Raw genomic sequence first — 57,209 nt, 5'->3', positions numbered from 1 at the left:
CAGGTGCGGTTTGGTCGCAAGGATTTCGAAGGCCTGCTCCCCGTCGATCGCCTTCAAGACCCGGTAGCCCAAGCCTGCCAGGTACTCGCCCAGCACAAACATAATGGATTCGTCGTCCTCGACGATCAGTACGACATCTTGTGCATCTTCACTCATGGGAAGCCTTTGTCCGGTCAATTGCTGCAGTTACGACCATGGGGTCACGCAGAGGTTGCGTCGGGGTGACGATTGATTTCACTCGGCCACTTCCAAGGGCAGGCATACCCGGAACAGGGCGCCCTCACCTATCTGACTCTCGACCTCAATCGTGCCGCCATGGGCCGCCACGATCTGCTCGGAAATAAACAGGCCCAGGCCCAGGCCGGCTGCGGAATGGTTGGCCGAAACCCGTTCGAACTGCTGGAAAATACGCCTCTGGTTCTCCTCGCTGATACCAATGCCATGGTCGCGTACCTCTACCCGCGCTTCGCCATGCTCGGTATACACCCGCACCTGCACCGGGCTCTTGGCTCCGTAGCGCAGGGCGTTGGTCAGCAGGTTGGTGATCACCTGCTCGATACGGAACTCATCCCAACAGCCTTCCACCGGGCTTTCGGCCTGCAATTGCATGGACGACTCGGCGGCTGCCACTTGCGGCGCGAAGTTATCCACCAGGTTGCGTACCAGTTGTGCCAGGTCGATGCGTGCCGGGCGAATCGACAGCTTGCCGGTACGGATACGCGACACGTCGAGCATGTCCTCGATCAGGCGGATCAAGCTCTGGATCTGGCGCTCATCGCGGTCAACCATGGCGTGCATCTTGTCCAGGGTAAACGCCGCGGCGTTGTCCCTGGCCAGGTGCATCTTGCGCAGTTGGGTCTCCAGGATCAGCCCGTTGAGGGGCGTACGCACTTCGTGGGCAACAATCGACATGAAGTCGTCACGCATGCGCACCGCCTGCTCCAGCTCGGCCTGGGTGGCCTGCAGGCGCGTGAGCAACAGCTCCTGCTCACGGCGGCTGCGCTCCAGCTCTTCAACTTGCAGCTTCATCGCCTTGCTCTGGCGATACAGGTCGACGAACACATTGACCTTGCTCTTGACCGCATGGATATCCAGCGGCTTGTGCAGGAAGTCCACCGCGCCGCTTTCATAGCCCTTGAAGGCGTAGTTGAGTTCGCGCCCAGCGGCGCTGACGAACACGATGGGGATGTTCTTGGTCTTTTCGGTGCCGCGCATCAGTTCGGCCAGTTCGAAACCGTTCATGCCAGGCATCTGCACGTCGAGGATCGCCATGGCGAATTCATGTTCCAGCAACAGGGACAACGCCTCGTCGGCACTCAATGCCTTGAAGACCTGACGATCCTCACGCTTGATCAGCGCCTCGAGGGCCAGCAGGTTTTCCGGCAGATCGTCGACGATCAGCAGTTTGGCCTGGACAGTACTTAACATGGGAAGGGTTCCAGGGAAGCCAGCAATGAGCCGATTCGGCTCAAGGAAAGAATATGGTCAGGTGTGTGCAAGGCCAGGGCCGCCAGGGGCATGACGGCAATGCGTGCCTCTTGTGGGTCCTGCACGATGGTAATGCCACCCGATTGCTTGACGTGAGCCAGCCCGCTTGCGCCGTCCTGGTTGGCGCCAGTCAACAAAATGGCGAGCAGGCGCGGCCCATACACATCGGCCGCCGAGGAAAACAGGTAGTCGATGGCGGGTCTGGAATGGTGCACCCGGTCTTCCTGGCTCAGGGACAGGCTGCGGTCCTGCTCTACCGAGAGGTGATAACCGGGCCCGGCAAAGTACAAGGTGCCGGCCTCCAGCGCTTCTTTGTCCCTGGCCTCCTTGACCGGGATGTTCAGGCGCCGCGCAAAGACTTCTGCCAGTTGGCTGCGTCGCTCGTCCGGCAGGTGCAGCACGGCAATGATCGGCAGAGCGAAGGTGCTCGGCAACTGGCCGAAAATACTCAGCAACGCCTCAACGCCGCCGGCGGAAGCGCCGACCACGATGGCTTCGATCCCCGAAATCGGGGTGTCTGGTGCGTCGCTCATGATTTTCGGTAGATCCGTTCCTGCTTGACCAAGGGCTCGAATTGTTTGCTGTAGGCGGAAAAATCCAGGGTTTCCTTGCTGCCCAACACCAAAAAGCCGCGATGACACAGCGACTCATGAAACAAGCCAAACGCTCGATCTTGCAATTTTTTATTGAAATAAATCAATACGTTACGACATGAAATTAATTGAGTTTCTGAGAAGACGCTGTCGGTCGCCAGGCTGTGGTCGGCAAAGGTCACGTTCTCGCGCAATGTCTTGTCGAAGATCGCGTAATCGTAAGCCGCCGTGTAGTAGTCAGCAAATGAACGTTGCCCGCCGGCCTGCTGATAATTGGCGGTATAGGCGCGCACGTTCTCCAGGGAAAAGATGCCCTGCTTGGCTTTATCCAGCGACGCGGGGTTGATGTCCGTGGCGTAGATGATGGTGCGTTCCAGCAAGCCTTCTTCACGCAGCAGGATGGCCATGGAGTACACCTCTTCGCCCGTGCTGCAGCCGGCGATCCAGATCTTGATCGACGGGTAGGTCTTGAGCAGCGGCACGACTTCCTGGCGAATCGCGAGGAAGTGCGACGGGTCGCGAAACATCTCGCTCACCGGGATGGTCAAGAACTGCAGCAACTGCATGAACGCGGCGGGGTCGTGCAACACGCGCTCTTGCAGTGCGGAAATGGTCGCGCAGTCGAACTGACGCAAGGCATGGGCCACACGGCGTTTGACCGAAGCGCCCGAGTAGTCGCGAAAGTCATAGCTGTACTTGAGGTAAATCGCCTCGATCAACAGGCGCAGCTCAATATCGCTGCTCTTATCCAAGAAACACTGCTCCACTTAAATGCGTTCCATCTTCGGTAGCCATACGCGAATCAGTGAGAACAGGCGGTCCAGGTCAATCGGCTTGGCCAGGTAATCGTTTGAGCCTGCTGCCAGGCAACGTTCCTGATCGTCCTTCATGGCCTTGGCCGTCACGGCAATGATTGGCAGTTTTTTCCAGCGTGGGTCCTGGCGGATCAAGGCGGTGGCCTCGTAACCGTCCATCTCCGGCATCATCACGTCCATCAGCACCAGGTCGATATCGTCCACTTCATTGAGCTTGTCGATGGCTTCCTGGCCGTTACGCCCGATCACCACCACCGCGCCTTTGTGCTCCAGGGCGCTGGTCAGGGCGAAGATATTGCGTACGTCGTCGTCCACCAACAGAATTTTGCGCCCCTCGAAGACCTTATCGCGGCTGCGGGCAGTCTTGAGCATCTTCTGGCGGTCATGGGACAACTGGGATTCGACTTTGTGCAGAAACAGCGTGACTTCATCCAGCAGACGCTCGGGCGAGCGCGCGCCCTTGATGATGATCGAGCGTGAATACTTGCGCAGTTCGGCCTCTTCATCCCGGGTCAGGTTACGCCCGGTGTAGACGATTACTGGCGGGAACGAGCAGATGTCCTCGGTGGCCATACGCTTGAGCAGCTCGTTGCCGAGCATGTCCGGCAGCTTGAGGTCGATGATCATGCAGTCGTAGATAGTGGTGCGCAGCAGGTCGAGGGCTTCCTGGGCAAAGCCTACGGCGGTGATCTCGATGTCATCGTCGCCGATCAGGCGGGCAATGCTGTCGCGCTGCAGGTCATCGTCTTCCACCAGCAGGATGCGCTTGACCTTCTGGGTCAACTTGGCTTCCAGGCGCGCAAACACGTCCTTGAGCTCTTCGCGGGTAGTAGGCTTGACGGCATAACCGATGGCGCCCATGTGCATGGCGGCTTCGACGCGGTCTTCCACGGAAATCACATGCACGGGGATATGGCGCGTGTTGGCGTGTTCCTTGAGGCGTTGCAGCACGGTCAGCCCGGAGTGGTCTGGCAGGCGCATGTCCAGCAGGATCGCGTCAGGGATGTACTGCTCGGCAAGGCTGTAGCCCTCGTCGGCACCGTGGGCGACCAGGCAGTGGTAACCCAACTCGTGAGCGAGGTCGAACAGGATTCGCGCAAAATTCGGCTCGTCTTCCACTACCAGGATGCAGCGGGTGCTGAACGGTGCTTTTTCGCGGTCGTCGGCAAAGCGTGGGATCAGCCTGGCGTCGGCCACCGGCAATGGCGACACCTTGACCGGCGCAGGCGCTGGTGCGACCACCACTTGGCGCGGTGGCTCGATCGGCGCCGCGTCCTCGTCGCGTTCGACATACTGTTCAGGCAATACGAGCGTGAAAATACTGCCTTTGCCCGGTTCGCTGGTCACACTGATATAGCCGCCCAGCAAGGTGGCCAGGTCACGGGAAATCGACAAGCCCAGGCCAGTACCGCCGTAACGGCGATTGGTGGTGCCGTCGGCCTGGCGGAAGGCTTCGAAGATGCTTTCCTGTTGATCCGGGGCGATACCAATGCCGGAATCGCGCACGGTAAAGGCAATGCCCTCCCCCGGCGCGCGGGACACCGACAGGCTGACCTCGCCCTGTTCGGTGAACTTGATGGCATTGGACAACAGGTTCTTGAGGATCTGCTCCAGGCGTTGGCGATCAGTAAACAGCAGGGTTGGCGAGCCTTGCTGCACGTCCACCTGGAAGCCCAGTTTGCGGTCCATTGCCAGTGGCTCGAACATGCCACGCAGGCCATCTACCAGGCGTTCGACGCTAGCGTTTTCCGGGCGCACTTCCAGCTTGCCGGCTTCGACCTTGGAAATATCCAGGATGTCGTTGATCAGGTTGAGCAAGTCATTGCCGGCTGAATAGATCGACTCGGCGAACTTCACCTGCTCGGCGCTGAGGTTTTCCTGGGGGTTATCTGCCAGCAGTTTGGCCAGGATCAGCGAGCTGTTCAGCGGTGTACGCAGCTCGTGGGACATGTTGGCCAGGAATTCGGACTTGTACTTGCTGGAACGCTGCAGCTCATCGGCACGGTCTTCCAGCTCCAGTTGGGCCTGGTTCAGCTCGATGTTCTTGCGGTCCATGGCGTCGCGCTGTTCGGCCAGGGTCTGGGTCTGTTCGGCGAGTTGCTCGTTGGTCTGCTCCAGCTCAGCCTGCTGGGTTTCCAGGTGGGCCTGGGATTCCTTGAGGATGCGCGACTGTTCTTCCAGCTCTTCGTTGGCGGTTTTGAGCTCTTCCTGCTGCACTTGCAGTTCTTCGTTGAGCTGCTGGGTCTCGGCCAGCACTTCCTGCAAGCGCTGGCGATAGCGCGCGGCTTCGATGGAGGTGCCGATATTGCCGGCGATCAGTTCGAGCAGTTCGATATCACGCTCATCCAGCGGGCGCAGGAAACCCAGCTCGACCACACCGTTGACGCGGTCGTCATCGCTGGTGGGCACCACCAACACACTACGGGTCGCGCCCTCGCCCAGTCCCGAGCTGACCTTGAAGTAATCCACCGGCACATCGTCCAGGCGAATCAGGCGACCGCGCTGGGCGGCCTGCCCGACGATGCCTTCGTCGCTGTAGATCGACTGTTCCTGTTGTTCCTGCTCGCGGGAGAAGCCATACGTGGCCACACGCTTGAGGCCGCCGTGTTCTTCACGCACGTACAGCGCCGCGACGGCCGAGCCCATGTATTGGGCGAAGAACTGCAGAATATTGCGTCCCAGCATGTTCAGGGTCAGTTGGCCCAACACTTGCTCGGCGAGTTCGGTCTGGCCATTGCGCAGCCAGGCGGTTTGCTCCAGGCGCCGCGCAATCTTCTGTTGTGACGCGAGGTTTGCACTGTAACTCTCTGAAAGAGAAACTAAATTCTTCCTGCCGATATAGGCCAGAAAACCACTTAGCCCGAGTACAAACACCAGGTAAAGCGCAACACTGATCACCGTTGTGCGGGTGACTTCTGCGTTACGGGTGATACGGAACTGCTGCTCCATCGCCACCGCGTCTTCGTATTCCTTGCGAATTTCATCGGTGAGCCGCTTGCCCCGGCCCGCCTTGACCGCGCCACGGTAATCACCGCTGTTGCGCTGCAGCTCAATCATCGACTGCGCGTAGTTGTTCCATTCGGTTTGCAAGGTTTCCAAGCGCTTGAGTCGGTCGACCTGCTGCGGGTTGTCGGCCACCAGATCCTGCAAATTGCGCAGGTCGGCAATGATCCGCGGCTTGGCCACTTCGTACGGATCAAGGAAGTGCTCGTCACCGGTGATCAGGAACCCGCGCATACCCGTTTCCAGGTCAACCGTCAGTTTGGACGTCTCATTGAGGTTGTTAATGACGCGGTCGGTGTGCTCCACCCACTGGATCACCGAGAGCAGATAGGTAATCAGGCAGACGAAAAACACCGCGCTGAGCACGCCCACGCCCAAGGGCAGGGCCACGTTTCGGCTCAGCAGGGTACGAAAGCTTTTTTCATCGACGGACGACGCGGGTGTCATGGGCATGCCTTGGCCAAATGCGGGAAAACCGCAAGTTTGCCCGAATAACATCGCTCAACGCTATGTTTGTGCGTTGATTGGCAGCGAATGCGGTCAAGCGCATGGCGCCGGTACCTTTGTGAGCCATCACGCAAGCTGACGGGACTTTTTGCCTCGCTAAGGTCACAATGCCAGCAATTGCTTCGGAACTTGCTGGCATTGTTATTACTCACAATCTAGTTGCCTTTAAGCCCAGCGCTCCCACTGTTCAGGAAAGTTCACTATGTCCCACACCTCCACCATCCTTGTAGTCGAAGACGACCCCATCGTGCGCATGCTGATCGTCGATGTCCTCGAAGAGTTGGAGTTCAAGGTGCTCGAAGCCGCGGATGCTGGGGAAGCACTGGCGCAGGTGCAAAATATCGACCAGATCATCGACCTGATGATGACCGACGTTGGCCTGCCCGACATGGACGGCAAACAACTGGCAGCCAAGGTCCGTGAACTGCGCGCTACCCTGCCTATCCTGTTTGCCAGCGGCTATGCCGAAAACATTGATGTGCCCGACGGCATGCAGGTGATTGGCAAGCCGTTTTCGATCGATCAGTTGCGTGACAAAGTCAAATCCATGCTCTAACGCCCCTTCTCCATCGTCCTTTGCAGAGATTAACGTGACGACCGGCCGATAAAACAGGAAACTCAGCGCCTTCACGCCACGCTCTCAGATAGCACTCAGGAAGGACGCAACAACATGATTGGAAAACCGACGCGCCTGCTGTTGGCGAGCCTCTCGATACTCATGAGCTCCGGCGCCTGGGCTGACTTCACCGCCAGCCCCAGCGAAGCCAGGGCCATCGCCAAGGAAGCCTACTTGTACGGCTTCCCGGTGGTGCAGATGTACAAGACGCTCTACACCCAGGCCGTTGATAAAGGCGGTGCCCACTTCAAGGCGCCGTTCAACCGTATCGACAACAGCGCCCAGGTGCTCACCCCCAAGGACAACGCAGTTACCACTCCTAACGTCGACACGCCGTACTCGTTCGTGTGGATGGACTTGCGCAAAGAGCCGCTGGTGCTGACCCTGCCCAAGATTGAAGACAACCGCTATTACTCGGTGCAGTTGATCGACCTCTATACGCAGAATTTCGCCTACCTGGGCACCCGCAGTACCGGCAATAACGGCGGGCACTACATGATCGCCGGGCCAGACTGGAAAGGTCAGCAGCCGGTGGATATCGACCGTGTGGTCTACAGCGAAAGCAACATCGCTTACGCGCTTTACCGCACGCAACTGTTTGATGATAAAGACCTGGGCAAGGTCAAGCAGATCCAGAGCGGCTACAAGGTGCAGGCGCTGAGCAGTTATGTGAAGCAACCCGCCCCCGCCAACGTGCCGAAGATCCAATGGCCCAAGCCGATGGCGACCATGACCGATGGCCCGCAGCTGTTTCGCTACCTGAACTTCATGCTGGCCTTCGCCGCGCCCCAGGACAGTGAAAAAGATTTGCTGGCGCGCTTTGCCAGGATCGGTATTGCCCCGGGCGCGCCGTTCAAGGTCAACCAGTTGACCGCCGAGCAGCGCAAGGCCCTGGAAGATGGCATCGCCGATGGCCGCGCTGAGTTCGCCGCGTTCAAGAAGGCCAAGGTCGACACCCGCCAAGTGACCGGCGCAGACTTGTACGGCAGCCGCGACCACCTGCAAAACAACTACCTGTACCGCTACGCCGGTGCCGAGCTGGGGATGTTCGGCAACTCCAGTGATGAAGCCGCGCACTTGAGCTACGTCATCGACAGCGAGGGCAAACCGGCCAATGGTGCACGCCACAGCTACACAGTGCATTTTGCCAAGGACCAGTTGCCGCCGGCTGATGCGTTCTGGTCGCTGACGATGTACGACGCCAAGACCAAACTGCTGGTGCCAAACCACAAGAAGCGCTACTTGATCAACTCGCAGATGCTGCCGACCCTCAAGCTCGATGCCGATGGTGGCTTGACCCTGGCGCTGCAGCACCACGAACCTCCCAAGGCTGAGCAGAGCAACTGGTTGCCGGCCCCACCCGGCCCGTTTTACGCGGTCTTGCGCATTTATCTGCCCAAGCCCGAAGTTGCCAGCGGCCAGTGGAAGCTACCAGCGTTGACGCCGCTTAAATAAGCTCTGCAAATAAAAAAGCGCGACGGGCGATGACCCGCCGCGCTTTTTTTGACTCAGTGTTTTTTCAGTTTCACGTAGGACTGGTGCAGGTCCGACGCCCAACCGTCGATGACGCTTTTCACATCGTCGGCCTTCATCACTTGGGAGTCATTAGCCAGCGGCTTGCCGGTACCTTTGCGCACCACTTGGGCCAGCACTTTATGAGTGGCGCCATCGAGGAACTGCGCCTCGGTGCCCAGGGTGGTCTCCTGGTCGCGAATGCCGGTGCCCGTGCTCACTGCCGCGGCCACCAGGGCGACGGGAATAAACTCATATGGCTTGAGACTCTCGGTCTTGCTGCTCACGGCGGTAATCGCCGCTCTCACAACAATTACCCCTGGGCCTGGGGCATTGGCCACGGGCAGTGACTGAGCCAGCTCGCGCTTGAGCGCCTGGTTGTAATAGTCATTGATGCCCCGCAACGTGCTCTCGGGAATTCGGGAAGTGGCCTGGGGCTTGGGGTAAAACTGGGTAGGCTCGATGTAGACCGCGGTGTAGCGGCTCAGGTCCAGCTGTGGATCAACCCAGCGCATCACCTCGGCCCCCGACGGTGACCTGGCCTCCTTGAGCTGGCTGTAGTTGGAAAGAAACCCTGAATACTCATTCGGTTGCACCACTTTGCTCGCGCAACCAACCAAACCGAGCGAGGCGACACACAATGTGCCGATCATTAGCCTTAGCTTCATTAGTGAACTCCCTGGCGACCATCATCGTAAGAATGAGCTATAGGTATAGCCAATACTTGGGCAGCACACCTGATTTCGCTCGGCGCCAGCCAGTACATGCGTTAAACATTCAGGTCAGAAGCGGAAATCGGAGTCCGCGATTCGCCCATATATGTTTACCATGAAGTCTTCTTTTTTGTCGCCATCGAAATCGAAACGCAAAATGGTGACATTATAGCTGCGATAATATTCGTTGGTAACTTTGAGCCGAGGGTGGGCTGCGCGCAGGGCTGAAATATCCAATTTGTCCTTGCCGCTGACGAAATCCATTATTGCGGTGTTTGCGAAGCTGGCAGATGAGTCGTTCGCGCCGATAACGAAGGTATTTTTACCCGGCCCGCCTGTCAGCCGGTTAAAGCCAGAGTTCGCCTTGACATAAAAAATGTCATCGCCCTCACCGCCCTCCAGTTCGTTACCGACGTCATTGCCAATTAAAATGTCATTGCCAGCACCGCCAATAGCCCGTTCGATGGTGACGCCATTGGCGATCGAAACGTTGCCTAGGCCTCCCCCAACATTAGAGAAGCTGCCCGATTTCAAGTTGAGAACCTGATCTTGCCTGAAGGCGGAGAAATCGAAGGTGTCATTACCATCGGCGTCCCACACGCAAAACACCGGCAAGTCGTCGCTCGACTGCAGTTTGAATACGTCACGATCGGCATTGGAGTTAAAGCCATACGTCGTATCTCCGGTACGCGTTTGGAGGTTCGCACCGAATTGATCTTGCGTGACTGCAATATCATCCATCATCAGCGCACTTGAATACTGAATTTCCTCACCATGGGCTTTACTAAAGCGATGGTCTGAGCGGCTTTCCAGATGAGGACTCCTTACCGTGTAAGCCAGCGTGTTTTCCGCGTAGTTGCTTCTCGATACTGCGGACGCTGGGTCAGGAAGACCTAATTTAAAGGCCACCGCCTTTGCAATGATGTGACGCCCAAAACTATTGGGTTTTTCCAGCCCATCGGCATGGCGCTGGCTCAGCGATACCTGCACCCTGCCGGGCTCGGCATCGGACACGGGTGTATACCAGGGCGCCTGCCACTTGAAGCTACTGCCATCGACCTTGATCTGCATATGATGGGATTTTGCATTGACAGACTCTTTGAACCGAATATTTGCAGTATCGCTGAAATTATTCAGGGTCTCACGGATCACGCCTTTTTGTGCTTCTGTGAACTGGCTGGTCGCGCCCCCCGTTTCGGGATGATTGGCGAACTCATACGTCACCTCCGCAGGGGCCCCGGAACCCAGTGAACCGGCAAATCCGGCTGCACCTTTTGACCCTTCTAATACTTGGTCCATGGACAATGAAACTTGGCGATGTTTATTTTTATTGCCGCGCTCGTCTGCATGAGCAATCCCGACGACAGCCCTGTGCGCCTCGCTGGTGGCGTGTGCCCTTGCCAAAGCAATGTTCGGATCAATATTCATGAGGTAGTCCTATGGAAACTTGGAATTTTTCTACTCGCCTGACGGCAGGCCAGTGACCTGCGTATCAGTGGTATTCCTACGCAAAACAGTTCCAAAAACTCACCTGGCAGCCGACGCCTATCTACCTGATGCTCCGCGACCCAACGGTGGGAGCGTGGCTTCGGCCCTGGGCGCATCGAACGAAGGATGCTCTGATAGAAGGCGCTGCCACTGCATTCGAAACCAGGGCGTGAATGGCGCTCGGGGCTCTGCAAGCTGGGCCGTTATTTCGGCGCGGGTCAGCCACTTGATATCGCTGACTTCCTCTGGGACGGGCGAGACCTCAGCGTCAGATTGAGCAACAAGCACATGACAGAGTTCATGCTCGGCGCCGATCGAGCCAAACAAAGCATGATACTCAAAGTGATAGAGCGCACGGCACGAAGCCCAGACGCCTAGCTCTTCACGCAGACGACGAGAGGCGGCATCCAGAATAGACTCGCCAGGTGCCGGATGACTGCAGCAAGCATTCGACCAGAAACCTGCCCAGAGCATTTTATCCGCCGCCCGACGCTGAAGCAGATGACGCCCACGGCTGTCAATCAAGTGCACTGAAAAAGCGCGATGAAGCTGCCCTGCTCCCAGGTGAGCATCGCGTTTATCGCACACGCCAATCTGTACATCCTGTGCGTCGACTAACACTACCTCGTGGATCATGCTGGATCTCCTTCTGTGCAATGAGGCGCTCGCGCCACACAGTATCAAGCTAAAGAATTTGCCCCCAGGCACTGACCAAGGTCAACGCGGCGTCGGTGAACGCTGGATCGGCACGCAGCATGGCCATGGCATCCAGGTCGGCTTGGGTGAGTAACCCAAGTTCCAACAATGCAGGCCCTGCCTGAGCGGTGGTTGCTGCCCAGAAGGCATCTGCCGGGCTGTTGTCGCCGATTCGGCCTTCGAGGGTTCGATGCCCCACGTTGACAAGCCCCCGGTCACGTAGCCGATCAGGCAGCCCATCGGCCCAAAACATGTCCGACCCGATGGACTGTTCCAACAGTGTGATTCCGGCCTGGGCGACTTTGCGCAACAACGGGTTCGTCGTTCCAAGGCTCGGTTGCAGGCTCACATCTTCGATCACCAACCAGCCTCCGGGACGTAACCAAGTGGCGGCTCGCGTCACTATCTCCTCGCGGTCAGTGAGGTGACACAACAGCGCCCGGGCGTGCACCACGTCAAACGATGCGGCAGGAAAATCATCGGTCGTGACATTGTGGGTCATGACCTTGATGCCGGGGATATCGACCAGGAAGCGGGTATCGATATCCGTGGCGGTAACCGTTGCGTCGGGATATCGCTGGCTCAACCAGCCCGCGAGCGATCCGGCACCGGCGCCCAGATCAAGGATGGCGGGCGCGTCCGGCAGATCCAACAGTTCAAAAACCCTATGGCTTAACGGGTCAAAGGCGCGCTCCAAGGTTTGCAACCTCGCCAATTGGCCTGCGTGTTGGTCCGCGAGATAGCTGCGGGTGTAGCCGGTTTGCTCGGTGAAAACAGATGTGGTCAAAGCACGACCTCCAATTGATCAGGGCAGCGATTGAGAAACCCGCGCTCTTCGGGCTTGAACCCCGGAGCCCAGCGTAGGTTGGGAAAGGTCTGCAGCAGCATGCGCGCGCCAATCGTGATCTCCATCCGAGCGAGCATGGAGCCCAGGCAGAAGTGGCGCCCCGCTCCGAAAGCGAAATGGCTGGTCGCCTGTTCGGCGCGCAACATATTGAAGGTGTCCGGGTCGCTGAACCGGGCCGGATCACGGTTGGCCGAACCGATCAGGCAAGCCAGGGTTGCGCCACCAGGAATCGTTCCCGACGGCAGTTGCAGCGGTTCAATCGCCTCTCGCAGCACAAGTTGCAAAGGCGGGTTGCGTCGCAGGGTTTCGGTGAGGGCGTTGTCCATCAGTGCTGGATCAGCGATCACCGCCTCTTTCACGCCAGGTTCGCTCAACAGGTTGACAATCAGATTCGCCAGGGCGCCGTGACTGGTCTCGCTGCCCGCCGTCATCAGGATCGCGCAATAGGACCGTACAAAGGACTCGGACAATGGCTGGTCGTCAATGCGTGCCGCCAGGAGTTGTGAAATCAAGTCGTCCTTGGGTTCTATACGCCGAGCGTCGATGTAGGGCTGGATAAAGTCGTAAAAACTGTCCCGGTTGGATAACCCGCCGGTCAACAGTGCTGGGTCCTGACGATAGTTGCCCATGTACGCGAAGCCGATGGCACACCAACGCTTGAGCCGCTCCACCTCCTCACGTGTGTGTGCCGGGAGGCCCAATGCATGAGCCATCACTCGCACCGGCAGCGCGGCGGTGAAATCGGCAATCAGGTCGACCTGAGGCCGGCCCTGCATACGCGCCAGCAAGTCTGCGGTCACTGCGGTGACAGACGCTTCGAGCGCCACCAGCGCCTTGCTGCGAAACGACGGGGTGAGCAATGCTCGGTGCTGGGCGTGTTCGCAGCCGTCCATCGTCACAATGGTGTGCCCCAGTAGCGGCCCAATCTGCCAGGTGTAGTTGCGATTGCTTGCCCCTGGATGGGTCAACGCGGCTTTGACATCCACATGGCGACTGACCAGCCAAACATCGGTGGGCTCGTCGTACGCGATCGGCAGTGTGGTGCGTAAACGCTCATACAAGGGGTACGGGTCGATTTCGAACTGGCGGGACTTGAGGGTCGGCGGAGTCAGCGCCAGATCCACTTGTCGGCTGTGCTGTACCGCGCAGCCATCGGCCTGTAGGTGATAGCGCGAAACGCTGCGATGCCAGTCCCCCGCCGCCCGGACAACCTGACGCAACCGGTCCGGATCGGTCGCAGCGCACGGCGGGTAAAGGGCATGCTCGGTAGCGGCTGCCGTGAATTGCGTAACTGCCGTGTTGACCATCTGATGGGCTGCTTCTATCGCGCCAGGCCAGTCCAGGCCAGCGGTGTGCGCGAGTATCGACACCAGATTGAAGCGCTCGCCACACACCACATCTTTGGCAACCGAGTGGATATCGTTCGTCCACGCAATGATATCGGCAGCGTGCTTACGCAACCTGCTCCACGTTTCCACCTGTGCAGGATGCTCGTACGGGTCCAGGGCTTCGGCACCATCGATCAGATCAAAAAAGAACAGGGCGCCGAAGGAATCCCGGCGCAACGGCAGATACTCAGCCAGGGCGAGCGCCGTATCGGTTTCTCGCATGCGTACCTGCGCCGCCTGCGCGCGCAGATGCTCGATCAAGTGCCCCGCCAGCCTCTGCCGCCAAGGCCCGCTGCCCCAACGCTGGGTCTCGGGCCACAAGTCGTCGACCAGAACAGCCAGCATCGGGTCCTCGAACCGGCCGCGTTCACCTGACGGCACAGCATCGCCGCTGTCGGTCAACGCCTGCACGGCGGCGATGAAATGCTCCAGCGCGCCGTTTTCCGCCCAGGGTCCGTCATCAATACGGTCATCCAGCGTAAGCGCCCATAGGTACCAGCACACCAGAGTCTGCGCTCGGTGCGTGGGCGCCCGCCCGCACAATGCTATTCCCAGGTCGAGCAGTGCCGTGGTGGTCAACCGATGCGCGCCACGCCTGCCGATCAAACCGTATCGCTGCGCCCAAGCAAGCGCATGCGCACGCAGCCGTTCAGTGTCGGCACGCGGCGGTGCAACGGCGAAAGGTAGCTGGATATCGGGAATAGTGAGCGGCGCCGGTGACGAATGACTGTTGTGGCGGGTATCGGTGTCGCCTTCACAGTGTTGCGCTGCCATGAAAAGCTCCTCTGGAATCAAACTTTCAGTAGGGCTGACTTTATTTGAAATCAAAAACGCAGGATGTGAGAGGTATCCGAAGGTCACCCGGCAATGGCGGTCTTTCGGCGTAGGGGAAAACGGAGCGTCGCCATCAGCTCAGGGGCTGCTCGGTCGTTCGTGCTGATTAGAAAGGGGGTTTTCAGAAAAATATACTGTCATTTCTCACAGGTATGGACGAGTCGCCCAACACCGAACAATGACCGATCACCCACGTTGCTTGAACTGCTCCGGTGAATGGGTCGGCAACTGCGTATGACTCATCGGCATCGAGTGGGTAAGGTGAAGGCTCATCCTTTTTCAGGAGCACCCTATGCGCACCATCGGCCTTATCGGCGGCATGAGCTGGGAGTCCAGCGCCGAGTATTACCGCCTTATAAACCAGCGCGTGCGCGACCGTCTTGGCCCGCTGCGGTCGGCGCAAGTGTTGATGTACAGCGTGGATTTCGGCCCGGTGGAACAGGCTCAGCATGCCGGGCGTTGGGACGATGCCGCGCTGATCCTGGAAGATGCCGCACGGCGCTTGGAGGCCGGGGGCGCTGATTGTGTGGTGCTGTGTACCAACACCATGCACTTGGTGGCACCGCGTATTGAGGCGGCGGTATCGATCCCCTTCCTGCACATTGCTGATGCCACGGCGGCGGCGGCTCTGGAGGCCGGGACCCTGACGGTAGGCTTGCTGGGTACCGCATTCACCATGGAGCAGGACTTCCTCAAGTCCCGCCTTGCCGCCCAGGGGCTCAACGTGCTGGTGCCAGAGGAGGATGAACGCCAGGAGGTGCACCGAATCATCTATGAAGAACTGTGCGTGGGCATCATCAGTGACACCTCGCGCCAGGTGTACCAGCGGGTGATCCAGGCACTTGCTGCACGAGGCGCCCAGGCAATCATCCTTGGCTGCACGGAAATCTGCCTGCTGATCCAGCCCGAACACAGCGCCCTGCCGCTGCTGGACACCACCGCGCTGCATGCGCAGGCGGCGGTGGGGTTTGCCTTAGAGGCTTAGGTATCGACACAACTTTGTGGTCCTTACCTGAATAACGGGTATGTACTCGGTCTGATCCAACATCCTGGCGGGCTGTCAGACCGCTCCCACAGGGGATCTGTACCGGGCGCTGATCCTGTGGGCAATGCATGACCCGTGTGGGAGCTGGCTTGCCTGCGATAGCGGTGGTTCAGTTGTAGATTCAGTGACTGACACTCCGCCTTCGCGCGCTTGCCCTAATGCCAGTCAGTTATGAGCTAGAGCAGACAACCAGTGACTTGTGGCGAGGGAGCTTGCTCCCGCTGGACTGCGTAGCAGTCCCATTTTTGGGGCCGCTTCGCGCCCCAGCGGGAGCAAGCTCCCTCGCCACAGTTACCGATTCTGTATTAACTGACTGGCATTAGGGCAAGCCAGCTCCCACAGTTTTACAGGATCAAGCCGACGTGCGCAGGCGCGCCATGCTCAAGGTGTCGACAAACACACCATCACGCAGGGCGTAATCGCGCAGCCGCCCTTCCACTTCGAAGCCGAACTTGCGGTACAGGTTGTGCGCAGGCTCGTTGTCCGCGTAAACAGTCAGCTCCACACGGCGCAGGTTCATCCAGTTGTCAGCCACCTCCAGCGCGGCCGCCAACAGCCGCGAACCGACACCCTTGCCCTGCCAGGCGGGCGCCACGCCCATACCCAACGAGCCAACGTGGCTCTGGCGTACACGCAGATATTGCTCAAGCCCCAGTTGGCCAATCACCTCAGCGCCCTGCACCGCCACCAGTTGCAGGCGCCGCTCGTTATCCATCACCAGGCGCTTGCGCCACATCTCAACAGACTGAAAAGGCATTTGCAGTACCTGACGACAAACAGCCGGTTCGTTGTAGAGCGCGGCGACGCCCTCCAGGTGGGCCTCGGTAAAACGCTGGATCACGATAGACGGTTCAGGTGGGTGCATTGCATTTCATCCTTTGAAAGACAAGTGGCGGGCCAGTGTAGAGGCTAAGCGCCAGGCTGACGAGCCGGGAGTTTTCCCACTGGCCGACCAGCACCATCCTGCATCTGAACGATGGCGATCCATATGCGCAGCGCCGATACTCTGCCCAGGCCCTGCCCCGTCAACCCGACGCTTCGGCCTTCACCCTGTGACGAGAACAACAAAAAAAGTCCCACAGAGGAACACCCATGAGCCGTCTTGATCACTCGGGCCTGTTGCAGGCCTTCAGCACCCTGACCCTGGACCTGCAACGCCTGGCCCACCATCAGGACATCGAACACTTCCAGCGCCATGCCCTGGCACGCGTCAGCCAATTGCTGGCCTTCGACAGTGCCTGGTGGGGACGCTCGGCTGTCATCGACGGTCTGCCGCAAGAGCACAACAGCTACCTCTATCAGTTGCCCCCCGACTACTTGGCGGACTGGCAGTCGATCCGCCATCTGGACGTTACCGTTGCACGGGTGCATGCCTCGCCTGGCGAGGCAGTAATTATCGATATGCGCGACCCCGCCAACGGCAGCGCCTTGAATTGGCTGGGGCGACGCCACGGCCTGGGTGAATTGCTGTGTGTGATCCATATCGACCCGCAAACCCACCTCAGCCACCACCTGACGCTCTACCGCCAGCCCACTGCGCCCACGTTCAACGCGCAGGATTGCCAGTTACTCAATAACCTGATGCTGCATCTGGTGGCGGCGGTCTCGGCAAACCAGATCCGCACCTTGGTGGCCATGCGTGAAACCCTGGCCAGCCCGCGCAATCTGGCCCTGGCGGTATGCGACCCCCGGGGTGTGTTGCAATGCGCCGAGCGCGGTTTTGTCGACCTTCTGCTCAGCGAATGGCCTCAATGGCGTGGCCCCACCCTACCGGTGCTGCTGGATGAGCGCGGGCATGACGGCAAGCGCATCCATATCCAGGCGTCACCGGTGGGCGACCAATTGCTGTTGGCCGCGCGCCTCAACCGCGCCCTGCCTCAGCTCAGCCCACGGGAAAACGACGTAGCCCAAGGGTTTGGCGAGGGCAAGACCTACAAGGAAGTAGCTCGCGACCTTGGCCTCTCACCCAACACCGTGCGTCACCATATCCGCGCCATCTACGCCAAGCTCGGCGTCAAGGACAAGGCGCGCATAGCGCACCTGGTGCACGCCCCGCCCGACTGACCCTGCCTGCTTCTCCCACGGTTTGCCACGGTCGTTTTTTACGGTCTCGGGCTGCTGTTGCCCATTTTCCGGCCTCCTCTGATACGAGACGCTTCGCCATGACTTCAACATGCCTACGTAACCTGACAGTGCTGTGCGCGACCCTGCTTAGCTTCGACAGTCAGGCTGCCGACCTCAACGCTCGCGACTTTTTCGCCGCCCCACCAGGCACCCGTCTGGGTGTGCTGTACTTGCCCGCCACCCGTGCCGGCGATTTCCATGGCCCCGCCGACAGCACCGGCAAGGCCGACCTCAGGGTCAACGCCGTGGCTTACCGCCAGGTGTATTTCACCGACGCCTGCGGCACGTTGTGCACGCCGCAATTCATCCTGCCCTTTGCCGACATCAGCGCACGCCTGCCCGGCGCCAACCAGCGCAGCCGCGAGCGCGGCCTGGGCGATCCACAGGTGGGCGGCACGCTGTTTTTCGTCAACGACCCGGCTTCGCGCACTTACAGCGGCTTGTTGAGCCTGATCACCGTGCCGGTGGGTGAGTACCACAGTCAAAACCCGGACGTCTCTCCCGGTGCCAATCGCTGGGGCGCCACCTTTGTCTACAACTACACCCACGGCATCGGCGAAAACTGGGTACTGGAAGCCAACCTGGAAGCCCAGCTCTATGGCCGCAATGACGATTACTTTGGCAGCGAACTCAAGCAAGCCCCGCTGTATCGCCTGCAGGCTTTTGCCTCGTATGACTTCAGCGCCGCCACTTACGGCGCACTGCGCCTGATCCAGGCCGACGGTGGCGCCCTGCGCCTCAACAACCGCCGCCTCGACGACACCCACAAGCGCTACACCCAAGTCGGCTTCGAACTCGGGCATTGGCTCGACCGGCAGAACCAAATGATGGTCAGCCTTTCGCAAAGCGTTGCGGCTTCCAATGGCTATGCCGGCACCGAAGCGCTGTTGCGCTTGGTGCATGTGTTCTGACCTCTTTCCCTGGAGCTTGAAAATGCCCATTTCCAACCCTGCGATAACGGCACGGCTGGCAGCGATCGTGCTGTTTGCCGCCATCACCCCAACCATCCTGATGACCGCTCCCGCCGTGGCCGCGCAGTTGGCCAGCCAGTGGCAGCTGAGCCCGGCGCGTATTGGCGACTTGTTTTCCGTGGAACTGGGCGCCATGAGGCTGGCGACCTTGCCCGCCTGGTGGTGGCTCAAGCGGGTTGACTGGCGCACCGCCGCCCGGATCGCCGCGCTGCTGTTCATGGCCGCCAACCTGCTGTCGATGCTGGCCGACACCTACGCCGTACTGCTGGTGTTGCGCGCTGCCAGCGCCCTGGCCGGCGGCTCGCTGATGATCCTCTGCCTGGCCAGTGCGGCCACCACCGCCAACCCCAGCCGGGTCTATGGTTTGTGGGTGATGGGGCAGTTGATCGTCGGTGCCCTCGGCCTGGTGGTGTTGCCTGGTTTGTTCGAACGGTTTGGCTTGAATGCCTGCTACTTGATCCTGGCAGGGTTGATGGCTGTGCTGCTGCCATTGGCGCGGGCGTTTCCCGCCGGTAGCCCTGCGTTGCCCGCCAACCGCGCCCCGGTCTTGCCCGGTTCACGCTGGAAAGCCGCCCTGGGGGTTGGCGCGGTGCTGGCCTTTTACATCAGCCTGGGGGGCGTATGGACCTTTATCGGTGCCTTGAGCGCCAGTGCCGGGATTTCGGCGCAGCACGGCGGCGAAATCCTCGCCATCGCCACCGTGATGGGCATTGCCGGGGCAGCGAGCGCTTCACTGATCGGGGCCCGCTTGCCGCGTGGAGTGCTGTTGCTGCTGGGCTACCTGTTGATGGCGGCAGCGGTGCTCTTGTTGCTTGGCCAGCCCGCATTGCTGCGATTTGCCTTGGCGGCGCTGCTGTTCAAATTCACCTGGACCTTCATTCTGCCGCTGATCCTGGCCTGCCTGGCCGACCTCGATCACAGCGGCAAGCTGATGAACGCCTCCAACCTGGTCATCGGCGGCGGCCTGGCCATCGGCCCAGCGCTCGCTGGCCGCCTGATCGAGGCCAGCGGCGGGTTCAGCCTGTTGCTGCTCGGTGCAGCCGCTATCACCTTGCTGTCGCTGGTGATGATCATCGCCAGCCGTCCCCACTCCCCCACTGAACTGGAACCGGTATGAACCCAACCACCGCATTTTTCTTCGACGAAATAAGCCTGTGGCACAGCGCCGGCGCCCACGCGCTGACCCTGCCCGTGGGCGGCTGGGTGCAGCCGCCGGCCGGCAGCGGGCATGCCGAATCACCGGAGACCAAGCGCCGCTTGAAAAGCCTGTTGGATGTCTCCGGGCTGAGCCGCCAACTACAACTGCGTAGCGCGCCGCCAGCCAGTGAAGAGGATCTGCTGCGCGTCCACAGCCGTGCCTACCTGCAGCGTTTCAAGGCCCTGAGCGATGCAGGCGGCGGTGAGCTTGGCCCCCAGGCACCGATTGGGCCGGGCAGCTACGAGATTGCGCAACTGTCCGCCGGACTGACCCTGGCCGCCGTGGACGCGGTGCTCAAGGGCCAGGTGCACAACGCCTATTCGCTGTCGCGGCCACCGGGGCATCACTGCCTGGCAGACAGCGCCATGGGCTTTTGCTTTTTCGCCAACATTGCCATTGCCATCGAGGCCGCCAAGGCCCGCAACGGATTGGGCAAAGTCGCCGTGATCGACTGGGATGTGCACCACGGCAACGGCACGCAGTCGATCTTCGAAGAACGGGCCGATGTGTTGACGATTTCGCTGCATCAAGACGGCTGCTACCCGCCTGGCTACAGCGGCGAGCAGGATCGAGGCCGCGGGGCCGGCGTGGGGGCCAACATCAATATTCCGTTGCCGCCAGGCAGTGGGCACGCCACCTATCTACACGCCATGGAACGCATCGTCGTGCCCGCGCTGGAGCGCTTCGAGCCGGAGTTGATCATCGTTGCTTGTGGTTATGACGCCAACGCCGTCGACCCGCTAGCGCGCATGTTGTTGCACAGCGAATCGTTCCGTCTGCTGACCCGCGCCCTGCGCCTGGCAGCCGATCGTTTATGTCAGGGCCGCCTGGTGCTGGTGCACGAAGGCGGCTACAGCGAAGCCTATGTACCGTTCTGCGGCTTGGCGACCCTGGAGGAATTGAGCGGCGTGCGCACAGCGGTGCTAGACCCGATGCTTGAGTTTGTGCAGTTGCAACAACCCGGTGCGGCGCTGCAGGGGTTTCAAGCGCAGTGGGTGGAGCGGTTGGCCGGAGGGATCATTGATTCACAGCAGGCGCGGATTGTCCCTGCTAACTGAATGGGTTGACCTTCATGGTCTCACCTGACCTCGGGTACGCACCGCGCGTTTTTCGTACTTGTCCGCATGTAACTCGGCCTGTTGCTTAAGTGCCATGCAGTACTGAAGTAAACAAAGATTGGCGTCCGGCGTCTCGGCCTCCGTGCTCAAACGCCTGGCCGCTGCGGCAGAAATGGGTTTTCCTCGTGGCATAAGCCAGCCTTTGATGACCGCCTTGCGGTCATTGACCAGCGTGGCGTGATTGAGCTTGAGCACTTCAATCGTTTGAACCGCCTCCGGTGAAAGCCCTTCAACCTTTCCGTCTCTTAAAAATCGAAAAAGCCGGCTCGCGTGGGGCGAAAGAGGCGATACAAAGGGGTTCCGAGCGGGGTCGTAGGCCTTTTTTTCCTCTGCTCCGTACTCACAGGCGACATTGGACTGACTAGGCGGATAGCATGCGACCATGTTGTCGTAAGCGATGCTTTGGTCCACATGCCTTGCCTGGGGCAGCACATGTTCGATATGGCAGCTAAAAATAGTGTCTTGGCCTTTGGCTCCGCATTCTTGCGCGGTAGGTAGCCGACGTAGCGTATAAGCGCAAAGATGAAACTGCTCACGCAATAACGACCTGCGCACAGGCTCTGCCGGAAAACTGCTACCACGGCCATAAAACAGATTTTGCGGTGTGTCTTTGTTTTCCCGACGCCACTCAATCAACTCGCGGGGCTCTGCCCCTTTCGTGATGGACCTCATGCTTCACTTTCTCCGGCCCATCTCAAGGAGTCGATACTCGCTTGTACTTCCAGGATGTCCGGAATGTCACCAACCTTATCTCTCAATTGCGAGAGACTGGCTTCGGCATGCTCCAGTTTGTCGTCATCCAGATAGCGACGTATTGCCTGGAGTTGATGGCCTACGTCGCGATTTTGCGCGACATCCCCCATCAACTCTTCGATCACTTCGCCGCTGCGTAACCCAAGCGAACGCTCTGGATGCCCGATAAACCGGCCATCCTTCAATAGCATGATTGCTTCAGCCGGCAGCTCACCCAGTATTTGTGGTGAATGGGTGGTGATGATGAACTGGCAATTGGGAAAGGTCTTTTCAAGGTTTGCAACAACGGTACGCTGCCAACCCGGATGGAGATGGAGGTCCAATTCGTCGATCAGGACGACACCCTTCCCTTGCAGTGGGTCAGCCACTTCGCGATTGAGTAATGTAAGCCTGCGCGCCAAATCGCCAACCATTGCCAATAGACATTTTTCACCGTCGGATAGCTGCAGAACATTGAATTCGAGATCGCCTTTGAGGACCGTCATTCTCAACGCTGGCTTACGACGAACGCGGACGTCCCGGAACCCAGTGAAGGTTTCGATAGCACGGCGTACAGCGGAGAGTTCTCTGTCTCGATAGCCAGGGGTATCCCGACTATTTTCATTTTCAAGATCTTCCTGATTGCGAAACCAGATGAAGAACCGCTTGAAGTCCGCGCCACCGTGGCCCAACGCATCGTCATACCCTTCAGCGATAGCGTTGACCAACTGTTCGCGAACGCGCAATGGTACGTCTAGTACGGCACGGTGCACGTCGTAATAAACTGCCAACGGCAATGTTATCCAATCATCAAATCCTGATTCGTAGTGCCGGATGCCGTATTCGAACTCGTCGGCTTTTACGTTCAAGGCCAATAAATCGCTACTACGATCTGCTGGATGTTTTCCTCCTTTCTTATTCAAGGCTATTGCCCAGCTCAAATCCTTTGTACCCGGCTGATTTTGCAAGTCCGTCGTTAACTCCAAACGGGTGTAATCTTCCCCTGCTCGAATATCATCTTTGGACAAAGTTCTGGATTTGGCAGCCTTGCCCACAACCCGCGATGTCAAGTTCGAAAGCGTTATCGCCAACGCATCCAGAATCGACGACTTGCCCACGCCGTTGATGCCCACCAAAGCGACAGTCTTCCTGCCTTCGAAATCGAGCTCCATCTTCTCGATGCCGCGGAAATTGACGAGGGTAAAACGCTTGATCTGAATGATCGGTTTCCAACATGCCCGGCCAGGTCAGCCGGTCTTCAGAGTAAGCACGGATGATAGTAATTATCGCCAAGTCTGTCACGGCGTTGACGGTCTTAATCTATCCGCGCTGAATAGCCAAACGCCACACCCGCGCAATGTCCGAGGCCCGCTCACGCAACAGGCGCGGCGCCTCGTGACAAGCCTGTTCCAGTGACATCGGACCCGATGGCAAAGCAAATGCTGCGTCCACACCCTGGGCATACATCTGCTCGTAGCCCTCGCCCAATGTCCCTGCGATGACCACCACCGGGACGCCCTGTCGCTGGGCAACGCGTGCCACGCCAAACGGGGTTTTGCCACGCAGGGTCTGGGCGTCGAAGCGGCCCTCGCCGGTAATCACCAGATCGGCACCACGCACCGCTTCATCCAGGCCAACCAGTTCAGCAACCACCTCGACCCCTGGGCGAAACTGGGCGGCGAGGAACGCTTTGGCAGCAAAGCCCAGGCCACCGGCGGCGCCGCTGCCTGGTTCGTCGCGCACATCCTTGGGCAGCACCTGGGCGCAATGGTCAGCGAAGTGCCCAAGGGCCGCGTCCAGTTGTGCCACCTGCTCGGGGCTCGCGCCTTTTTGCGGGCCGAAAATAGACGACGCTCCGTGAGGGCCGCACAAGGGATTGTTGACGTCGGCGGCGATTTCAAAACGCACCTGTGCCAGGCGCGGGTCCAGTTGTTCGAGGCTGATATGGGCCAGGCGCGCCAACGCCAACCCACCCGTCGGCAGTGGCTGGCGTTCGCTATCCAATAGCTGCACGCCAAGGGCCTGCATCGCCCCCGCGCCGCCATCGTTGGTAGCACTGCCACCAATCGCCAGGATGATGCGCTGCGCCCCGGCATCCAGCGCGGCGCGGATCAACTCGCCGGTGCCATAGGTGGTACTGGAACAAGCGTCGCGCTGCCCCGGCGCGACGAGTTGCAAACCACTGGCCTCGGCCATCTCGATCATCGCCGTATGGCTGTCGGCCAACCATCCCCAACGCGCTTCGACGCTGTCGCCCAGCGGGCCTCGGACTGTTTGCCGGCGCAATTGCCCCTTACATGCTGCGAGCACCGCATCCACCGTGCCTTCACCGCCATCGGCCATCGGGCATTGAAGCACGTGCGCATCCGGCCAGACCTCTGCCCAGCCCTCGGCAATCGCCAGGGCGACACCTGCGGCACTCAGGCTGTCTTTGAACGAGTCGGGGGCGATCACGATTTTCATGGGCTTTCTCCGGTTTTTATAACGCCCATGCTGCCAGTTGGCTGGGGCAATGACGCGGGGCCGATGCACAAGTGTGGAGGAGGTTTATTGTTCATTCCGACAAGGAGTGAGGCAACAGTTGCACACCCAGGTACAAGGCCAGCATGCCGTCGAGCGTCAGCGGATCCACGCCGCTGAGTTCAGCTATGCGCTCCATGCGGTAACGCAGGCTGTTGCGGTGGATACCAAGGGCGTCTGCGCACGCCTGGCTTTGCCCATCGTGTTCGCACCAACTGCGCAACGTGGCAAGCAGTTGCCCGTTGCTGTCCTTGGCCAACACTTTGCGCAACGGATTGAGCAGTTCGTCCAGGGCGTCGTCGTTGCGATGACGCCACAGCATCACCGGCAGGCGATAACGGTTGAGGGTCAACAGGCGTGATTGCGGCAGGATATCGCGGCCATAAGCAAGCAGATCACCCACCCGCCGATAGCAGCGGCGCAGTCCCGCCAAGCCCTCCGCTTGCCCGCCGATGGCCACGCGCAGGACGTTCCAACCCAGGCCGTCGAGCTTTTCCAGCAAGCGGGGATTATCGACCTGCACCGCAGCAGGTCGGCACCACAGCAAGGAAAACTGCGCAGAGCTGACGCACCAACTGTCCGGGTAGCGGCTGGCGAGCCAGGCGCTCAGGGCCTCCGCCGTTTGGCCCGGGCCCAGTTCAAACAGGTACGGCGTGCGCGCCAGTTGTGGCTTGAGCCCCAGTTGCTGGGCTTCGTCCACCAGGCGCGGGGAGTCGCCGCTGTCGGCCAACAGCAGGGCCAGCAGATCATCGCAACGCTGGCGCCGCCATTGTTGTTCGGCTTGCTGGTGGCGTTGGCTGACCAGCATTTCAGCGGTCATGCGCACCAGTTCGGCATAGGTGCGTAACCCATCCGGCTCGCCGGTGATACCCAGCACGCCAATCAGGCGCTGATCATGCAGCAGCGGCAGGTTGATGCCTGGTTGCACACCCTTGAGATGCTTGGCGGTCTGCCCGTCGATTTCCACCACCCGCCCATTGGCCAACACTAGCTGGGCACCTTCATGGCGGGTATTGATACGCTCCGGCTCGCCGCTGCCCAGGATCAAGCCCTGGCTGTCCATGACATTGACGTTATGGGGCAGGATTGCCATGGTGCGTTCGACAATCTCCTGCGCCAGGGCATGATCCAGCTCGAACATGGGGCTAATTTCCTGAAAAAGGTTGTTCACCAGCACAGCGCAAAGATGGCTTGACTGTGCGCCGGCACAAAGACAGTTGCCCATCACGTCACCGAGACTGTCAGGGCGGTCAACGTTACCCTCGCACCGCGAAAAATCATAATAAAGAGAGAATCCCATGTCACAGAGCGCCACTGCCGCACTGGCCAGCGATGACGATAAAAACGCCATCTACAAGCGCATTACCCTGCGCCTGATCCCCTTCATTTTTATCTGCTATTTGTTCAATTACCTCGACCGGGTAAACGTTGGCTTTGCCAAGCTGCAGATGCTCGACGCGTTGAAATTCAGTGAAACCGTATACGGCCTGGGAGCCGGGATTTTCTTTATCGGCTACGTGCTATGCGGCGTGCCGAGCAACCTGGCGCTGACCCGCTTTGGCCCGCGGCGCTGGATCGCGTTGATGATGATCGTGTGGGGTACGCTTTCCACATGCCTGCTGTTTGTGACCACGCCCACGCATTTCTACACCCTGCGCCTGTTTACCGGTGCCGCTGAAGCCGGCTTCTTCCCCGGCGTGGTGTTGTATCTTTCACAGTGGTTTCCGACCTTCCGCCGTGGGCGAATCATGGCACTGTTCATGTCGGCGATCCCGGTGTCCGGTTTGCTCGGCAGCCCGTTTTCCGGCTGGATTCTCAATCACTTTGCCGCAGGCCAAGGCGGCTTGGCGGGCTGGCAGTGGATGTTCCTGCTGCAAGGCATCCCGACCGTGATCCTCGGCGCCCTCGCCTACTTCCTGCTCAGTGACAGTTTCGCCAACGCCAAGTGGCTCAAGCCCCATGAGCGTGCGGTACTGGAAGCGGACCAGGCCACAGACCTGGCTAACAAGCCGAAAACCACCAGCGACTCCCTGGCCGAAGTGTTCAAGAACCCGGCGATCTGGGCATTCGGCCTGATCTACTTCTGCATCCAGAGTGGTGTGTATGCGATCAACTTCTGGCTGCCGTCGATCATCAAGAACATGGGCTTCAGCGACAACCTGGTGATTGGCTGGCTCAGCGCGATTCCGTATCTATTGGCGGCGGTGTTCATGTTGCTGGTGGGCCGCTCCGCCGACCTGCGCAAGGAGCGACGCTGGCATTTGGTGGTGCCGATGTTGATGGGCGCCATCGGCCTGGTGATCGCCGTTAACTTCGCCACTACGCCCGCTATCGCCATTCTCGGCCTGACCATCGCCACCATGGGCGCCCTGACCGGCCTGCCGATGTTCTGGCCGGTGCCCACCACCATGCTCAGCGCGGGTGCGGCGGCGGGTGGCTTGGCGTTGATCAACTCCATGGGGCAGATGGCGGGTTTTCTCAGCCCGTATATCGTGGGCTTTGTGAAGGATGCCACTGGGTCTACGGATGTGGCGTTGTACCTGCTGGCGGCGGTGATTGTGGGCGGCAGTGTTCTGGCATTGCGGATGACGCGCACGCTCAAGGCCTGACGCCTTCAACGTGGGAGGGGTCTGCTCCCTCCCACTTGGGTCATGTATTTACAACAGGCCGCCACCGTCGATATCAACCACCGCACCGGTCATAAAGCCATTTTCCATGGCCAGTACATACCCCGCCGCCACTTCTTCAGCCTGCCCTACCCGCCCAACCGGCAACCCTTGGCCCGCCTTGGCAAACATTGCCAAACGTTGCTCTTGGCCAAGCCCTGCATAGGCCGGTGTGTCTATCACCCCTGGGCTGATCACATTGACTCGACGCGGCGCCAGTTCTTTGGCCAGTTGTTTGCCCAAGGCCTCGGTTGCAGCGTTAATGCCCGTCTTGATGAACTGCCCTGCCGCCAACTTGCGCCCCAACTGGCCCGAGGTCAGGGTGATGCTGCCCTGTTCGTGCAAAAAGGGCAGCGCGTGTTGAATGGCGCGCAGTGCGCCCCAGAGCTTCACATCGAAGTTGTCCTGGGCTTCATCCAGGTCTGTTTCAATCAAAGGCTTGGCCCGCACCGAAGGCCCCGAGGTGTAGACCAGATGGTCAAAGCGCCCCACGGTTTCGAACAGTTGCTTTAACGAGGCGCTGTCGGTGACGTCCACCGGCTCGCTGCGCAGCCCGCTGTCGGAACCTGGCGCCAAGCGACGCCCGGCCACGATCACATGCGCGCCTCGCGCCAAGGCTGCCTGGGCCACTGCCGCGCCGATACCGCTGCTGCCGCCGATGACGATGATGGTTTTACCGCTCAGAGAAGAGGTCATGAGAAAACTACCTGGGTCAGAAAGTGAGCGCTCATCTTCCCAGCTTGGTAATCGATGAAAAATCCGGGTAAAACGACAAGATCTTTAAAGGATTTTTATCAATGAGCTCCATTCTCGACCTTGAAGTCTTCGTGCGCAGCGCCGACACCGGCAGCCTGACGGCCGCCGCCCGTGGCCTTGGCCTCACGCCGGCGGCGGCCAGCATTGCCCTCAAGCGCCTTGAAACCCGCCTCGGCATCCGCCTGCTCGCCCGCTCCACCCGCAGCATGCGCCTGACCGAAGAAGGCCGGCGTTACCTGGACAGTGTGCGGGTGGCACTGGAGGCGCTGTCGGACGGCGAGCACGCCATCAAGCAACAGGGCCAGAGTCTCAGTGGTTTATTGCAGTTGGCCGCGCCCTCGGACTTTGGTCGCAATGTGCTGCTGGGCTGGCTGGATGAGTTCAAGCTGGAGCACCCCACCATCCGTCTGCAACTGTTGCTCAACGACAGCAATGCCGACTTGTTTCGCGACACGGTCGACATCGCCTTGCGCTTTGGCGTGCCTAGAGACTCCAGCCTGGTGGCCCTGCCGGTGGTACCCGATCACCATCGCATTGCCTGCGCCAGCCCCGACTACCTGGCGCGCCACGGTACTCCGCATACGCCCGAAGATTTGGCCCACCACAACACGCTGCGCTATATGCGCCGGGGCCAGGCCAATAGCACCTGGTATTTCCGCCAGGGGGCGTTGCTTCAAGAAGTCGAGGTGAGCGGTGACTACCTCAGCGATGACGGCGAGATTGTCCGCCGCTGGGCGTTGGCGGGGCATGGCATTGCCTATAAGGCCAACCTGGATGTTGCCCGTGATATCCAGGGTGGGCGGTTGGTACCCTTGCTACCCGACTGGCAAGGCGAACCCGCGCCGTTCAACCTGATGTGCCCGCACCGCCTGCAAGTGTCGGAACGCGTGAAAGTGCTGCACCGTTTTTTACAGGCGCGCTGCCTGACTTTGCTACGCACATGAAGAAATGCCCCCAGGGCTTGTTCCAGAGCGCTCGGGTCTGGTATTGCATCACTTACATTTGCGTGAGGAGCTTTGCATGAATTACCGCACATTGGGCCAGTCCGGGTTGAAGGTCAGCGCACTCACCCTCGGCACCATGATGTTTGGCGAACAGACCAGCACCGAAGATTCGCTGCGCATCATCGACAAGGCCTGGGACCAGGGCATCAATTTCATCGACACGGCCGACCTGTATACAGGCGGGCGCTCCGAAGAAATCGTCGGTGAGGCGATCGCGCGCAACCGCCAGGATTGGGTGGTGGCCTCCAAGGTCGGCTTCGGCCCTACCGATGGCGTGCCCAACCGCAGCGGTTTGAGCCGCAAGCGTCTGTTCAACGCGCTGGACGCCAGCCTGGCACGCCTGGATACCGACTACCTGGACATCTACTACCTGCACCGCGAAGACCACGACACGCCGTTGGAGGTCACCGTGTCCGCCATGGGTGACCTGATCCGCCAGGGCAAGGTCCGCTATTGGGGCCTGTCCAATTACCGCGGTTGGCGCATCGCTGAAGTGATTCACGTGGCTGAACGCCTGGGCGTCGACAAACCCATCATCAGCCAGCCGTTGTACAACATCGTCAATCGCCAGGCCGAGGTCGAGCAGATCACCGCTGCAGCGGCGTACGGCCTGGGAGTGGTGCCGTACAGTCCACTGGCCCGAGGGGTCCTCAGCGGCAAGTACGCACCGGATGTCACGCCCGAGCCCGGCAGCCGTGCCGCGCGCCAGGATAAACGCATCCTGGAAACCGAGTGGCGAATTGAATCACTGCGCATTGCCCAGCAGATCCAGCAATACACCCAAGGGCGTGGCGTGGGGATCGTCGAGTTCGCAATCGCCTGGGTGCTGAACAATGCGGCGGTAAGCTCAGCGATTGTCGGGCCACGGACCGAGGCGCAGTGGGACGCCTACACCGGGGCGCTGGCGGTGAAGATCAGCGCTGAAGACGAGGCGTTCATTGATTCGTTGGTCACGCCGGGGCATTCGTCCTCGCCGGGGTTCAACGATGTCGGGCATTTTGTATCCGGTCGATTGGCACGCCTGTAGACTACCCGCGCAATAATTGGCTTTCGCGAGGACAACGTGTCTAAAGGTGTGGTGTTATCGGTCTTGGCTTCGGTGTTGTTTGCCGTGATGTATTACTTCACATCACTACTAACGCCCTTGAGTGGCCTGGAGATTTTCGGCTGGCGCATGTTGCTCACCGTGCCCTGCATGACGGTGTTCATGCTCGTCAGCGGCGAGTGGCGCCGGGTCTGGGAACTGCTGCGCATGCTCGCGGCCGAGCCACGGCTGATCGGGGGCATACTGGTGTCGTCGGCCTTGCTTGGCGTGCAGCTGTGGTTGTTCATGTGGGCACCGCTCAACGGGCGCAGCCTGGATGTGTCGGTCGGTTACTTCCTGCTGCCGCTGACCATGGTGCTCACCGGGCGCCTGGTGTGGGGCGAACAGCTTTCCTACCTGCAAAAGATCGCGGTGTTTTTTGCCGGGCTCGGGGTACTCAACGAGTTATACCAGGCAGGTGGGTTCTCCTGGGCGACGCTGGTGGTGATCATCGGTTACCCGCTGTACTTTATCGTGCGTAAATACCTCAAGACCGACCACCTGGGCGGCCTGTGGCTGGACATGGCGCTGATGCTGCCGGTGGCATGGTGGTTTGTGCAAAGCGGCGAACAGGGCTTTGCAGTGATGGATGCCCACCCCAATCTGTATGCGCTGATCCCGATACTGGGTCTGATCAGCGCTTCGGCGTTGGTGAGCTATATCATCGCCAGCCGGCTGCTTGCGTTCAGCCTGTTCGGGCTGCTCAGTTATGTCGAGCCAGTGCTGTTGCTGGTGGTGGCGCTGCTGCTGGGTGAAGGGATCAAGGCAGGCCAATGGCTGACCTACATCCCGATCTGGATCGCGGTCATGGTGCTGGTGTTCGAAGGGTTCAAGCATCTGGTGCGGCAGCGTAGGGTTTGACCGACGAACAGTCGACAAACTGCAACTGTGCTTGATGATGTTGAGTAGCCCCATCATCATCCAAGGTGGTGAACTGTAATTGCGGGCCGGATAGGTCGCCGCTAGGCAACTCAGGTAACGCAACCCGTGCAGTAGCATAAGGTGCAACCATCGGCGGATCTTCGCTGTGATGCTCCACACCACCGAGTGTCAGAACCACACCAGACAAGGTCACGTGATACGCCGTGGGGTTAAGCACCTCCAACCCCGCGGCGTCCCCTCGGCTTAGGCACCATTGAAGCGCATGAACCACGTCCTGCACCTGTCCCGGCAATTCGGCGGGCCGGAGGAAAAGCTTGATCCGCGTACGAAAGGCAAATTGCAGGGCGTTGGTTTCATCGGATGCCTCAACGCTCGGTCTGATTGCCAGTACGTTCAGCCAGTACACCGACTCCCGGTCGGCCACCTGTTTTGGCGTTTGATCATGCATGATCCGCAAGGCGCGCCCGGTACCCGCGTTCATACGGGCGATGGGTGGCGTAATCGTGAACGGCACATCACTGTTCTCGGGTGCCGCCATCGCATCGCCATCATCGATCCACGCTTGCACTAGGCGCGGACCGTCAGCCTCATTGTGCAGATTGACCACCACCGTGCGCGCGGTAACCGGGTAGATGACACGCGTGCGGTCAATCACGATTTCGCCTTGCACGGCGATTGCCTGCAAGCTCATCAGCACGCCCAGGCCCCCGCGCCAAAGCGCGCTGCTCATCGGTAGCTCATTGTGAATGACGCCAACCCGTTCGCGCTGCCGGGACGGATCGAGGACGCGGTCTGGATATAACGTGCGGTCAAAGGGATCTGGACAGTCGCATTGCCAGTACTGCCGACCAGCCACTGATTCGGGTTCCCAATCGTCGTGGAGTCAGCCCCATAGCGCACCAGCGTGTTCCCCCGTAGTAATTGCAGAGCAACGCCACTGGCCACAGAGGTACGGGTCAAGGACAGCACGTCGCTGCGATTAGCCGGCACGGTCTGGTCTGTCACCGTCACAAATACGTCACGCGTTGCCCCGCCGATGCCACCCGCACATGACAGTGTGATATTGCGGGTCACGCTGCCGGCGAAGCTGCCCACGCCGCGAAAATCACGAGCAGCCACGGCCGGCATAGGCATGGCGACCGAAGGTGTTGAGACCCTGCAGGTGGGTTTTCGTGGCGCATTGATGGTGACGTTGGAGAAGTTCACTGCGTAATAGCCAGCGCCGGTGATGGGCGTGCCGGTGATCGTATACCTTGCAATGTTTCTGGCGGTGATCGTGCCACCCGTTATGGCGCCTGTGGCGACAAAATAAATTCGGGTATCAAGCCCAAGGACGATGGGCCTTGCTCTGGCATCTCCAACAATGAGTGTGACACCTGCCGTGTTGATGGCCATGAACGGCCGGTTCGGGTCCCTCGCCATCAGGGCAAACCCCACCCCAGGCACATTGGTGGCATACACTGGCATTGAAAGCCCGCTAGCGAAAAATGTCCGGCCCGTCGGCGTGCTATTGACCAGTGCCAGCCTGGCCTGTGCCCCTAAAGCAATTCGTGTGGTACACCGAAGCGCGGACGATGGAGGACTGTCGAAGCGATAGCCATTGGCGGACCCGACCACCTGCCCGATTTGCTGCCCGGCCGCAACCGTGATCGGGGGAATGGAAATATTTACCGCCGGGCCGGGGGCACAGGTGATCGCTTGAGCTTCCAGCGCCACCATCCATCCTCCCAGCACCACGCTGGCAAGTGAAAACCTAGTCATGAAAACAACACCTCTGTCATATCGAATAAGTCATGCGCCGCAACAGTCATCCATCGGCACTCACTCATAGCTGCCCCGCAACCTGGCGCCCTTGGCTTGCCACGCACACCCCCTGAAGGTAATCGGTAGTGGCCTGTCGTTGGCCCTCGGTGATCGGCGGCATGTGGTAGTAGATATCGCACTGCTCGGCGATTTTGCTGCCCCACTTGACGGTCAGACGACCTTCCTGCGGGATGTCTCGGACGAAGGCTTTACTGGCCTGCCCCACCACGCCTACCTCACGCCCTTGCGCATCAAATACCTGTGCTGCAAATGGCAGCGGGCTGCCATTCTCGTGGACGCCCTTGACCAGTACCGCCCGACCACTGAGCGTGTCGAACTTGACCAGCGATACTGCGCCCGAGGTCGGTACGACGTTGCGCGTCGACTCCTGGAGCTCTACATCCATCGACATGCCTTCTGGATCGATTTCCACCGTATTATTCTGGAACGCCGTCAGATTGGGCACGACAGCGAACCCGCTGCTGTTGACCCGTGCACCGCTGCTCCCCCCGAGCCTGGCCCCTTCTGCACCTGGCACATGCACCAGCGCCGAGGCTTCGCCGAGGCTTTGCGAGAACGCGATACCTTCGGCATGAACGACCACCCCACCATCGGCGCCAAACGAAAGCTGCGAGCTATCGCGGCTCTGGCTATATCCGGCACGCAGTTGGGTGGCATCCGTGCGATAGCCGGCATAGGTGTTGAACTGGCCGGAGTGCGTGCTTTCACTGGTTGCGCGGCTGGCTGAAACACCGTAGTTGAGCGCGGTGTCCTCGCCCAGGAACCCGTTGATGCCCACCTGCTGCTGGCTGCCCCGTGTATCACCGGTATCCCGGGAGAACGAAGTATTGATCGTCGGCGCTCGCGATTCGCCCCCCAGCGGCATCGACAGTGTGAGCATGTAGCGGTTATCGATACGCCCGGGTTGGCCGATACGCCCGAAAAACACATCGTCGCTGAGCTCGCTTTGGGTCAGTTGTCGCGTGTCCTGGACCCTGGAACGCTGTGCCGACAGGTTCCAGTTGACCTTGTTCCAGGTCGAGCCATAGCTGGCGGTGAATGAAACCTGGCGCCCTTCCTGTCCTCCCCAATAGTCGACGGAGCTGCCGTACAAGCTCAAGGTGCCGATACCCAACTGCTGGCTGACTGTCATGTCGAGCCGGCTTTTTTGCCGGGCATAGCTGTTGATGTCACCTGCCCGGCTCGCGATTTCGCGCACATTCAGTGCATCCTGCAGGTTCAGGTAACCCTCGGTGGAGAACCGGTACGCACCCAGCGCAAAATGCGTACCCGAGGCCGGCAGGCTTTTGTTGTAACCCAGCCCCAGGCTTTGCCCGGACTGGCGCCCATGATCGGGCACCTCGGTATGGGAGGTGGCAGTGTCCAGAGAGAACGCACCGAAGGACGTATTCAACGCGATACCGAGCTTTCCCTGTTCATAGCCTTTGGAAACACTGCCGCCACCGTAGACCGTCAGATCATCGGTCAAGCCGTGCTGCAAAGTGCCTTGAAAGACGTTGGCGCCCTTCGCATCAACGCCCTTTTGCTGCACCTTACCCAAGGTGGCGCTATACTTTGTCGCGTCGGCGCGCAATAACTGCGGGGCCACCGAGTACGGCACGACGAAGGTGTTCCGACGCCCGTCGACTTCGGTCACGCTGACGATCAAATCACCACCGTAGCCGGTGGCATGTAGGTCACTGATAACAAAGGGGCCGGGCGGTACCGTGGTCTCATAAATGGTGTAGCCGTTCTGGCTGACCGTGACCGTTGCATTACTGTCGGCCGTCCCCCGAACCTGCGGTGCGTAACCTTGCTGCGTCTGCGGGCGCATCCGGTCGTCGGTGGCCAGAGTGACGCCCCGCACGCGCACCCCGTCGACAATCTGTCCGTTGCTGAAGGTGTCTCCGAGGGTCAGTTGTGACTGCCAGGGGATGATGCTGCGCTGTACATAAGTGGACGTGTTCTGATAAGTCTCGAAGCCAGTGCGGTTGCCCCAGGCCTGGGCGCCCTGATGTCGCAAGCGCCATGCACCCAGGTTGATACCGGCATTGAGGCCCAGGTAAGTACGACCGTCACCTTCACCTGCGGTGACCGTATTGGTACTGAAGTTGTAATTGAGCAGCCCGGCGGCAATGCCCTCATCCAACAACTCGGGGTCAATGTAGCCGCGCATGGAACGCTTCATGTAGGCCTGCGGCACGCTCGCCGCCAACTCGAGTGCACCCGGATCGAACGTACTGGATGCCATCGGAATCCACTGCCCCAGGTCGCCGCAGTACTGGCCGGCGGCGGCAGGGTTCGAGAGTTCGCGCCCATGGGCATCGGTATCGACTTTATCCATCGCGATGCCGATTTTTTCCAATACTTCACGACTCAAGCACGGCTGCGCCCCGGTCTTTGCATGGGCCGCAACAAACTCCACCTCCCTGCGCCCCAGGGTCTGGCCGTTGACTACGATATCTACGCGGTATATGCCAGGGCTCATCTGGTTGCTGGTATTGAACCGTGACGTGTCAACCGACGACGCCAGGCCACTGGAGAATGCGTTCAGATCAAAGCTCAACTCAGACGCAAGCGCGACATCGCTTGCGATCACGGCCGCACTCATCAAACTGCCCAGCATTATCGTGCGATGCTGGAATGGCAAAATCGGGGCGCAGCGATGCACCCGTACTTGGATGTGACTAGGCATAGTTATGACTTCAGTGGACGCTGAGAAATGTACGTTTGCTTGCCATCAGCAACGTTTCGGGGCCGCGTTCAGCGGTGCAATACAGCAGGCTGCGTGGATGAAAAGCCGCCGAAATCGTTGATATAAGTGAAATCCACCCGCGCATCGGCGGGTATTACCTTCGCGGCTTTCGGCACCGGCACCTTCAACGTGCCTCCTGGTTCCACCATGCCCTCCGTCAGGGACAGTTTTTCCGCTTCGGGACCAGAGCCCATGAGCAGGACAATGTCGTTGAAGGTGACGTGATACGCCGAGGGGTTATGCACCCGTATCACGCTGCCTTGGGCGCCCCGTTCCACGGACCAGCGCAACAGCCCAGGCGCCTCCTCGGGTGTTCCAGATAGCTGCGCCGGACGGAAAAACACTTTGGTGCGGATACGAAACGCGAACTTGAAGTGATTCCGCTGGCTGTCTTCAAGCGTGGGGTCAAACTCACTGGTAGCGCCAGGCACTTCAAGTACGTTCAACCAGAACAGCGACTCTCTATCCGTCGGCAGCGGTGCCTTGGTGTAGGACAGGCGCATGGACTGACTTTTGCCGGCGTCCAGGCGAAATACAGGAGGAGACAGCACGAAAGGCACATCGCTCAATGTCGGCGCTTCCTGCGCGTCACCCGCGTCCAGCCACGCCTGCACCAGGCGGGGCGCGTGTTTGTCATCATTGGTTACTCGCACGGTGACCTCACGTCGCTGCTCGGGGTAAATCTGTCGCGTACCGTCGATAACCACTCCCGCGTGCACCGTGTGCGATGCCATCCCCAAAGCCAGGCTCAGCGCGACCGGCACCACACGACGACTCAAGATCATCAGTAAATCCTGCATCAGGTAATCCTTGAAAACGGTTGTCCTGCGCCCGACCACTGGGTCGAGCGAGGATCTCAGGCAATAAACGCAGTGGTCATCAGCCTGGCTGCATCAAGGAAAGGTGACCGAGTACTGCACGCTGCTGGTGACATTGCCCGCGCCTGCCGCTCCGCCGTTGGCGATGTAGCGTGCGTAAAACGGCAAGGTCGCCAGACCACTGGTAACGGTGGCAACGGTCGAGTTATTACCTGTGCGCAAGTCCATTGGCGTGTTGGAAGCCCCATCGAGAATTTGTACCTCCACCCGGGAGGCGGGTGTCGCCGTTGCCGTGTTACGCAGGTTGCCGGTTGCCGGGTTGATGCCAGGGCTGGTCGGTTCATAACGTACGGCGACCTTGGTACCGTCCGGGCACCCGCCCGAGCCGCCCACATACACAAAGTAGCGCTTGGCGCCTGCCGTATCGCCTGCTGCCTTGAGAGCCGAGGTTTGTACGCGGTCAAGCACTACCGGAAAGTTAGCGCCTGAGCCTGGCGAGGCCCCGGTACCGCCGCTGATGGTGCAGGTGGTGCCACTGACCGAGCCGGTGATCGTGATGGTACCGTCTGCCGCATGCGCGGAGCTGGCAGCGAAGCCGCACAAAGCGAGCACTGCAGCCGCCAGAGTTTGTTTTGTCATAATCAGTCTTTCCTCACAATTGGGGTTCGCGAAACGCAAGGTTGCGACACAGGAGAAGATCAGCTCTTGCGTCACTCCTGAGTGGAAGCCATGTCGACTCCGTTCCCCCTGCCCCGAGGATTTGTCTGTTACAAGATCGGTCGGGCCTGTTTGGCAGGCAAAAAAAGGCTCCGTACCTTTCGATACGGAGCCTGTGCGTGAAGCGCCGGAACAGCCTGCCCGGCCTCACATGGATCAGTCGGCGGTCAAGACCCCACGACGCACCTGGTCGCGCTCGATCGACTCGAACAGTGCCTTGAAGTTGCCCTCGCCAAACCCATCGTCGCCTTTGCGCTGGATGAATTCGAAGAACACCGGGCCCATCAGGGTTTCCGAGAAGATCTGCAACAGAAGACGCTTGTCACCGGCAATCGACGAGCCGTCCAGCAGGATGCCGCGCGATTGCAACTGGTCCACTGGTTCACCGTGGTTCGGCAGGCGGCCTTCGAGCATTTCGTAATACGTGTCTGGCGGCGCCGTCATGAAGCGCATGCCGATCTTCTTCAGTGCATCCCAGGTCTTGACCAGGTCGTCAGTGAGGAACGCGACGTGCTGGATACCCTCACCGTTGAACTGCATCAGGAACTCTTCGATCTGCCCGGCACCCTTGGACGACTCCTCGTTCAGCGGGATACGGATCTTGCCGTCCGGCGCGCTCATGGCCTTGGAGGTCAGACCGGTGTACTCGCCCTTGATATCGAAATAACGCGCTTCGCGGAAGTTGAACAGCTTCTCGTAGAAGTTGGCCCAATAGATCATGCGCCCGCGATAGACGTTGTGGGTCAGGTGGTCGATGACCTTCAGGCCAGCGCCTACCGGGTTGCGATCAACACCTTCGAGATAGACGAAGTCGATGTCGTAGATCGAGTTGCCTTCGCCGAACCGGTCGATCAGGTACAACGGCGAACCGCCAATGCCTTTGATCGCCGGCAGGTTCAGCTCCATCGGGCCGGTGTCGATGTGGATCGGCTGGGCGCCCAGCTCCAGGGCACGTTTGTAGGCCTGTTGCGAGTCCTTGACGCGGAACGCCATGCCGCACACCGACGGGCCATGCTCGGCCGCGAAGTAAGAAGCGAGGCTGTCGGGTTCGTTGTTGAGGATCAGGTTGATCTCGCCCTGGCGATACAGGTGCACGTTCTTGGAACGGTGGGTCGCCACTTTGGTGAAACCCATGATCTCGAAGATCGGCTCCAGGGTGCCTGGGGTGGGCGATGCAAATTCGATGAATTCAAAGCCCATCAGGCCCATTGGGTTGTCGAGTTGGTCGGTCATGTTCGGTGCCTCATCATTCTTGTGGGTAGCAATTGTTTAGCTGCAAGCAAGGATGAGGCTGGAGGGTGGCGCACAAGAAAGGCCTCGCACGCTGCGGGCGAGGAAGTCACCAAAGATGAGGGGGGAGCCAAGTAGCTTCATGGTGTCATCAGTCTCTGACGGCCGAGGCTTGCGTGAGCGCAAGTCCATATTCTTGTATGCGTAAACTGATTCTACACAGCGTAACCAGGTTTGTCCGTACTCTTATCAAATCCCCATTGCCCTGCCCCGCGCAAGGGGTTTGTTGCACAGGTAGATGCCCAACAGGATGACCGCGCCACCCGCCAGCATCGGCACCGATTACGCAGCCCAGGATCAACAGGTCACCGACCCAAGCGTTGCGGGCCCCCTGCATGAGGTTGGGATTGCGGCTCACGATCACCATAGCCGCCCCCAGCAGGCACAGCCCGATACCCAGCCACTTGGCCCGGCCCAGGCGCTCCTTGAACAACAACCAGGACGCCAGGCCGATCACTGCCGGGTTCAATGCCACGATCAAGGACGCCCGCGACGCATTGATGTAGTGAAGGCCATAGAAAAAACACAGGTTGTAGAAAAAGATGCCGCATAGGCCCAGCAGTACCAGCCGCGCCATTTGCCCTGTAGTTGGGCGCGCCAGTGGGATGCGCGCGCAGGCCAGGAACAGCAGCAACGCGAGGCTGGCCAGGATAAACCGCAGGCAGGCCTCTCCCGCAACCCTGGCGTTTATCGCACTGGCGCAAACGCTCTACCCTGATTCCGGGGCTCACCGGTAACTCAGGGTAAACGAGGCCAGGCCGTTGGCGGTCCCAGGCTTGATGGTCGACGCGGTTTGAACGTAACGGGCGGTCAAGGGAATCGTCAGGGCGCCGTTGCCCGTGTTTGCGACCTGCCATTGGTTCGGGTTGCCCACGCCGGAGGAATCGGGCCCATAGCTTACCAACCGATCGCCACTGAGCAATTGCAGGGCGACGCCGCGGGCGTGCGAGTTGCGGGTCAAGGACAACTGGTTACTGCGGTTGCCGGGTTCCGTCTGGTCAGTCACGGTGATCCATACATCCAGGATGCCGCCGGTGCCGCCGGCACAGTCCAGGGTTATGTTGCGACTAACGCTGCCGGCGCTGCTGCCGACTCCCTTGAAATCACGGCTGGGCACCTGCCCCAGCGGCATTGCAAGCGACGGCGTGGTCACCCGGCAAGTTGGCTTTTGCGGCGGCAATATCACCGTATCGGCAAAGTTGACCGAGGCAGCGCCGGGGCTTTCGATATTGACATTGGTCAGCATATACCTGGCGACTGTGTTTCCAGGGATGGTGCCCGAGGTGATCGGGCCCGTTGCCACCAGATACACGCGCCCTTGCAGGCCCCAGCCATTGGGTTTGTTGTGCTTGGTGTCCAACAGCGTGACGCCGGTGTGGGTGATGACCTTCAAATGCTGGGACGGATCCCCGGCCATCATGACGAACCCGACGCCAGGGTAGCTGGTCGCATAGACGGGCAACGTCAGCCCATTTGCGTTGAACGTCATGCCGGTTGCCGGCGAATTGACCACGCTGAGGTTGGCCGACACCGGCTGCGACAATGGCCAGTCGGTGTAGCGGCACCGCATGACAAAGCCATTGCCGGCGAAGTCATAGCCACTTGGGTAGCCAATCGCCTCGCCCACCTGCAGGTTGTTAGGCAGGGTGATGGGCGGGACGAACAGCGTCACCGGGGCTTGGGGGGTACAGACGCCTGCATTGAAATGCGCCTGTGCGTCCATCGCGACTGCGCAAATACTCAAGCACACGCCAATCTGTAAAAACCTGAACATAAATTGCCGGACACCGTTCATATCGCCAAATCCTTCGTGTGCCCCAAAGACACTGTGTGCGTACGCGTCATGCCATGGTCATCCAGGGTGGTAAATCGCAGCGCGACCGTACCCTGCCCCCACGGCGCCCTGCCCTCCAGCACGATGCGGGCAACCGAACGCGGCAACAGCATCGGCGGGGCCTCACTGTGGTACTCGACGCCATCGACGGTCAGCAATACGCTGGAAAGCGTCACATGAAAGGCACTGGGATTGCGCACCTGCAGGACCGGGCCGTCGCCCGCCAGGCGCCACTGCAACGTATCCACCGCCTGCTGCGCTTTGCCTGGCAACGCGTCCGGGCGCAGGAAGAGCTTGATCCGTGTGCGAAAGGCAAATTGCAGCTGGTTGCCGGTGTCGACAGACGGGCGGATCCCTAGCACATTCAGCCAGTACACCAACTCCTGAGGCACGGCCATGGCCTTGTCTTGGGTCGCGTGGTACATCACCCGCAATGCGCGGTGCTTGCCGGCATCCAGGCGCAGGATCGGCGGGGTCACCGTAAAGGGCACATCACTGGACTCAGGCGCGACCTGCGGGTCGCCCGCATCGATCCACACCTGGGCCAATCGCGGGCCGTCGGCCTCATTGTGCAGGTTGACCGTTACCCCAGCGGCGCTGGCCGGGTAAATGATGCGCGTGCGGTCAATGACGATTTCCCCATGGGCCAATACTGTCTGCACCGCCAGGGCCAGGCCAAGCAGCGCGCGGAGCAATCGATGAGTCATCAACTGCGCTCCTCGTCCGCATCACCATGGTCGGCACATTGACTGACCAACTGGTCCGCGCTTTCCTGGCGTTGCTCGGGCCTGCGCGGCGGCAAACGGTAATGGATGAAGCACTGGTCAGCCGCCCCTGCATTCCAGCGCACCGTCAACCGCCCCTGGTCGGCAACCCCGCGCACAAAAGCCTTGCCAGCCTGGCCGATCACGCCGATTTCGACGCCGCGCTCGTCAAACACTTGCGCGGCAAATGGCAACGGCTTGCCACCCAGATGAGTGGCCTTGATCACCACGGCACGGCCACTGACGGTCTCGAACCTGACCAGTGAGACGGCTCCCAGCGTCGGCACCACGGCGTGACTCGATTCCTTGAGTTCGACATCCATGGGCATGCCCTCGGGATCGATATCTACTTCATTGCGCTGATAAGCCCTGAGGGCTGGCAGCACCGCATAACCCTGCTTATCGATACGCGCCCCGCTGCTGCCGAGCCGGGCACCTTGTGCATCCGGCGCATACACCAGTGCCGAGGCTTCACCGAGGTTTTGCGCGAAGGTCACGCCACCCTCGTGGGCTATCAGCCCGCCATCGGCACTCATGGATAGTTGCGAACTGTCGCGGGCCTGGGCATAGCCGGCCCGCAGGCTTGCAGCCCGGCTGCGGTAGCCCGCGTAGGCATTGAAGCTGGAGCCTTGCTGGTGGCCCGTGCCACGGCTGCCGGTCAGCCCGTAGCTGGCTTCACCGCTGTCACCCAGCAAACCATTGATTCCCACCTGATGCTGGCTGCCGCGTGAATCGCCAGCATCGTGCGACAGGCTGCTGCTCAGGGTTGGCGCACGCGTTCCTGCGCCCAATGGCATGGACAGTGTCAGCACCAGGTGATTATCCACGCGCCCGGCTTGCGCCGACCGGCCAAAAAAGATTTCGTCGCTGCGCTCGTGATCGTTCAATTGATGGGTTTCACTGACACGCGAGCGCTGCGCCGAAAGGTTCCAGTTGAGTGACTTCCAATTAGCCGCATAACTGAGGGTGAAGGATGTCTGGCGCCCTTGGCGGCCCGCCCAGTAGTCGATGGAGCTGCCATACAGGCTCAGCGAGCCTGCGCCCAACTGCTGGCTGATTGTCAGGTCGAGGCGGCTTTTCTGCCTGGCGTAACTGTTGATACTCCCGCCTTGGCGGGCCAGTTCCCGCACATTGAGCGCATCAGGCAGGTTCAGGTACCCGGCCGTGGAGAAACGATAGGCGCCCAGCGCAAAGTGCGTTCCCGAGAACGGCAGGTTCTTGTTATAGGCCAGGCCCCAGCTTTGCCCGCCGACTACGCCCAGCCCCTGAACCTGAGTGCGCGAGTAGGTGCTGTCGAGGGAGAACGCGCCAATCGGAGTGCTCATCGCCAGGCCGGCCTTGGCCTGGCCGTAGCCTTGGGAAAGCGTACTGCCACCATAGGCGCTAATACGATCGCCCAGGCCATGCTGCAGCATACCCTGCAAGATCAGCGGGCTGGCATCGCTGACGCCGTATTGCTGCAACTGCCCCAAGGTCACGCTGTAGTGGCTGGCACCGTCACGCAGCAGGTAAGGCACCACGGAGTAAGGCACCACGAAGCTGCTGCGCCGGCCGTCGACCTCGGTGACGCTGACGTGTAGGTCGCCGCCGTACCCGGTGGGGTACAGGTCATCGATGACAAACGGCCCCGGGGCCACTGTGGTTTCGTAGAGGGTGTAGCCGTTCTGGCGCACTGTCACCGTGGCATTGCTGTCGGCAATGCCTCGCACCTGAGGCGCATAGCCTTGTTGCGACTGGGCAAGCATGCGGTCATCGGTGGCCAGGGTGATGCCGCGTATACGCACACCGTCGAGGATCTGGCCACTGCTGAAGCTGTCGCCGACGGTCAGTTGTGAACGCCAGGCGGCAAGGGACCGTTGCAGGTAGGTGGCGGTGTGTTGATAACGCGCCAGGCCGCTACCGGATGCCCATGCCTGCCCACCCTGATGGCGTAGCCGCCAGTCGCCCAGGTTGAGCCCGCCGTTGAGGCCCAGGTAGCCACGATCCTCACCGGCGCCCGCTGTCGCCGTCGCGGCACTGAAGTTGTAGTTGAGCAGCGCGGCGTCAATGCCATTGTCCCATTCAGACGGGTCAATGTAGCCGCGCGCGGAACGGTTGATATAGATCTGCGGGATGCTGACATCCAGGGTCAGGGTCTCGATATCGACGCGGCTGCTGGCCATGGGTATCCACTCGGCAAAATCCCGGCAGGCATGCTCGGTGTTATCCGCCAGCGCCTGCACAGAAACCCCCAGTTGGCCAAGCTCGGCAGCGTTCAGGCACGGCTGGGCGTCGTCCTGCCCGGCAAAGGGGGCGAAGGTGATCTCGCGGCGCCCCATCGATTGCCCGTTGAGCATCACATCTACGCGGTAAACACCTGGCGCCAACACGTTGGTGGTATTGAAGCGTGAGATATCTGCCGAAGAGGACAGGCCGCTGGCGAACGCCTCGATGTCAAACACCAGTGGCGCGGCTTCTGCCGACATCAATAAGGTACTGAGCAGGCCCAGCCACAGCAGTAAGTTGGGGTTGGCAAACAGCCAGGCCGTAAAGCGGTGAACGGGTATTTGCAATAAGGCATACATGATCAGAACTTCAGGGGAGCACGCTGCGGCACGGAGAATGCGCCGTAATCATTGATGTATTTGAAATGCACCTGGGCGTCGGCGGGTATTGCTTGTGCGACATCCTTGACGGGCAGCTTCAGGCTGCCGCCGGGGGGCACCATGCCCTCTCCCGCCGGTAACAGGCGAGCACCCGGGCCCGAGCCCATGGCCAAGGCAACCTCATTGAAGGTCACGTGATAAGCCGATGGGTTGTGCACTTCCAGTAGCGGTCCCTGGGCACTCCGGTGCAGGGTCCAGCGTAAGTGGGTGGGCGCCTCGTCCGCGGAGCCCGGCAATTGGGCCGGGCGGAAAAACACTTTGGTGCGGATACGAAAAGCGAACTGCAGGTGGTTCGAAGGGGCCTCTTGCGGGCTGCCCTGTGCCACGTTGACCTTGGGCGGTATCTCCAGGGCGTTGAGCCAGAACAACGATTCGCGGTCATCCGGCAGTGGGTCCTGGGTATACACCAGTCGCACTACCTGGCTTTTTCCCGCGTCCATGCGAAACACAGGCGGCGACAGGCTGAACGGCACGTCGCTGCCGGTGGGGTCTTGCGCCGGGTCGCCCTGGTCCAGCCACACTTGGACCAGGCGCGGCGCTCGCTGATCGTCATTGGTCAGGCGCAGCGTGATTTCTCGACGCTGCTGCGGATAGATGTGCCGCGTGCCGTCGATCACTACGCCGGCGTGAGCGGCGGACAGCAACCCGACACTGGTCAGCAGTGCGCTCAGCAGGGGGGTCACTAGCAATGTCCGGGCAAGCATTTCGTCTGTCCTTGCCTGGCGCACGGCCAGGCAACGGGGCCTCGATCAGGGGAACGTCACCGAGTACAGCACTTGCGTACTGACCGGGCCTGGCGTAGCAGTGCCCGTGGCAATGTATTGGGCAGCAAAGGGCAGCGACACCTCGCCGCTTGCCGGGACTTTCGCGGGGCTGGAGTTCTGGCCCAGGCGCAAATCCATGGGCTGGTGGGTGACGCCATCCACAAGTTGCACCTCAACGAGGGTGGCAGGCGTCGGCTTGGCGGGTGCCTGGTTGACCAGGTTACCGGTCGCCGGATTGATCGCGGGGCTGCTGCTCTCATACATCACGGCGACGGTCGTATCCTTCGGGCAGGAACCGACATGGATGTAATAGGGTTTCGCCCCGGCAGTCTGGCCTGGCGCCTTGAGCGCGCTGGCCTGGACCTTGTTGAGTGGCACCGAAAAGTCCGGGCTGGTGCCGGGCGCAGAGCCCGTGCCACCACTGATGCTGCAAGTGGTGCCGGTGATTTCACCGGTCAAGGTGATCTTGCCGTCTGCGGCAACAGCAGGCAGAGCGGCAACGCCGGTGACCGCCAGAAATACAACGGCCAATGCGATAGTTTTCATTACAGATACTTCCTCGTGAATGTCAGTGAAAGAGTTGCAAGCCATGACTCATCAATCGAAGGGCGAGACGCGGCCCTCCCGCCAAAATTGGGCTGAGCGGCTATGAAAGAGGCTGTAGGGATTAAGGGCTACCGAGTCTCTTACGTTTTGCAATGAAGTTTATGTTGCCAAGTTGAAGTGCCCGCCACAACTGACCGAACGGCTAGGTCAGTAGGCGTTAAACAAGTGAGCAGCCCCGTGCAATGCCATCTATCATCGGCAGAGCCCACTCTCTTTTTTACGATTGACTGCTCCCATGCCCCTGACCGTCAAAGGCCCACGAAGCCGAGCCGCACGCTATTTCATCAGCACCCTGTGCGGGCTGCTGCCCATTCTGTTGGGGGTGGTAATTCTTTACTGGCAAGCCGAACGCACGCTCGAGCAAAGCACAGCGCAAACCGCTCAAGAAGCGGTGCGCCAGTTCGACCTGATGCTGGACAATACCGCCATCGCTGCCCAGGCTTTGCTGCCGCTGGCCGGTAAACCTTGTGACAGCGTCGCCAAGTTGGCGCTACGTGAACAAGTCACGCGCCGGCCGTTTGTGCGGGCCACGACGCTGTCCTGGCAGAAAAACATCTATTGCAGCTCGTTGTTTGGCGGTCGCTACCAATCGCCCGTCAACCCGGACGACTATGTCGATGGGCGCCTGTGGTTGATGAATGGCAATCCCGTTACACCCGATACCGCGCTATTGGTGTATCGCCTGGTGGAAGGCGATCAAGGCGCGTTTGCCTCGGTTGACGGTTACCACCTCACCAACGCCTTGCGCCTGATCAGCCGTTACGCGCACGTGGTATTGCACGTCGGTCCGAACTGGCTGGGTGCCGACGGCAAGGTGCATCAAGGCGCGTTGCCGGTATTTGCCGTGGCGCCACAACGCCTGGCTTCCGAGCGCTATCAATACAGTGTCGAGGCAGGGATGCCCGAGGGTGAAGTCTGGCGCTACATGCAGGCGCGGTATCCGGCGCTGTTCAGCCTGGTGGTGTTCTTCGGGATATTGGCGGGGCTGCTCGCTCACTGGCTGCAAAAACGCTCGTCCGCGCCGACCCACGAGTTACAACGCGCCTTGGGAGCCAATGAGTTCATCCCGTATTTCCAACCGGTGGTACGGGGTGACACACGCCAATGGGCCGGCTGTGAGGTCCTGATGCGCTGGAAGCATCCCAAAGAAGGCCTGGTGCGCCCGGACCTGTTTATTCCCCTGGCCGAAGACTCTGGCCTGATCGTGCCGATGACCCGTGCCCTGCTGCGCCAGACCGCCGCGCAATTGGCGCCTCATGCTGCACGTTTCAGCCCTGGCTTTCATATCGGCGTGAACATCACCGCGCGCCACTGCCAGGACATGGCACTGGTGCAGGACTGCCGGGAATTCCTCGCCGCGTTCCCACCCGGCCAGGTCACCCTGGTGCTGGAGTTGACCGAGCGGGAACTGATCGAACCCACCGAGACCACCCGCCGCCTGTTCGAGGCGCTGCATCAAATGGGGGTCATGATCGCCATTGATGACTTCGGCACCGGCCACTCCAGCTTGGGCTATTTGCGCAATTTCAATGTCGACTACTTGAAGATCGATCAAAGCTTTGTCGCCATGATCGGTGCGGATGCGTTGTCGCGGCATATTCTCGACAGCATCATAGAGTTGTCGGTCAAGCTGGATCTAGGCATTGTTGCCGAAGGCGTAGAAACAGCCCAACAGTGTGAATACCTCGTTGCCCAGGGCGTGGATTTCCTACAGGGTTACCTGTTTGGTCGACCATTACCCTGCGATGAATTCATTAAATCGTTGGGTATCGTTGAATAGCCGTGTACCACCTACCATGAAAGATTGGTCTTTCTTTAAAAGACATGATTTACTCGAGATGAATTAACTACTACAATTTTTTCTGCCTGTGCAGAACTCGCAGAAGGGTCTTTTTCGTTGACGTGGCTTAACGTTCTTGGCTTATAGCTTTGTCTGCAGTTGATATCAGCAACTACATTATTGGAGTATAGATTTTGTCCAGACTCGCCGAATTTCGCGCAGCAGAAAAAGCCCTTCAAGAGCAGCTTGCCCAGCTGGAATCCTTGAAGAACGACGCTGGCCTGAAGAAAGAAATCGAATTCGAAGAAAAGCTCAAGACGCTGATGGGCAAATACGACAAAAGCCTGCGCGATGTGATCGCTATCCTCGATCCAGCGCCACGCAAAGGCGGCGCACCGGCCGCCGCGGCGCCAAAACAGCGCCGCGCACGGGTGGTCAAGGTTTACCACAACCCGCACACCGGCGAGCTGATCGAGACCAAAGGTGGCAACCACCGCGGCCTCAAAGCCTGGAAAGAGCAGTACGGCGCCGCCACTGTAGACTCCTGGCTTCGCGGCTGAAACATGTACTAAAAAACAGCCCCGCATACGCGGGGCTTTTTTTGCTCTAACGGTTCGGAATCGAACTTAACTCAGCGTTCATGTTGTTCACATTCGCTCAGCCTGAACCTGTCAAAGTTTCAGACTGTTACGCACCAGACTGACTTCCGCCTTGCTCGCCTCGTACGCTTGCGCCTGGCCCGCGTATGAAAAAACATAGGCTTTGTCGACATCCAGCGCACCGACTAATGTTTGCGACAATACGTGTCGACCGTTCTCGGTAATCACACAGGTAGTTTCCAGCGCATCAAGACGACTCAATGTCGTGGGGTGCATTTTGCTGCACACGCTTTGATAACCGCCGCGGGCAAAGTCTTTCTGGATCGACTTGCGCATCTCCAGCAACACGCCGGGAAGATTAACTTTATGGCCGACCTCAATCGGCGTTCCGGTCAACTCCATCACCATCAACGTGGCGCCATTTTCATCATTCTTGATCGCTCGCTGCCGGGACACTGCTTGGGGTTTGGCAGGGAGCTCGCCGTCAGGCACGACTTCCTCGACCTGCCAACCGCTGGGCCAATGGACTTCCGGCTCGGCGGCCAGCACAAACGGGCTGCCCAACAACACGCACACAGCACTCAACAGTGGCCTACGAAACTCGATCATTGCAAAAACACCCAAGGTTCCAGCCGCAAAGTGTGCGGCCCGGCACGCGCTGACTGCAAGGGTTAGGCGCGCTTTTTCATTTGGCGCAGCCGGTGCGGCTTGCGTATCATGGCCCGCCTGCATGGAAGCAGGCCGCATGCCAATGGACCGCTCATCTCACATTTTTTCTGGAGGGCCCATGAGCCTGCACGAATTGAACACCTTCCCGGGCGTCACTGCCCAACCCGACAACGCCACGGCGAACTTTGTGTTCAACCACACCATGTTGCGGGTCAAGGACATCACCAAGTCGCTGGACTTCTACACGCGCATCCTGGGTTTCTCCCTGGTCGAGAAACGTGACTTCCCGGAAGCCGAATTCAGCCTGTACTTCCTGGCCCTGGTGGACAAGGCCCAGATCCCGGCCGACGCGGCCGAGCGCACCCAGTGGATGAAGTCGATTCCGGGCATCCTCGAACTGACCCACAACCACGGCACCGAAAACGATGCCGACTTTGCCTACCACAACGGCAACACCGACCCGCGTGGTTTTGGCCATATCTGCATCTCGGTGCCGGACATTGTCGCGGCGTGCGAACGTTTCGAAGCCTTGGGCTGTGATTTCCAGAAGCGCCTGACGGATGGCCGCATGAAGAGCCTCGCGTTCATCAAAGACCCGGATGCTTATTGGGTTGAAATCATCCAGCCAGCACCGATGTAATAAGCACTGCGTGACGCGGAGCGTCACCGGATGCATTCCCACGCCGAGCGTGGGAACGAGAAAAACCCCATGATCGCTCATGGGGTTTTTTATTTGCAGCCCAGGATTACGCCGGAGCAGAGGTACGGATCAAGTGATCGAACGCGCTCAACGAAGCCTTGGCGCCCTCGCCTACTGCAATCACGATCTGCTTGTACGGCACGGTGGTTACGTCACCGGCGGCGAACACGCCAGGCAGCGAAGTCTCGCCACGGGCATCGACAATGATTTCGCCACGCGGCGACAGCTCTACGCTGCCTTTGAGCCAGTCGGTGTTGGGCAGCAAGCCAATCTGCACAAAGATGCCTTCCAGGTCGATGGTCTTGAACTCACCAGTGTCGCGGTCCTTGTAGGCAAGGCCGGTGACTTTCTGGCCATCGCCTTTGACCTCACTGGTCAGCGCGCTGGTGATCACATCCACGTTCGGCAGGCTGTAGAGCTTGCGTTGCAACACGGCATCGGCGCGCAGCTTGCTGTCGAATTCGAGCAAGGTGACATGGCTGACGATACCGGCCAGGTCAATGGCCGCTTCCACGCCGGAGTTACCGCCGCCGATCACCGCCACACGCTTGCCCTTGAACAGCGGGCCATCGCAATGCGGGCAGAAGCACACGCCCTTGGCCTTGTATTCCTGCTCACCGGGCACACCCATCTCTCTCCAGCGGGCGCCTGTGGCCAGGATCACGGTCTTGGACTTGAGGGTCGCACCGCTTTCGAAGCGAATTTCGTGCAACTCACCGGCATTTTTTGCCGGAACCAAGCTACTGGCGCGTTGCAGGTTCATGATGTCCACGTCGTACTGACGCACATGGGCTTCCAGTGCGCTGGCCAGTTTCGGCCCTTCGGTTTCCTGTACCGAGATAAAGTTCTCGATGGACATGGTGTCCAGCACCTGGCCACCAAAGCGTTCAGCCGCCACACCGGTCCGAATACCTTTACGTGCCGCATAGATGGCAGCCGAAGACCCGGCCGGGCCACCGCCAACTACCAGGACGTCGAAGGCATCCTTGGCGCTGATTTTCTCCGCGGCTTTCTCGATACCGCTGGTGTCGAGCTTGGCGAGGATTTCTTCAAGGCCCATACGGCCCTGGCCAAAGTTGACCCCGTTCAAGTAGACACTCGGGACCGCCATGATCTGGCGCTCATCAACTTCAGCCTGGAACAGCGCGCCATCAATCGCAACGTGGCGGATGTTCGGGTTCAGCACGGCCATCAGATTCAGCGCCTGGACCACGTCCGGGCAGTTCTGGCACGACAGCGAGAAGTAAGTCTCGAAGCTGAACTCGCCTTTGAGGGCGCGGATCTGTTCAATCACCTCGACACTGGCCTTCGACGGGTGGCCACCGACTTGCAGCAGGGCCAGTACCAGCGAAGTGAATTCATGGCCCATGGGGATGCCGGCGAAACGCAGGCTGATCTCGGCACCCGGGCGGTTGATGGAGAACGATGGCTTGCGCGCATCATTGCCATCGGTGTTCAGAGTAATCAGCGTGGAGAGGCTGGTTACGTCCTGCAAAAGAGCAAGCATTTCCTGGGATTTCGCACCGTCGTCGAGGGAGGCGACGATCTCGATCGGCTGGGTGACCCGTTCCAGGTATGACTTCAACTGAGCTTTAAGATTGGCGTCCAACATACGGGCGATTTCCTGTTCATTCGGTTTATTGCAGACAAAAAAACGCCCGAGCGAATCTCGCCCGGGCGTTTTGAGGGCGGATGCAGCTTACTTAAGTGCGGATACCCGCCCTTGATACGCGTTCACAGACTTAGATCTTGCCGACCAGGTCCAGAGACGGCGCCAGAGTGGCCTCGCCTTCTTTCCACTTGGCTGGGCACACTTCACCCGGGTGGGCGGCAACGTACTGAGCAGCCTTGATCTTGCGCAGCAGCTCGGAAGCGTCACGGCCTACACCACCGTCGTTCAGTTCAACGATCTTGATCTGACCTTCCGGGTTGATCACGAAGGTGCCGCGGTCTGCCAGGCCAGCTTCTTCGATCAGTACGTCGAAGTTGCGGGAGATGGTCAGGGTTGGGTCGCCGATCATGGTGTACTGGATTTTGCCGATGGCTGGCGAAGTGTTGTGCCAGGCAGCGTGGGCGAAGTGGGTGTCGGTGGAAACGCTGTAGATTTCGACGCCCAGCTTCTGGAATTCGGCGTAGTTGTCAGCCAGGTCTTCCAGTTCGGTTGGGCAGACGAAGGTGAAATCGGCTGGGTAGAAGAAGACAACCGACCACTTGCCTTTCAGGTCAGCGTCGGTCACATCGACGAAGCTGCCGTTTTTGAAAGCGGTGGCTTTAAACGGTTTTACTTGGCTGTTGATGATAGGCATCGTTGACTCTCCGTCAGGGGTTAAGAAGTTGATGAGGTGAATCCTACCGGCTCTCTCGGTCGATGGCTCATTGGCAAACCTGATGCTGACGATTGGGTTTCTCTATCAGGTGACGCTATTAATAGAAAAAATCTCAAATCAGCGCTTGGGTTGCCAGGGTCATGCCTAGAAACGGCGTCGCTTCAACATAGCGCATCGCAGATTTCATGTCGTTCCAGCCGACGTAACTCATCAGCGACTTCAAATCCCAACCACTTCGATGCGCCCAAGTGGCGAAACCCCGACGCAGGGAGTGGCTGGTGTATTGATCGGCGGGGATGCCTGCGCGCTCAAGGGCCTGGCGCAATAACGGGATCACACTGTTGGGGTGCAAGCCCTCCTCACCCAGGTTGCCCCAGCGGTCAATGCCGCGAAACACCGGGCCGCGCACCAACGCCGAGGCGCTGAGCCACTCGCTATAAGCCTGCACCGGGCACAGCCGCAGCAACGCTGGGGTCTGGTAGGTTTTGCCGAGGTTGTCACGGTCACTTTTGCTGCGGGGCAAGTACAGGCTGATGCCTGCGCCTGGCACGGCCTGCACGTGCTCAATGCTTAATCGGCACAGCTCATCACTGCGAAAGCCGCGCCAGAAGCCCAGCAGAATCAGCGCAGCGTCGCGCTTGGCCCGCAGCAAGCGCGGCTGGTCGTGATGCTCGCTGGCCTGTTTGGCTTCAATGTCCAGGGCAGCGATTACTTGCTCCAACTGCGTGAGCTGCAAAGGCTCGGCCTGCCGCTCACGCGCCGGGTGCACAGCGCGGATGCCCTTGAGCACCTTGCGTACCACCGGCGCCTTCGTCGGGTCGGCAAACCCTTGGCTGGTATGCCATTGCGCCAAGGCCGAGAGCCGCAGTTTCAAGGTGTTGACTGCCAATACCCCGGCATGCGCCACGAGGTAGCGCGCCACACTCTCGCTGGTGGCCGGCAGAAACCCTCCCCAACTGACTTCGAAATGCTCGATGGCTGCGCGGTAGCTGCGGCGCGTGTTGTCGCGGGTGGCGGCGTTGAGATATCGATCCAGGTCGCTCATAGGCGTCTTTTCGTACTGCTGAAGGGTGGATGGCTGATCAAAATGCTTATGACACGGGATAATACGCCAATATCCCATCTGTTAAATCATGAATTTAAACGAGTTTTTAATCGTGATATAGTATGTATATACATACCACGTACCACAGTACTAAATCGACGGAGACTCCATGGCTCGCGGCGGCATAAACAAAGCAGTAGTGCAAACGGCACGCCTGGCGATCCTCGCCCGTGGCGAAAACCCCAGCATCGATGCGGTGCGTATCGAAATGGGCAATACCGGCTCGAAAACCACCATTCATCGCTATTTGAAAGAGTTGGACGAAAGCGAGACGCGCCAGACCATCACCCAAGCACCGATTGATGATGAGCTGGGCGAGCTAGTCGCACGCCTGTCCCAGCGCCTGAAAGAGAAGGCCCAAGAGCCGATCGACCTGGCCCTGGCGCAATTCGAGCAACAAAAAGCCGTCCTGCTCGCCCAGGTAGAAACCCTGGAAGAAGCGCACACCCAGCTCAAACAGCAATTTGATATCCAGGCCGCTGCCCTCGCTGAAGAAAGCGCGGCGCTGCAAACCGCCAGCACCAGCCTGCAGACCGAGCAAACCCGTAACGCCGGGTTGAGCCAGGCGTGCAGCGACTACGAGCTGAGGCTCAACGACAAAGACAAGCAGATTCGCTCACTGGAAGAAAAACACCTGCACGCCCGCGATGCGCTTGAGCATTACCGCACTGCCATCAAGGAGCAGCGCGAGCAGGAACAGCGTCGCCATGAGGGCCAATTGCAACAGGTACAGGCCGAATTGCGTCAGGCGCAGCAAAGCGCACTGGTGCGCCAGGACGAAATCACCCAACTGCATCGCGACAACGAGCGCCTGCTGAGTGAGCAGCGAGTGACAACCAAGGAATTGAAAGCGCTGCAGGAGCAAGCTCGCCAGGACCAGGCGCTACAGCTGAAACTCAAGGAGCAGCTCAGCCAGATCGACAGCGAACGCACCCTGCTCCAGGAACGCCTGCGGGTTGCCGTGCTGGACAGCCAATCGCGCCAAGCATCACTGCTGGAGTATCAGCAGCACAACAAGGCGCTTGAGCTGGACCTGATCAAGGCCCAGGCAAGCATCGAAGCCCTGCGCCTGGCGACCGTCGTTGCAACGGCGCCAGAGGCGGCAGAGCCAACCTGATCAGTCCGCTACAGGCGTGCGCATGGTGACGAATTCTTCCGCCGCCGTAGGATGCACGCCGATAGTTTCATCGAAATGCTGCTTGGTCGCGCCCGCCTTGAGCGCGATCGCCAGCCCTTGCACGATCTCACCCGCATCCGGGCCGACCATGTGGCAACCCAGTACTTTGTCGGTGTCGGCGTCGACCACCAGCTTCATCAAGGTCTTTTCCTGGCAATCGGTCAGGGTCAGCTTCATCGGCCGGAACCGGCTTTCAAAGATCTGCACGTTGTGGCCATTTTTGCGTGCATCCTCTTCTGTCAGGCCGACTGTGCCGATATTCGGCAGGCTGAATACCGCCGTCGCGATATTGGCGTAATCCACCGGGCGGTATTGCTCGGGCTTGAACAACCGCCGCGCCACGGCCATGCCTTCAGCCAGGGCCACCGGCGTCAGCTGCACACGACCAATCACATCGCCAATCGCCAGGATCGACGGCTCGGCGGTCTGGTAGAGATCATCCACCGCGATGAAACCGCGCTCATCCAGTTTGACCCCGGTATTTTCCAGGCCCAGGTTATCCAGCATCGGACGGCGGCCAGTGGCGTAGAACACGCAATCGGCTTCCAGCACGCGGCCATCCTTCAAAGTGGCCTTGAGGCTGCCGTCGGCCTGTTTGTCGATGCGCTCGATGTCGGCATTGAACTGCAAGTCCAGGCCGCGCTTGGTCAGCTCTTCTTGCAGGTGTTTGCGCACCGAACCGTCAAAGCCGCGCAAGAACAAGTCACCGCGATACAGCAATGAAGTGTGTGCGCCCAAGCCGTGGAAGATGCCCGCGAACTCAACGGCGATATAACCACCACCCACTACCAGCACGCGCTTGGGCAGCTCTTTAAGGAAGAATGCCTCATTGGAGCCAATGGCGTGCTCGCGCCCTGGAATCTCAGGGATCTGCGGCCAGCCGCCGGTGGCGATCAGGATGTGCCTGGCAGTGAAGCGCTCACCATTGATCTCCACCTGATGGGCATCGACCAGGCGTGCATGTCCTTCATGCAGGGTCACGCCGCTGTTTACCAACAGGTTGCGATAGATACCGTTGAGGCGGTTGATCTCACGATCCTTGTTGGCGATCAAGGTCGCCCAATCAAAGTTCGCCTCGCCCAGAGACCAGCCAAAGCCGCTGGCCTGTTCAAAATCTTCGGCAAAATGCGCGCCGTACACCAACAGCTTCTTTGGCACGCAGCCGACGTTCACACAGGTGCCGCCCAGGTAGCGGCTCTCGGCCACAGCCACCCTGGCGCCAAAGCCCGCGGCAAAGCGCGCCGCGCGAACACCGCCGGAACCGGCGCCAATTACATACAGGTCAAAATCGTAGGCCATTTCACTCTCCTCGGCAGTACACCAGCATACCGACTTACATGGGTCTGAAAAACGAAAAAGCCACCCGAAGGTGGCTTTCGCTTAAAACGTGCCGGCAAGCGTGGATCAGTAAGCCTTGCCCGTCTTGTAGAAATGCTCGTAGCAGAAGTTGGTCGCTTCGATGTAGCCCTCAGCGCCGCCGCAGTCGAAACGCTGGCCCTTGAACTTGTAGGCAATCACGCAGCCGTCTTTGGCTTGTTTGAGCAGAGCGTCGGTGATCTGGATCTCGCCACCCTTGCCTGGCTCGGTTTCTTCGATCAGCTTGAAGATGTCCGGCGTGAGGATGTAACGACCGATGATCGCCAGGTTCGATGGCGCGTCTTCCGGCGCTGGCTTCTCGACCATGTCGCGTACGCGGATCAGGCCATCGCCAATATCGTCGCCGGCGATAACGCCGTACTTATTGGTTTCGGTTGGATTGACTTCCATCACCGCAACGATGGTGCAACGGTATTTCTGGTAGAGCTTGACCATCTGGGTCAGCACACCGTCGCCTTCCAGGTTGACGCACAAGTCATCCGCCAGGACCACGGCGAACGGCTCGTCACCGATCAGCGGGCGACCGGTAAGGATGGCGTGGCCGAGACCTTTCATCTGAGTTTGACGGGTGTAGGAGAACGAGCACTCGTCGAGCAGTTTACGGATACCGACCAGGTATTTTTCCTTGTCGGTGCCCTTGATCTGGTTTTCCAGCTCATAGCTGATGTCGAAGTGGTCTTCCAGCGCGCGCTTGCCACGACCCGTGACGATGGAGATCTCGTTCAAACCGGCATCCAGAGCCTCTTCCACACCGTACTGAATCAGTGGCTTGTTCACCACTGGCAGCATTTCCTTGGGCATGGCTTTGGTCGCTGGCAAGAAGCGAGTGCCGTAACCGGCTGCTGGGAACAAGCATTTCTTGATCATATGAGTCCTTACAAAGGGCTGTGCGTACGGAATTCGGCGCAGTCTAATCAGGCCGCAGTCACCTTACAATGGGGTCCTGCTGGCGTTGCGATGTCATCATAGAGAAAAAATGTCGGCGTAAGTTCCGCTGATCCTGCAATGGGTGTCACCAACGGTTGGTCAGAACTCGCATCGACCCCTTGTTTGCAAGGGCTGCAATGGTTTTAGCACGCTTTTGCACCCCTGGCACTGACCCGCAACAACTTGCGCCCTGCCCCGGCATTTGGCGCTATCATGGGCGCCTTGAACCAAGACCACGAGATTGCCAACAGATGTCAGAACCAAAAGGTGTAAACGGCTACCTGATCACTAAGCGAGCAGACGGCTGGCACTTGATCAATTTTCACGGTGACAGCGTTGCCGGCGTATTCGAGTCCGAAAGCATGGCGATCGCCGTCGCCGAAGTGTTTGTGGATGAGGCAGGCCATGCATCGAGCAAGCGGCCGAAAACCAAGTAAGCCTCTTTGCACTGCTTTGAAAGCCCCGTTAAACGGGGCTTTTTTGTTTGTCTGTACCTAGATGGCAGTTCGCTATAATCTTCAACAACGCCACGACAGTGTCAGCGCGCCCTTACAATACCCTCGATGACGACCCCCTCTATGAAAAAAATCCTGGCACTGACCGCGGTACTGGCACTCGCCGGCTGCACCACCGCCTCCGATACCCTGCTGAAAAATGGCGAGCAAGGCCTGACCATCGACTGCTCGGGCGAGGCCAATTCATGGGCCAGTTGCTACGAGAAGGCGGACGCCTCCTGCGCGGGCACCGGTTACCGCATCGTCGGCACCAATGGCACGCCGGCACTCAAGGAAAGCGACAAGACCCTGGGCCAGGACGTGGGCAACTTCAAAGGCCGCAGCGTGGTGGTGGTCTGCAAGTAACGTTGCTACAGGTGCACTTCAGCGAACTTGATCCCCAGGCCCCGCAGGATTTCGATCAGGTCATCCAGGCGAGCAAATGATTCGACCTCATCCTGCTCGTCCACCAAGAAGTAGCTGCGCCCGCCGCTCTTCTTGAAAAATACGATCCACTCGCCCAGATCGGCGGGGTTCTGGATGACATGGGTGGCCGAGATCTGCCCTTCGGCATGGCGGGCTTTGACGTGTTCTCGTTTCATAACGGGCTTTCCAGAAAAACAAATGCCGCTCAAACCCCGGGTTTGAGCGGCATCTTTATAGTGAATGCCCGACAGTTTAACGGATGCATGCCGTCCCTGCAGGGTAAGGGCTTTTTTTATCGGGTGTGAGGGATGAGTCTGGAGTTCAACCGGAAATGCATTCTTCCCCAGCCTTCTTCACGTCGCCTGGGCGGATCGGCACATTGGACATGCTTTCATAAAGCTTGATGCTGCTACCGCTGGAGCGGTCTTCGATTTCAAAGATCGCCGACGGGTCTGCCGAGAACTTCTGCGGCACGATCACCTGAATGCCGTCTTTATGGGGCTCGATCTGCGGCGGCCGACGGGTCGCCTCCAATTTGCGTACCACACACGCCGCATATTCCTGCGGTTTCTTCCCTGAGATGACCACCAATGTTGGCGGGGTCTGCTTGATATCTGCAACCGAAGCACACCCACCTATTGCCAAGGCCAGCACCAACACACTCCACTTCATACAAAAACCTCCGATAAAGACCCTACGACAGCGGGGATGGTAATTTTCTCCCACCAACGTAGGATTTATCTGTGATAACTCGGTAAATAACTGTTTTAAATTGTCGAAGTCGTCGACGACGGCCCGATAATAAACGCGCTGGGGCTGATAAACTCCATCTTAACCTACGTATCGTTCTGATTTTTCAGAAAAAGCCCTTCTGGAGACACCCCATGAAATTCATCCACCAGCGTGAGCACCTCAACGAGGGAGACATTGTCGTCATCGAATGCTCGCAGACCTGCAATATTCGCCTGATGAGCGATGCGAACTTTCGCAGCTTCAAAAATGGCGGCCGCCATACCTACCACGGCGGCGCAT

Annotated in this window: 53 protein-coding genes and 1 pseudogene (2 of these 54 only partly in view); 18 read left to right on the top strand and 36 right to left on the bottom strand. The window is 59.6% G+C overall.

Translation table 11 applies throughout. From position 1 onward, the window contains the following. From JJD66_RS06845 to JJD66_RS06825, 5 genes are all read right to left on the bottom strand, one after another. Window positions 1-156: the start of a response regulator gene (locus JJD66_RS06845; RefSeq protein ID WP_032897270.1), read on the bottom strand. It extends 222 nt beyond the left edge of the window; 156 of the gene's 378 nt are visible here — the first part of the coding sequence; it begins with the start codon at window positions 154-156; its stop codon lies beyond the left edge, outside the window. A 78-nt stretch (window positions 157-234) separates the two neighbouring features. Continuing rightward, window positions 235-1,428, bottom strand: coding sequence for a hybrid sensor histidine kinase/response regulator (locus JJD66_RS06840; RefSeq protein WP_105226864.1), 1,194 nt, complete (start codon window positions 1,426-1,428; stop codon window positions 235-237). Then, window positions 1,422-2,021 (bottom strand): chemotaxis protein CheB, encoded by a 600-nt coding sequence (locus tag JJD66_RS06835; RefSeq protein ID WP_054896518.1) that lies wholly within the window; start codon window positions 2,019-2,021, stop codon window positions 1,422-1,424. The genes JJD66_RS06840 and JJD66_RS06835 overlap by 7 nt, the downstream gene beginning before the upstream one ends. After that, window positions 2,018-2,848 (bottom strand): CheR family methyltransferase, encoded by an 831-nt coding sequence (locus tag JJD66_RS06830; RefSeq protein ID WP_019817062.1) that lies wholly within the window; start codon window positions 2,846-2,848, stop codon window positions 2,018-2,020. Before JJD66_RS06830 ends, JJD66_RS06835 begins: the two co-directional genes overlap by 4 nt. After that, window positions 2,849-6,346 carry a response regulator gene (locus JJD66_RS06825; protein ID WP_200647839.1) on the bottom strand — a complete coding sequence of 1,166 codons (3,498 nt, stop codon included), beginning with the start codon at window positions 6,344-6,346 and terminating at the stop codon, window positions 2,849-2,851. A gap of 262 nt (window positions 6,347-6,608) precedes the next feature. Between JJD66_RS06825 and JJD66_RS06820 the strand changes: the two genes are divergently transcribed. Both JJD66_RS06820 and JJD66_RS06815 read left to right on the top strand, forming a co-directional pair. Next, on the top strand, window positions 6,609-6,962 hold the full coding sequence (locus JJD66_RS06820; RefSeq protein WP_105226866.1) for a response regulator: 354 nt from the start codon (window positions 6,609-6,611) through the stop codon (window positions 6,960-6,962). A 114-nt stretch (window positions 6,963-7,076) separates the two neighbouring features. Further along, window positions 7,077-8,477 (top strand): DUF1254 domain-containing protein, encoded by a 1,401-nt coding sequence (locus JJD66_RS06815; protein WP_200647838.1) that lies wholly within the window; start codon window positions 7,077-7,079, stop codon window positions 8,475-8,477. A 53-nt stretch (window positions 8,478-8,530) separates the two neighbouring features. Here the strand turns inward: JJD66_RS06815 and JJD66_RS06810 are convergent, their stop codons facing one another. From JJD66_RS06810 to JJD66_RS06790, 5 genes are all read right to left on the bottom strand, one after another. Beyond that, the gene (locus JJD66_RS06810; protein ID WP_105226868.1) at window positions 8,531-9,202 is read right to left on the bottom strand and encodes a DUF3313 domain-containing protein; all 672 of its coding nucleotides are present in this window, start codon (window positions 9,200-9,202) and stop codon (window positions 8,531-8,533) included. A 114-nt stretch (window positions 9,203-9,316) separates the two neighbouring features. Then, window positions 9,317-10,675 carry a M10 family metallopeptidase C-terminal domain-containing protein gene (locus tag JJD66_RS06805; protein ID WP_200647837.1) on the bottom strand — a complete coding sequence of 453 codons (1,359 nt, stop codon included), beginning with the start codon at window positions 10,673-10,675 and terminating at the stop codon, window positions 9,317-9,319. 117 nt (window positions 10,676-10,792) lie between these two features. Beyond that, on the bottom strand, window positions 10,793-11,371 hold the full coding sequence (gene idi / locus JJD66_RS06800; RefSeq protein WP_198715817.1) for an isopentenyl-diphosphate Delta-isomerase: 579 nt from the start codon (window positions 11,369-11,371) through the stop codon (window positions 10,793-10,795). A 49-nt stretch (window positions 11,372-11,420) separates the two neighbouring features. Beyond that, complete coding sequence (locus JJD66_RS06795; protein WP_200647836.1) at window positions 11,421-12,218, bottom strand: class I SAM-dependent methyltransferase; 798 nt, start codon at window positions 12,216-12,218, stop codon at window positions 11,421-11,423. Beyond that, entirely contained in the window at window positions 12,215-14,440 is a 2,226-nt protein-coding gene (locus tag JJD66_RS06790) for a cytochrome P450 (RefSeq protein ID WP_200647835.1), read from the bottom strand. Before JJD66_RS06790 ends, JJD66_RS06795 begins: the two co-directional genes overlap by 4 nt. A gap of 352 nt (window positions 14,441-14,792) precedes the next feature. On the opposite strand from JJD66_RS06790, the gene JJD66_RS06785 reads away from it, so the two are divergent. Further along, window positions 14,793-15,485, top strand: coding sequence for an aspartate/glutamate racemase family protein (locus tag JJD66_RS06785; protein WP_200647834.1), 693 nt, complete (start codon window positions 14,793-14,795; stop codon window positions 15,483-15,485). Between the two features lie 412 nt (window positions 15,486-15,897). On the opposite strand, the gene JJD66_RS06780 is transcribed toward JJD66_RS06785, so the two are convergent. Beyond that, entirely contained in the window at window positions 15,898-16,410 is a 513-nt protein-coding gene (locus JJD66_RS06780) for a GNAT family N-acetyltransferase (RefSeq protein WP_200647833.1), read from the bottom strand. Between the two features lie 227 nt (window positions 16,411-16,637). On the opposite strand from JJD66_RS06780, the gene JJD66_RS06775 reads away from it, so the two are divergent. The 4 genes from JJD66_RS06775 to JJD66_RS06760 all read left to right on the top strand — a co-directional run bounded on the left by JJD66_RS06775 (window position 16,638) and on the right by JJD66_RS06760 (window position 20,896). Then, entirely contained in the window at window positions 16,638-17,609 is a 972-nt protein-coding gene (locus tag JJD66_RS06775) for a helix-turn-helix transcriptional regulator (RefSeq protein ID WP_200647832.1), read from the top strand. A gap of 98 nt (window positions 17,610-17,707) precedes the next feature. Then, window positions 17,708-18,580, top strand: a complete 873-nt coding sequence (locus JJD66_RS06770) for a transporter (RefSeq protein WP_200647831.1) — start codon at window positions 17,708-17,710, stop codon at window positions 18,578-18,580. Window positions 18,581-18,602: 22 nt separating this feature from the next. Continuing rightward, the gene (locus JJD66_RS06765) at window positions 18,603-19,757 is read left to right on the top strand and encodes an MFS transporter (RefSeq protein WP_200647830.1); all 1,155 of its coding nucleotides are present in this window, start codon (window positions 18,603-18,605) and stop codon (window positions 19,755-19,757) included. Then, the gene (locus JJD66_RS06760; protein ID WP_200647829.1) at window positions 19,754-20,896 is read left to right on the top strand and encodes a class II histone deacetylase; all 1,143 of its coding nucleotides are present in this window, start codon (window positions 19,754-19,756) and stop codon (window positions 20,894-20,896) included. Before JJD66_RS06765 ends, JJD66_RS06760 begins: the two co-directional genes overlap by 4 nt. A gap of 12 nt (window positions 20,897-20,908) precedes the next feature. Here JJD66_RS06760 and JJD66_RS06755 read toward each other — a convergent pair whose 3' ends face one another. From JJD66_RS06755 to JJD66_RS06740, 4 genes are all read right to left on the bottom strand, one after another. Further along, window positions 20,909-21,628 (bottom strand): hypothetical protein, encoded by a 720-nt coding sequence (locus JJD66_RS06755; RefSeq protein ID WP_060764750.1) that lies wholly within the window; start codon window positions 21,626-21,628, stop codon window positions 20,909-20,911. Continuing rightward, window positions 21,625-22,902 carry an AAA family ATPase gene (locus tag JJD66_RS06750; protein WP_325167097.1) on the bottom strand — a complete coding sequence of 426 codons (1,278 nt, stop codon included), beginning with the start codon at window positions 22,900-22,902 and terminating at the stop codon, window positions 21,625-21,627. The genes JJD66_RS06755 and JJD66_RS06750 overlap by 4 nt, the downstream gene beginning before the upstream one ends. Before the next feature lie 106 nt (window positions 22,903-23,008). Beyond that, window positions 23,009-24,151, bottom strand: coding sequence for a glycerate kinase (locus tag JJD66_RS06745; protein WP_200647828.1), 1,143 nt, complete (start codon window positions 24,149-24,151; stop codon window positions 23,009-23,011). A 91-nt stretch (window positions 24,152-24,242) separates the two neighbouring features. Continuing rightward, the gene (locus JJD66_RS06740) at window positions 24,243-25,349 is read right to left on the bottom strand and encodes a sugar diacid recognition domain-containing protein (protein ID WP_200647827.1); all 1,107 of its coding nucleotides are present in this window, start codon (window positions 25,347-25,349) and stop codon (window positions 24,243-24,245) included. A 157-nt stretch (window positions 25,350-25,506) separates the two neighbouring features. Here JJD66_RS06740 and JJD66_RS06735 point away from each other — a divergent pair, with 157 nt between their 5' ends. Next, window positions 25,507-26,817, top strand: a complete 1,311-nt coding sequence (locus tag JJD66_RS06735; RefSeq protein WP_200647826.1) for an MFS transporter — start codon at window positions 25,507-25,509, stop codon at window positions 26,815-26,817. Between the two features lie 48 nt (window positions 26,818-26,865). On the opposite strand, the gene JJD66_RS06730 is transcribed toward JJD66_RS06735, so the two are convergent. Continuing rightward, window positions 26,866-27,570: an SDR family oxidoreductase gene (locus JJD66_RS06730; protein ID WP_200647825.1), complete on the bottom strand. Its 705-nt coding sequence runs from the start codon at window positions 27,568-27,570 to the stop codon at window positions 26,866-26,868. Between the two features lie 101 nt (window positions 27,571-27,671). On the opposite strand from JJD66_RS06730, the gene JJD66_RS06725 reads away from it, so the two are divergent. The 3 genes from JJD66_RS06725 (at window position 27,672) to rarD (ending at window position 30,579) form a co-directional block, all read left to right on the top strand. Beyond that, complete coding sequence (locus JJD66_RS06725; protein ID WP_200647824.1) at window positions 27,672-28,574, top strand: LysR family transcriptional regulator; 903 nt, start codon at window positions 27,672-27,674, stop codon at window positions 28,572-28,574. Between the two features lie 76 nt (window positions 28,575-28,650). After that, complete coding sequence (locus tag JJD66_RS06720) at window positions 28,651-29,661, top strand: aldo/keto reductase (protein WP_105226885.1); 1,011 nt, start codon at window positions 28,651-28,653, stop codon at window positions 29,659-29,661. A gap of 36 nt (window positions 29,662-29,697) precedes the next feature. Then, on the top strand, window positions 29,698-30,579 hold the full coding sequence (gene rarD / locus JJD66_RS06715; protein WP_198716182.1) for an EamA family transporter RarD: 882 nt from the start codon (window positions 29,698-29,700) through the stop codon (window positions 30,577-30,579). On the opposite strand, the gene JJD66_RS06710 is transcribed toward rarD, so the two are convergent. From JJD66_RS06710 to JJD66_RS06655, 12 genes and pseudogenes are all read right to left on the bottom strand, one after another. Next, on the bottom strand, window positions 30,548-31,330 hold the full coding sequence (locus JJD66_RS06710; RefSeq protein WP_200647823.1) for a fimbrial biogenesis chaperone: 783 nt from the start codon (window positions 31,328-31,330) through the stop codon (window positions 30,548-30,550). The two genes, rarD and JJD66_RS06710, sit on opposite strands and share 32 nt — an antisense overlap. Further along, entirely contained in the window at window positions 31,327-32,361 is a 1,035-nt protein-coding gene (locus JJD66_RS06705; RefSeq protein ID WP_198716180.1) for a fimbrial protein, read from the bottom strand. The genes JJD66_RS06710 and JJD66_RS06705 overlap by 4 nt, the downstream gene beginning before the upstream one ends. A 64-nt stretch (window positions 32,362-32,425) precedes the next feature. Continuing rightward, a complete protein-coding gene (locus JJD66_RS06700; protein WP_256595199.1) occupies window positions 32,426-35,002 on the bottom strand; it encodes a fimbria/pilus outer membrane usher protein in 2,577 nt (858 codons plus the stop codon). Window positions 35,003-35,166: 164 nt separating this feature from the next. After that, a complete protein-coding gene (locus tag JJD66_RS06695) occupies window positions 35,167-35,958 on the bottom strand; it encodes a fimbrial biogenesis chaperone (RefSeq protein ID WP_234452170.1) in 792 nt (263 codons plus the stop codon). Window positions 35,959-36,051: 93 nt separating this feature from the next. Beyond that, window positions 36,052-36,615, bottom strand: coding sequence for a fimbrial protein (locus JJD66_RS06690; protein WP_034127482.1), 564 nt, complete (start codon window positions 36,613-36,615; stop codon window positions 36,052-36,054). Window positions 36,616-36,849: 234 nt separating this feature from the next. After that, the gene (gene hppD / locus JJD66_RS06685; RefSeq protein WP_034127483.1) at window positions 36,850-37,926 is read right to left on the bottom strand and encodes a 4-hydroxyphenylpyruvate dioxygenase; all 1,077 of its coding nucleotides are present in this window, start codon (window positions 37,924-37,926) and stop codon (window positions 36,850-36,852) included. 334 nt (window positions 37,927-38,260) lie between these two features. Then, window positions 38,261-38,650, bottom strand: a pseudogene (locus JJD66_RS06680) (DMT family transporter); the annotation flags it as partial. Between the two features lie 60 nt (window positions 38,651-38,710). Further along, window positions 38,711-39,727: a fimbrial protein gene (locus JJD66_RS06675; protein WP_200647821.1), complete on the bottom strand. Its 1,017-nt coding sequence runs from the start codon at window positions 39,725-39,727 to the stop codon at window positions 38,711-38,713. Window positions 39,728-39,774: 47 nt separating this feature from the next. After that, window positions 39,775-40,524 carry a fimbrial biogenesis chaperone gene (locus JJD66_RS06670; RefSeq protein WP_198716178.1) on the bottom strand — a complete coding sequence of 250 codons (750 nt, stop codon included), beginning with the start codon at window positions 40,522-40,524 and terminating at the stop codon, window positions 39,775-39,777. Beyond that, the gene (locus JJD66_RS06665; protein WP_200647820.1) at window positions 40,524-43,145 is read right to left on the bottom strand and encodes a fimbria/pilus outer membrane usher protein; all 2,622 of its coding nucleotides are present in this window, start codon (window positions 43,143-43,145) and stop codon (window positions 40,524-40,526) included. Before JJD66_RS06665 ends, JJD66_RS06670 begins: the two co-directional genes overlap by 1 nt. Window positions 43,146-43,147: 2 nt before the next feature. Beyond that, window positions 43,148-43,909 carry a fimbrial biogenesis chaperone gene (locus JJD66_RS06660; protein WP_233445870.1) on the bottom strand — a complete coding sequence of 254 codons (762 nt, stop codon included), beginning with the start codon at window positions 43,907-43,909 and terminating at the stop codon, window positions 43,148-43,150. A 66-nt stretch (window positions 43,910-43,975) separates the two neighbouring features. Then, complete coding sequence (locus JJD66_RS06655) at window positions 43,976-44,536, bottom strand: fimbrial protein (RefSeq protein WP_198716175.1); 561 nt, start codon at window positions 44,534-44,536, stop codon at window positions 43,976-43,978. A gap of 295 nt (window positions 44,537-44,831) precedes the next feature. On the opposite strand from JJD66_RS06655, the gene JJD66_RS06650 reads away from it, so the two are divergent. Together JJD66_RS06650 and JJD66_RS06645 are read left to right on the top strand one after the other, a co-directional pair. After that, complete coding sequence (locus JJD66_RS06650) at window positions 44,832-46,376, top strand: EAL domain-containing protein (protein WP_198716174.1); 1,545 nt, start codon at window positions 44,832-44,834, stop codon at window positions 46,374-46,376. A gap of 194 nt (window positions 46,377-46,570) precedes the next feature. Further along, window positions 46,571-46,936, top strand: coding sequence for a histone-like nucleoid-structuring protein, MvaT/MvaU family (locus JJD66_RS06645; RefSeq protein ID WP_014718508.1), 366 nt, complete (start codon window positions 46,571-46,573; stop codon window positions 46,934-46,936). Between the two features lie 111 nt (window positions 46,937-47,047). Here the strand turns inward: JJD66_RS06645 and JJD66_RS06640 are convergent, their stop codons facing one another. Then, the gene (locus JJD66_RS06640) at window positions 47,048-47,584 is read right to left on the bottom strand and encodes a DUF4946 domain-containing protein (RefSeq protein ID WP_200647876.1); all 537 of its coding nucleotides are present in this window, start codon (window positions 47,582-47,584) and stop codon (window positions 47,048-47,050) included. A gap of 178 nt (window positions 47,585-47,762) precedes the next feature. On the opposite strand from JJD66_RS06640, the gene gloA reads away from it, so the two are divergent. After that, complete coding sequence (gene gloA, locus JJD66_RS06635; RefSeq protein ID WP_003191301.1) at window positions 47,763-48,284, top strand: lactoylglutathione lyase; 522 nt, start codon at window positions 47,763-47,765, stop codon at window positions 48,282-48,284. A gap of 106 nt (window positions 48,285-48,390) precedes the next feature. Here the strand turns inward: gloA and ahpF are convergent, their stop codons facing one another. From ahpF to JJD66_RS06620, 3 genes are all read right to left on the bottom strand, one after another. Next, window positions 48,391-49,956, bottom strand: coding sequence for an alkyl hydroperoxide reductase subunit F (ahpF, locus tag JJD66_RS06630; protein WP_198716172.1), 1,566 nt, complete (start codon window positions 49,954-49,956; stop codon window positions 48,391-48,393). Window positions 49,957-50,086: 130 nt separating this feature from the next. Next, window positions 50,087-50,650: an alkyl hydroperoxide reductase subunit C gene (ahpC, locus tag JJD66_RS06625; protein ID WP_003191303.1), complete on the bottom strand. Its 564-nt coding sequence runs from the start codon at window positions 50,648-50,650 to the stop codon at window positions 50,087-50,089. Between the two features lie 133 nt (window positions 50,651-50,783). Beyond that, window positions 50,784-51,716, bottom strand: a complete 933-nt coding sequence (locus tag JJD66_RS06620; protein WP_200647819.1) for a site-specific integrase — start codon at window positions 51,714-51,716, stop codon at window positions 50,784-50,786. A gap of 169 nt (window positions 51,717-51,885) precedes the next feature. Here JJD66_RS06620 and JJD66_RS06615 point away from each other — a divergent pair, with 169 nt between their 5' ends. Next, entirely contained in the window at window positions 51,886-52,893 is a 1,008-nt protein-coding gene (locus JJD66_RS06615; protein WP_200647818.1) for a DNA-binding protein, read from the top strand. On the opposite strand, the gene gorA is transcribed toward JJD66_RS06615, so the two are convergent. Both gorA and galU read right to left on the bottom strand, forming a co-directional pair. Further along, entirely contained in the window at window positions 52,894-54,252 is a 1,359-nt protein-coding gene (gorA, locus tag JJD66_RS06610; RefSeq protein ID WP_200647817.1) for a glutathione-disulfide reductase, read from the bottom strand. Between the two features lie 105 nt (window positions 54,253-54,357). Beyond that, window positions 54,358-55,197, bottom strand: coding sequence for a UTP--glucose-1-phosphate uridylyltransferase GalU (galU, locus tag JJD66_RS06605; RefSeq protein WP_003173830.1), 840 nt, complete (start codon window positions 55,195-55,197; stop codon window positions 54,358-54,360). Between the two features lie 311 nt (window positions 55,198-55,508). Between galU and JJD66_RS06600 the strand changes: the two genes are divergently transcribed. Further along, window positions 55,509-55,694: a hypothetical protein gene (locus JJD66_RS06600; protein ID WP_034127495.1), complete on the top strand. Its 186-nt coding sequence runs from the start codon at window positions 55,509-55,511 to the stop codon at window positions 55,692-55,694. 141 nt (window positions 55,695-55,835) lie between these two features. Further along, on the top strand, window positions 55,836-56,117 hold the full coding sequence (locus tag JJD66_RS06595) for a hypothetical protein (RefSeq protein ID WP_003191312.1): 282 nt from the start codon (window positions 55,836-55,838) through the stop codon (window positions 56,115-56,117). A 5-nt stretch (window positions 56,118-56,122) separates the two neighbouring features. On the opposite strand, the gene JJD66_RS06590 is transcribed toward JJD66_RS06595, so the two are convergent. Together JJD66_RS06590 and JJD66_RS06585 are read right to left on the bottom strand one after the other, a co-directional pair. Next, on the bottom strand, window positions 56,123-56,353 hold the full coding sequence (locus tag JJD66_RS06590) for a hypothetical protein (protein WP_034127497.1): 231 nt from the start codon (window positions 56,351-56,353) through the stop codon (window positions 56,123-56,125). Window positions 56,354-56,498: 145 nt separating this feature from the next. Further along, window positions 56,499-56,849 (bottom strand): hypothetical protein, encoded by a 351-nt coding sequence (locus JJD66_RS06585; RefSeq protein ID WP_003191317.1) that lies wholly within the window; start codon window positions 56,847-56,849, stop codon window positions 56,499-56,501. Between the two features lie 212 nt (window positions 56,850-57,061). Between JJD66_RS06585 and JJD66_RS06580 the strand changes: the two genes are divergently transcribed. Further along, window positions 57,062-57,209, top strand: the 5' end (the start) of a protein-coding gene (locus tag JJD66_RS06580; RefSeq protein WP_003191319.1) for a DUF1883 domain-containing protein. The gene runs 155 nt beyond the window's last position; 148 of the gene's 303 nt are visible here — the first part of the coding sequence; the start codon lies at window positions 57,062-57,064; the stop codon falls past the right edge of the window.

Origin of the sequence: Pseudomonas sp. MF6751 (assembly GCF_016613265.1) — a bacterium.
Lineage (GTDB): Bacteria > Pseudomonadota > Gammaproteobacteria > Pseudomonadales > Pseudomonadaceae > Aquipseudomonas > Aquipseudomonas fluorescens_BV.
This window is presented reverse-complemented; position numbering and strand designations above follow the sequence as displayed.

Bases quoted from the DNA above. Each gene is read 5' to 3' on its own strand.
- galU (WP_003173830.1), bottom strand. From the start codon at position 55,197: ATGATCAAGAAATGCTTGTTCCCAGCAGCCGGTTACGGCACTCGCTTC.
- gloA (WP_003191301.1), top strand. From the start codon at position 47,763: ATGAGCCTGCACGAATTGAACACCTTCCCGGGCGTCACTGCCCAACCC.
- JJD66_RS06755 (WP_060764750.1), bottom strand. From the start codon at position 21,628: ATGAGGTCCATCACGAAAGGGGCAGAGCCCCGCGAGTTGATTGAGTGG.
- JJD66_RS06740 (WP_200647827.1), bottom strand. From the start codon at position 25,349: ATGTTCGAGCTGGATCATGCCCTGGCGCAGGAGATTGTCGAACGCACC.
- JJD66_RS06770 (WP_200647831.1), top strand. From the start codon at position 17,708: ATGACTTCAACATGCCTACGTAACCTGACAGTGCTGTGCGCGACCCTG.
- JJD66_RS06790 (WP_200647835.1), bottom strand. From the start codon at position 14,440: ATGGCAGCGCAACACTGTGAAGGCGACACCGATACCCGCCACAACAGT.
- JJD66_RS06615 (WP_200647818.1), top strand. From the start codon at position 51,886: ATGGCTCGCGGCGGCATAAACAAAGCAGTAGTGCAAACGGCACGCCTG.
- JJD66_RS06705 (WP_198716180.1), bottom strand. From the start codon at position 32,361: ATGACTAGGTTTTCACTTGCCAGCGTGGTGCTGGGAGGATGGATGGTG.
- JJD66_RS06585 (WP_003191317.1), bottom strand. From the start codon at position 56,849: ATGAAGTGGAGTGTGTTGGTGCTGGCCTTGGCAATAGGTGGGTGTGCT.
- JJD66_RS06690 (WP_034127482.1), bottom strand. From the start codon at position 36,615: ATGACAAAACAAACTCTGGCGGCTGCAGTGCTCGCTTTGTGCGGCTTC.
- JJD66_RS06620 (WP_200647819.1), bottom strand. From the start codon at position 51,716: ATGAGCGACCTGGATCGATATCTCAACGCCGCCACCCGCGACAACACG.
- JJD66_RS06820 (WP_105226866.1), top strand. From the start codon at position 6,609: ATGTCCCACACCTCCACCATCCTTGTAGTCGAAGACGACCCCATCGTG.
- hppD (WP_034127483.1), bottom strand. From the start codon at position 37,926: ATGACCGACCAACTCGACAACCCAATGGGCCTGATGGGCTTTGAATTC.
- JJD66_RS06695 (WP_234452170.1), bottom strand. From the start codon at position 35,958: ATGCAGGATTTACTGATGATCTTGAGTCGTCGTGTGGTGCCGGTCGCG.
- JJD66_RS06815 (WP_200647838.1), top strand. From the start codon at position 7,077: ATGATTGGAAAACCGACGCGCCTGCTGTTGGCGAGCCTCTCGATACTC.
- JJD66_RS06725 (WP_200647824.1), top strand. From the start codon at position 27,672: ATGAGCTCCATTCTCGACCTTGAAGTCTTCGTGCGCAGCGCCGACACC.
- JJD66_RS06775 (WP_200647832.1), top strand. From the start codon at position 16,638: ATGAGCCGTCTTGATCACTCGGGCCTGTTGCAGGCCTTCAGCACCCTG.
- JJD66_RS06710 (WP_200647823.1), bottom strand. From the start codon at position 31,330: ATGAGCAGCGCGCTTTGGCGCGGGGGCCTGGGCGTGCTGATGAGCTTG.
- ahpC (WP_003191303.1), bottom strand. From the start codon at position 50,650: ATGCCTATCATCAACAGCCAAGTAAAACCGTTTAAAGCCACCGCTTTC.
- JJD66_RS06810 (WP_105226868.1), bottom strand. From the start codon at position 9,202: ATGAAGCTAAGGCTAATGATCGGCACATTGTGTGTCGCCTCGCTCGGT.
- JJD66_RS06595 (WP_003191312.1), top strand. From the start codon at position 55,836: ATGAAAAAAATCCTGGCACTGACCGCGGTACTGGCACTCGCCGGCTGC.
- JJD66_RS06720 (WP_105226885.1), top strand. From the start codon at position 28,651: ATGAATTACCGCACATTGGGCCAGTCCGGGTTGAAGGTCAGCGCACTC.
- JJD66_RS06765 (WP_200647830.1), top strand. From the start codon at position 18,603: ATGCCCATTTCCAACCCTGCGATAACGGCACGGCTGGCAGCGATCGTG.
- JJD66_RS06655 (WP_198716175.1), bottom strand. From the start codon at position 44,536: ATGAAAACTATCGCATTGGCCGTTGTATTTCTGGCGGTCACCGGCGTT.
- JJD66_RS06670 (WP_198716178.1), bottom strand. From the start codon at position 40,524: ATGACTCATCGATTGCTCCGCGCGCTGCTTGGCCTGGCCCTGGCGGTG.
- JJD66_RS06665 (WP_200647820.1), bottom strand. From the start codon at position 43,145: ATGTATGCCTTATTGCAAATACCCGTTCACCGCTTTACGGCCTGGCTG.
- JJD66_RS06785 (WP_200647834.1), top strand. From the start codon at position 14,793: ATGCGCACCATCGGCCTTATCGGCGGCATGAGCTGGGAGTCCAGCGCC.
- JJD66_RS06735 (WP_200647826.1), top strand. From the start codon at position 25,507: ATGTCACAGAGCGCCACTGCCGCACTGGCCAGCGATGACGATAAAAAC.
- idi (WP_198715817.1), bottom strand. From the start codon at position 11,371: ATGATCCACGAGGTAGTGTTAGTCGACGCACAGGATGTACAGATTGGC.
- JJD66_RS06805 (WP_200647837.1), bottom strand. From the start codon at position 10,675: ATGAATATTGATCCGAACATTGCTTTGGCAAGGGCACACGCCACCAGC.
- JJD66_RS06640 (WP_200647876.1), bottom strand. From the start codon at position 47,584: ATGATCGAGTTTCGTAGGCCACTGTTGAGTGCTGTGTGCGTGTTGTTG.
- JJD66_RS06835 (WP_054896518.1), bottom strand. From the start codon at position 2,021: ATGAGCGACGCACCAGACACCCCGATTTCGGGGATCGAAGCCATCGTG.
- JJD66_RS06590 (WP_034127497.1), bottom strand. From the start codon at position 56,353: ATGAAACGAGAACACGTCAAAGCCCGCCATGCCGAAGGGCAGATCTCG.
- JJD66_RS06730 (WP_200647825.1), bottom strand. From the start codon at position 27,570: ATGACCTCTTCTCTGAGCGGTAAAACCATCATCGTCATCGGCGGCAGC.
- JJD66_RS06745 (WP_200647828.1), bottom strand. From the start codon at position 24,151: ATGAAAATCGTGATCGCCCCCGACTCGTTCAAAGACAGCCTGAGTGCC.
- JJD66_RS06600 (WP_034127495.1), top strand. From the start codon at position 55,509: ATGTCAGAACCAAAAGGTGTAAACGGCTACCTGATCACTAAGCGAGCA.
- JJD66_RS06840 (WP_105226864.1), bottom strand. From the start codon at position 1,428: ATGTTAAGTACTGTCCAGGCCAAACTGCTGATCGTCGACGATCTGCCG.
- JJD66_RS06825 (WP_200647839.1), bottom strand. From the start codon at position 6,346: ATGACACCCGCGTCGTCCGTCGATGAAAAAAGCTTTCGTACCCTGCTG.
- ahpF (WP_198716172.1), bottom strand. From the start codon at position 49,956: ATGTTGGACGCCAATCTTAAAGCTCAGTTGAAGTCATACCTGGAACGG.
- JJD66_RS06760 (WP_200647829.1), top strand. From the start codon at position 19,754: ATGAACCCAACCACCGCATTTTTCTTCGACGAAATAAGCCTGTGGCAC.
- gorA (WP_200647817.1), bottom strand. From the start codon at position 54,252: ATGGCCTACGATTTTGACCTGTATGTAATTGGCGCCGGTTCCGGCGGT.
- JJD66_RS06650 (WP_198716174.1), top strand. From the start codon at position 44,832: ATGCCCCTGACCGTCAAAGGCCCACGAAGCCGAGCCGCACGCTATTTC.
- JJD66_RS06780 (WP_200647833.1), bottom strand. From the start codon at position 16,410: ATGCACCCACCTGAACCGTCTATCGTGATCCAGCGTTTTACCGAGGCC.